Below are 57,671 nucleotides of genomic sequence, written 5' to 3'. Positions count from 1 at the left end.
TCAGGCTCTGTATTATTGATTACCAGATTGGCTCTGTAAATACCATAATAAGCCATTTTCCATAATCCGAAGATTGCGTCATTATTCGAATCAAAAGTATATGAATGAAGCGTTTGATAAGCAGGTTGGTCTCCAAACCCACCACCGCCAGCAGTAGATTCATCAGACGGAAGTGTTTTTACAAGATAAGGACTTGCCCAACCGTTGCTATAATGGTATTGTAAAATATCATAAGCTGCAGTTGTTGCTTGCATTACATCTTCCTCAGTTTGATAGAATTCTTCTACCGGAGCTCTACCTGGAATTTCCTGATCGAGGAAGTCTTCGCAGCTCTGGAACGATAACAGTGTTATTGCTACCAGAATATATGTTGATAATTTATTTATAGTCTTCATGTTCTCTAATTATTAAAATGTCACATTTAAACCAGTAAGGAAAACTCTAGGAATTGGATAAACCCCACGATCTATACCCTGACTTTGGTTATTTCCACTACCTGCTTCAGGATCAAGTCCAGGGTAGCTAGTGAAAGTAAAGAAGTTATCAAGAGATACATATAGTCTAAGTTTAGAAATTCCCGCATTTGAAAATAAATTTTCAGGAAGAGAGTATCCTAATTGTAACTGCCTGATTCTCATGTAAGAGCCATCAAAAACCATCAGGTCGCTGTTATAGATATAAGGATTATCTGTATTAGCTCTAAACCATGAGTTTGTACTTCCTTCGCCTGTCCATCTGTCTTCATAGTAGAAAGCAGGTTTATTCGCTTTTGCACGGTCAGTTCTGTTGAAACCCATAAGGATGTCATTACCTTCTTTTCCTTGTAAGAAAACTAAGAAATCAAATCCTTTGTATGAAGCAGTCGCTCTTACTGAATAGATGAAATCAGGGAATGGATCACCAATATATGTCTGATCATCAGGAGAAATTGTACCATCTTCATTTACGTCCACAACTCTTGGGTCTCCTGGTACAGGACTATAGCCTGTAAGTCCACCTTCTGAAATATAGGCATCAATTTCAGCCTGATTTTGGAATATTCCGTCAGTTTTATATCCACTGAAATACCAGATCGGATAGCCTTGTTCAAAATAAGTAGCTGTCCATCCTGTTCCAACTCCGGTTCCATTTATTCGATCTACATTTTCATTTAATGCAGTCACTTCATTATTTAATGTGGTGAAATTAGCACCAATACTATAGTTAAAGTCACCTGCATTATCTTTCCAATTCAAAGCAAGTTCGATCCCTTTATTTTCTATGGTACCACCATTAATAAATGAAGGGTCATTACCAGAGAATACTGGAGGGGTTCCAATTGTTATCAGGTCGATAGTTTCTTTTCGGTAATAGTCAAATTCTAATGTTAATCTATCATCAAAGAATCCTGCTTCAAGTCCAATATCAAGCTGACGGCTTGTTTCCCATCTTAGATCAGGGTTAGACTGAAAATCAGGTTCTGCACCAATAAGGTAGTTACCATCCGCATCAGGGTATTTGATGCCTTCTGTTGTAATGAGAGCGGCATATTGACCTATAGATAATGATTGAACACTACCATTTTCTCCCCAGCTACCTCTTAATTTAAGGAAATTCATTGCAGATGATTTAGAATAAAATCCTTCTTCTGAAATCACCCAACCTGCGGAAATACTAGGAAAGAAATCCCATCTGTTGTCCGGATGTAGCTTTGATGATCCATCATAACGACCAGTAATATTTAAAAGGTATTTTCCTTGATAGTCATATAATACTCTAAAGAAATAAGACATAATTGTCTGAACATTTCTTCTCCCACCTACTCGATCATTATCATCCGGTAAAAAATCATAATATGCATATTTGTCTTCTTCTTTAAACATCGGTCCACCTGACATATACAAGTAGTTGTGTTCCATCTTTTGTGCAGTAGTACCTAAGGTAACATTGAAATTATGAGTATCAATTGATTTGTTGATATTCACAAAGTTATCCCATTGCCAATTGAACCACTTATCATCAGAATCATTTACTGTACCAGCATTATTTAATCTTTCAAGTGAGTAATAATAGCTAGGGGTCCAGGTACTAAATCTTTGAAATGCAGCGTCAATACCAAATCTTGTAGTGAATTTTAACCACTCAACTGGTTTGATATCAGCGTAGATATTTCCTACAATTTTATCTTGTACTGTTCCACCTCTTGCAGTTTGAATACCAGCAAGTGGGTTAAATATCTCTCCAGCAACATATTGAGAAATACCATAATATTGCCCATCATCATTTTGAACTAACGTATATCCATTATCTAATACTGATTGAGCATACCCTGGTAAAGTACCCGTGTAAACAGTTGGAGTTAATGGGTCTAATAGAATTGCATTATTTAAAATACCACCAAATTCTGAATCTTCAGCAATGGTTGATCTTTCAAAATGAGAGAATGAGAGATTATTACCTACTTTCAACCAATCTTTAACTTCATTGTCAGTATTTAATCTGAAAGTGTAACGTTTGAAATTAGCTTTATCTCCACCAACAATACCATCCTGGTCAAAAAAGCTACCTCCAATAAGATATCTTGACTTTTCAGAACCACCGCTGATATTTAAACTATGTCGCATCATTGGAGCAGATTCAAAGATCTCATCTAACCAATTAGTACTTATGTTTCCAACATTTGAAGGGTCTGGTCCATCAGTAATTCCTGCTTCATCTAAATAGGTTGCATACTGCTGGGAATTCATAACATCCATTTTATTGTTGGCACTTTGAATTCCATACTGAAATCCATAATCAATTTTTGCAGAACCTGCTTTACCTTTTTTGGTAGTTATTAGAACTACCCCGTTACCACCCTGCGCACCGTAAATAGCAGCAGATGCAGCATCTTTCAATACTTCAATTGATTCAACTTCGTTTGGATCAAGGTATTCAATTCCACCAGTAATCACACCATCAACGATATATAGTGGTTGTGAATTACCGTTTGAGCCCGTACCTCTAATTGTGATGTTGATACCACTTCCTGGAGAACCAGAATTTGGGAGTACATTAACACCAGCTACACGCCCTTGTAAGGTCTGATCGATACGAGTATTTGATACTGATTGTATATCATCTGCATCAACACTTGCAATTGCTCCTGTTAATAAGCTCTTTTTTTGCTCACCATAACCAATTACAATGATTTCTTCTAAAGCTGTTATGTCAGGAGATAAACTCACATTAATTTGAGATCTTCCATTAATGTTTATTTCTTCTGTCAGATATCCTACAAATGAGAAAATAAGCGTTTCTGTTCCTTCAGGAACTGTTAAGCTATAGTTTCCTTCTACATCTGTAACGGTACCATTTCCTGTACCTTTTATTAGAATGTTTGCACCGGGAATTCCGGAATCGTTCATGCCGTCTGTAACCTTACCGCTGATCACTCTGTCTTGTGCTATTATTGCAACTTGGCAAAGCATCAGTGCAAGGTAGAGCATTAGGTTTTTCGGTTTGTTCATGTTTTTCATATGCACTGAGTTTTGCTACAATATTGTTTCCATAAGCACAATTGTAGATGGGCATTTAAAACAAATAGGGGTGGTATTTATAACAATCGTTTGAAAACGGCTTAAATAGCTGTTTTAGGCCGTTTTTTATTGTTTTAATGATACAAATTCCGATGGATTCATGCCAAATTGTTTCTTAAAAGTAGATCTGAAATACTGCAAATCAGTAAAACCAACCTGGTATGTTATTTCAGCAATTGAAAATTTATTTTGTTTCATGAGCTGTGCAGCTCTTTGCATTCTCATATGCCTAATCAACTCATTTGCACTCATTGATATTGCATTTTTTAATCTTCTGTAAAGTTGCATTCGACTTATGCCCATTTCTTTACAGATATCATTAATAGTGAAATTAGGTTCACTTATATTTTTTTCAATTATTGCTACAATTTCTTCAACAAATGATTCATCTGTATTTTTTACATCAGGTGTCTTTGGTGTCAATTTATGGTGCTTGTTTTGAGCTATTTTATTCTTGAAATTTCTCCCAGTTTTAAGCATGTTTTTAATTTGCATTTTTAATTTGACCGGGTCGAATGGTTTTGCCAGATATGCATCAGCTCCACTTGAGTAACCTGCCTCCTGACTTTCTTCTGATGCTTTTGCTGTCAATAAAATTATAGGGATGTGATTTGTTTCATCTCCTTTTTTAACATTATTACATAGTTGGTAACCATCCATTTCAGGCATGATGATATCACTGATGATAAGATCTGGTTTTTGGTCATTAACAATGTTTAATGCTTCAACTCCATTTGTTGCTTTTAATATATTAAAGTCCTCAGACAAGAATTCAGACATAAATTTCCTTATATCATCATTGTCCTCAGCAATTAATATCGTTTGTTTTTGTTTCGAGCTTTCTTCGTTTGTTGTTACCTGTTCTTCATTATGAGCAATTAAATCTTCAAGTTCTGTATGATTATCAATTATACTTCTTTTGATTTCAGGTAATGCTATTATGGTTTCAGGATCTATACCATTTAAATTCAAAGGTATTTCTACATAAAAGCATGTTCCTTTATCATGGTTATTTTTGACATCAATTTGCCCTTTATGTAATTCAACAAGTTCTTTTGTTAAAGCCAGTCCTATTCCTGTTCCAAGGTCTCCTCTTTTTTTGGAAATTGAACTTTGATAGTATCTTTTAAATATTTCTTCCTTATCATTTTCGGATATTCCTTCACCTGTGTCACATACAGAAAAGTTAAGGTTTAGATCATCAGAAGTCAGTTCGAAATTAACTTCTCCAAATTCAGGTGTATATTTTATTGCGTTTGATAATAAGTTAGTTACAATTTTTTCAAGCTTGTCGACATCAAGTGAAGCAATTATTTTGCTTTTTGGAAAATGTGCTGTAAACCTGATATTTTTCTTTTCTGCAAGCCCTGAAAATGAATAAACGATTGGTTTAAGGAACGCAGAAACATCAATTACCGTAAATTCAGCTTTGACTGCACCTGATTCTAATTTTGATAGGTCAAGAATTTGATTTATCAAGTTAAGAAGGCGGTCTGCCTGTCTGATAATATTTGTAACCTTATTTTTATGTTTGGAAAAATGTTCCTCATAGTAGATTGTCTTCAGAGGAGACAGGATTAAAGTTAAAGGAGTTCTGAATTCATGAGAAATATTGGCAAAAAACCTGGATTTCAATTCATCCATTTCCTTAAGTTTTTCTAATTCAAGATGTTCCAGCTTTAAGTTGGTTTTAAGTTTTTCTCTGTGAATAATAGTATTTCTTCTCCATATTAAAAGAGTAAGAATGATTAAGAAGTAGACAATATATGCCCAAATTGATAAGTACCAGGGAGGTGTTATTTTAATTTTGAGTGAAGCCTGCTTCTCAGATAGAAGTCCATCAGCATTAAAAGCTCTTACTTTAAATGTATAATCACCAGCAGATACATTAGTATAATAGGCGGTATTTCTTGTGCCGGCATCCTGCCATTCTTCATCGTACCCTTCAAGTTTATATTGATATGTGTTTTTATTAGACTGAGTATAGTTAAGGTATGCAAATGAAATGTCAAAGTCGTTTAGTTTATATGGAAGAGTAATTTTCTCTTTATTGATAATACTTTTATCCATATTATTAATAAATTCTTTACCTTCTTCAGAATTGAACTTGATGTCGGTTATTAATACATTTCCTTTATCAGAAATTTCCGGGATATTTAATGGATTAAATCTATTATAACCATTTATTCCTCCAAATAGCAAATCACCATTTTTAAGTTTTAGTGATGCTCTTTTGGTAAATTCAGAACCTTGTAACCCATCTGCTTTGCCATAAGTTTTTATTTTGAAAGTTTCTGGTTCAATTGAGGCTAATCCATTGTTTGTGCCAACCCATAAATTTCCCGTATCATCTTGCTCAATACTCAAAATCATATTGCTTGGTAAACCATCCTGAATGGTTAATGCTTTAAATGATTGGCTCTTATCATCAAAATAATTGAGTCCACCTCCATGGGTACCGGCCCATAGCCTGTTTTGAGCATCGATAAAAAGTGAAAAAATAAAACCATGATTTATGTATTCCTTACTGCCTTTTGGTTTTTCAGGTGAATAATTAATTAGTTGTTTCGTCTTCAGATCCTTTGTCAAAACTATCTTATCAATACCAAAACCTTCTGTTCCTGTCCAAATATTGCCATTATGATCTTCTACGATTGTATGAATCGTAGAAGATGAAATTTTTCTTTCTTCGTCTGAAGGAGTAAAAGAATAAAATTCATTTGTTTTTGGATCATATACTTCCAAAGCATGTCTAAAGGATACAAACCATATTCTGTCTTTACTATCGCGGTGTAAATCAAAAATGTATTTGCCAAAATATCTATCAGAAGAAGTTCGTCTGTCGAAAAAATGAATTTCATCATCACCAAGATCTTTATAAAATACTCCTCCTTCCCAGGTCCCGATCCATAATCGCCCATCTGCACCTTTTTCAAGGCATAGAATACTATTGCTAGTCAAATTACTGTTGTTTTTATCAAAGTATTTTGTTGGTTGTCCCTCCTGAATGTAATTTAAACCTCCGCCATCTGTACCAACATAATAGCCATCACCTTCTTCGGCAAAAGCACTGACAAGATTGTAACTAATTGCCTCTCCAGGTTTTTGTGTTTGATGAAAATGAATAAATCTTTTTTCATAGGGATCTACTTTAAATAAACCCTGATCAAATGTTCCAATAAGTATGGTTCCATTTTTTGTTTCCATCAGGTTCCAAATAGAATTACTTTTTAGTGAGTAGTTTCCATAGGGATCCCTGAAATACCTTTCAAAATTGCCAGTGTTTAAGTCTAATATGATGAGTCCTTCGTTTTCAGTGCCAATCCAAAGTCTGTTGTTTGAATCATGCAGGAGACATAAAATCGTCATTGACTCAATCAGGTCAATAAATTCCTGATTATCTGTGGCCATTTTAAAGGTGTATTCGCCATTTTTTACAGATAGTTTTCTGAGACCTTTTTGAAATCCTATCCAGATATCCCCATCTAAGGATTTGGACATTGTTCTTACTACATCATGTGGGATTATAGATGGATTTGATTTTGAAGTATAGTTCGTAAATCTCTTTTTATCTTTATTAAATAAGTATAGCCCCTTGCCCCAGGTGCCAATTAAATAATTTTCTTGTTGGTCCTGTGCTATACCGACAATACTAGTTTCGGCTATTTTACCATTATTAATGAATCCCGTGTATGTATTGATTTTTCCGGATGATGGATCATAGGTTATTACCCCAGATTTCTCCGTAGAAAACCATATCAAACCATCTTTATCAATCATTGAATTGGTAATCAACTTATTTTTGAAATCGAATTTACTGTCTTCAATTTTTCCTGTTTGATCATCTAGTTTGAAAACCCCGCCGCCATAGGTACTTATCCAGATATTATTTTGGCTATCAATATTTAATCCACTTACATAACCATTTACAAAGGCTTTATTTCTGCCCTCATCAGCAAAGGTATATATTTCCTCACCATCAAATCTGTTTAGTCCATATCGAGTAGCAATCCAGACAAAACCATTATCATCTTCTGCAAGTCTGGTAACGCTATTTTGGGTTAATTCTACATCAACATGATGGAAATAGAGCTTATCAATTTCCTGGGCAGGGGTTGATATCCATGAGATTATTAGTCCCACGATAAATACACAGTTTTTCATAGTTCTAGTATAATAAAAAATATTTACCCAACCATGGATTCAAATGTCATGTGATACAAATACCAAGTGCTCTTGTGTTATTTATCCACCTCACAGAACTCTTTTTTTTATGAATTTGCCTGTATTAAACCCTGAACAAGTCACCATTAGTATTTGCTCATACTTTTTGGTGATCAGAAAACTTAAACAACTCAAAATATGAAAAACATAGGAATAGTGTTACCACTGTTTATTCTGTTCCTTTCTGCATGTAACCCTCAAGCTGATCCGGAAACAATTCAAGCTTCGGCTAATAATGAATCGGATGCATTTGTAGAAAGTTTGTTAGATAAAATGTCTGTTGAGGAGAAGGTTGGTCAGATGACACAAGTCACGATTGATCTGATCTTAAAAGATAACTCCACAACAGAAATTGACCCTGATAAATTGCGTAAGGCAATTGTTGAAAAGAAAGTTGGCAGTATTTTAAATGTCAAAGGTCATGCTTATGACTACGATACCTGGAGAACTATCTTGACATCAATTCAGGAGGTAGCTAAAAATGAAACAGAAAATAGCATACCTATATTATATGGAATTGATGCAATTCACGGGGCTACTTATTTAAAGGGTTCATCCTTATTTCCTCATAATATTGGAATGGCTGCTTCAAGAAATACGGATCTTGTTCATGAGGCTGCTTACATTACAGCATTTCAAACTAGATCTAGTGGAATTCCGTGGGATTTTGATCCTGTTTTAGGTTTAGGGAGACAACCATTATGGTCACGATTTGAAGAAACGTTTGGTGAAGATGTTCATTTGGTTACTGAAATGGGGAAAGCTGCAATAACCGGATATCAGAAAGATGGCTTAAAAAGTAATACTGCAGTAGCAGCATGTATGAAGCACTTCCTTGGGTATTCTGTACCGGTTAGTGGAAAAGACAGAACACCTGCTAATATCTCTGATCTATATATTAAGGAATATCTATTGCCGCCATTTCAAGAGGCTGTTGATAATGGGGTAGCAACAGTAATGATTAACTCAGGAGAAATTAATGGGATACCTGTTCATGGTAGTAAATATTTTTTAACTGAAGTATTAAGAAACCAGATGGGTTTTAAAGGACTTGCAGTTTCAGATTGGGAAGATGTTAAAAGACTTCACACACGACATAAAACTGCTGATTCTCATAAAGAAGCTGTCAGACAAGCAGTTGAAGCTGGTTTGGATATGAGTATGGTTCCATATGATTATACGTTTTATGATCTATTAGTTGAATTAGTAAACGAAGGGACTATTTCAGAATCCAGATTAGATGAGTCGGTTAGAAGAATATTAAAGTTAAAGAATGATCTTGGATTATTTGATCAACCGATAAGCCCAGCGGTAAGTAAAGAGAAGTTGTTTAATCCTGATTTTGATAAAGCAGCTTATACCGCATCTGTAGAAAGTATGGTCTTGACCAAAAATGATGGTGTATTGCCATTAAAACAAAATACTAAAATTGCTTTAGTTGGTCCTGCAGCAAATGCTTATGGCCCTCTTCATAGCTCTTGGTCGTTTACCTGGATGGGTAATGATGAATCACAGTATTCAGAGCAAACAAAGACATTTCACGAAGGATTGGTAGAGGTTTTTGGAGCAGATAATGTTTTTTCCAGATCAGTAACTGAATGGGATAACGAAAAAAATTATGAAATCGGCGATGTTTCAAATGCCGATGTTATCATTCTGGCGCTAGGAGAACCACCATATGCTGAAGGTCCTGGTGTTATTGATGATCTTGATCTAGATGAAAAACAACTACAGTTAGCACAGAAGGCAATTAAGTCTGGGAAACCGGTAGTTGCAGTATTATTTACAGGTCGACCAAGGGTTATATCTTCTATTGAGCCTGGATTAAATGGAATTTTATTAGGTTTTAGACCTGCAACATTTGGTGGACTGGCAGCGGCAAATATCCTGGCAGGAAATGAAAATCCTTCAGGAGCGCTGCCTTTTACTTATCCAAGAAAAAGTGGAGATGTTATTCATTATGATCATAAGGGTACAGAGGAATTTAGAGAAGATATTCCTAATACTTATGGAAATGATGGTTATAGACCTCAATGGGATTTTGGTCATGGTTTGAGTTATACGGATTTTAAATTTCGTGATCTGGTAATTAAAAATAAGTCTATTGCGAAGGATGGAACTGTAGAGTTAACAGTGAAAGTTGAGAATACAGGTAAAATGGCTGGTAAAAAAGTAGTAGATGTTTTTGTTAGAGATCATTTTGCTTCGATTACTCCTTCAGCTAAGAGATTAAAAGCTTTTGATAAGGTGTATTTAGATGCAGGAGAAAGTGTAGAGTTGAATTTTGCAATTCCTGTTTCTGACCTTGCATTTATTGGTAGAGATGGCAAGTCTGTCATCGAACCGGGTGATTTTGATATTATGATCGGGGGTCTGAAAGAGACTTTTACCGTGAAATAATGTTTATTTGGGTTTTTTATTGAAGAGAGGGGAGCTAGTCTCCTCTTTTTTTTATTTACTTTGGAAATATGAAAAGAATAAATCTATCAATACTAATTTTCCTTTGTTTATTATTTAATCAAATTAAAGCTCAGGAGAGCTTTGTATTAGTAGGGAAATATGATTCTAAAGAAGATAAAGGTATCGCTATATGTAAATTCGATCCTTCGAAGAACGCTATGCAAAGAGTGAATACCTATGATGCTGTTTCAAATCCTTCTTATATTATTTATGATGATGAAAAGTCTATCGTCTATGTAGTTGAAGAAACTGCCTCAAAAGATGGAGGGAGAATGACATCACTGAATTTTGATAGAAAGAAAGGAGAATTAATCGCATTGAATTCTGTTCCAACATATGGTGATCATCCATGTGTACTTATTAAATCACCCGATAGTAAATATATAATTGCTGGTAATTACACCGGAGGAAATTTTTCGGTGTATAAATTGAGTCCTGATGGTTCTATTGGTAAACATGTGCAGACTGTTAATCATAAGGGAGAATCAATAAATGAAGAAAGGCAGGAAGGGCCGCATGTCCACGATTTAATTTTTTCCCATGATGGAAAGTATCTTTTAGTTGCCGATCTAGGTACAGACAGAGTAGAAGTATACAGCTATAAAGCTGATGACAATGAACCTTTCAAGTGGGAAGAATCTAAAGGAATTAAAGTTCCGGAAGGTCATGGTCCAAGACATATTAAGTTTACTAATGATGGGGAGCATCTGATTATTGTTGAAGAATTATCTGAAACAATCGGTATAGCAAGTTATGATGAAGGTCAATTAAAGTATTTGGAAACCAAATCATTAAAAGAAGAGACTAAAAGAGAAAAAGGGAGTGCTGCAGAAATACAATTTATAGATGGATCCGATTCTTTTATAGTTAGTAATAGAGGTGATGTCAATGAACTTACATTATTTAAAAATGATTCTGATCAACAGATAACATTTTCTGCCGGGGTAGAATGGCCAAGATATTTTATGGTTTTGCCAGATAAATCTAAATTAATGGTAGCGGGTCAAAAATCAAATAATATTGTAATTGTTGATGTTCCGGAAGGTGATAGTGAGAATAAAACAAATTTAGAGGTATTAAAAATTGATAACCCTGTATTTCTTTTACCTTTAAAATATAAATAAACTAATGATGAGTCGACTGTGTTTTTATGTTAATTTAATGTTAATAATTAATTGAAAATCAGAATTCTAGGTTATTTTATTACTTCAGGTAAATAAAAAGATGCAGAATTGTGTAATAAGAATTTTTTTATACTTACATTTGAGGCAATTATTAATTATTACTATTTATTACAAATGAAAAACGGAACAGTTAAATTCTTCAATGAGTCTAAAGGGTATGGATTTATCATTGATGATGAAACAAAAAAAGAGTACTTTGTACACATCTCTGGACTTATTGATCAGGTTGCTGAAGGCGACGAGGTTAGCTTCGATCTAGCTGAAGGCAGAAAAGGACTAAATGCAGTTGACGTTAAAATGAAATAATTTAACAGATATAAAAGTTATTTATTGCCTGAATCCCGGTTTTTGACCGGGATTTTCATTTTTTATACCTTAAAGGATTTAGAAAATCCACAATATGCTTTAATGCTAGTTTCATGTGAACTGGTAGAGAATCCGATTCAATAGGGTGAGTCATTCCAAACACATGATTTGCACCTTCTATTATTTCTAATTTAATCTGATTGTTCTTTTCCTTTAATTTAATTGAATCGTTGAGGTCTACGGTTGGGTCTTTTGAGCCATGAATTATTAAGGCAGGCTTGTTGAGGTGTTTAATTTTTTCAGGTAGGTTGTATCTGTCTTTATTATTAATTATATCATCATAAAATTGATAATATAATGGCATCTTTTGATTTGTTCTGGAGTTCTCAATAAATATAACCCCATCACTTTTCCATTTATCCAGGTCTGTATTTAATATTCTTTCAATAGGATTAAATATAGGAGCCAGACTTACCACAACATTTATATTTGGATTTTCCATTGAAGCTAGAAGAGCCATAGAACCTCCACGACTATGACCTATCAAAGCAATTTTACCATGATCTGTTTCTTCTTCCGGAAAAACTTCAGGTTTATTTATAATCCAGTCAACTACAGTTTTAATATCATCTAGTTCTTTGCCATAGTTATTATTACCAAAAGCTTCAAGATCGGAAAAGTTTAATGGGTCATCTGGTGTTGTTCCATTATGGCTGAAATTCATATTTACCGACACCATATTTAGTACAGCAAATTCATTAGCCATTAATGACCACCCTCCCCAATCTTTAAACCCTTTGAATCCATGACAAAAGATGATAACAGGTTTTTTTGAGTGAGTTGTTTCAAAACTAATATCCATTGTTATTAGTTTTTTATGTGTATTTGAAGGAATAGAAGTTGTGATCTTAGCCATAACTGATGTAGAATATCTTAAAATATAAATTTTTAAGGAGAAATAGTATAATTATCCCAACTCTTACTTTGCTTTCGCATCATTTGATATTAATATTGTGGCGCGTTTAATTATGAATAAAATTACCGTTAAAGAAATCCAGGAACCTATTGCATCCGAGATGACAGCTTTTGAAAAAAAGTTTCGTCAATCGATGCAGACAAGAGTGATGTTGCTCGACAAAATTATGGGCTACATTATTAAAAGAAAGGGAAAGCAAATGAGGCCTATGTTTGTTTTCCTGAGTGCTGGTACAACCGGTGAGATTTCTGAGGCAACTTATCGTGGGGCCGCATTAATAGAACTTCTTCATACTGCCACACTTGTTCATGATGATGTTGTAGATGACGCGAATTATAGGAGAGGTTTTTTTAGTATCAATGCTTTATGGAAAAATAAAATAGCAGTTTTAGTTGGAGATTACCTTCTTTCCAGAGGTCTTTTACTATCTATAGATAATGGTGATACTCATTTGTTAAAGATTGTTTCTGAAGCTGTCAGAGAAATGAGTGAAGGGGAGTTGTTACAAATCGAAAAAGCCCGACACCTTGATATTACAGAAGAAGTTTATTTTGAGATTATAAAGCAAAAAACAGCTTCTTTAATTGCTTCATGTTGTGCTGTTGGTGCAGCTTCTTCAGGAGCTACTGCTGAGGTGGTTTCCAAGATGAAAGAATTTGGATTAAAGGTAGGTATGGCTTTCCAAATTAAAGATGATCTTTTTGATTATGGTGCCGATGAAATTGGAAAACCGTTAGGAATTGATATTAAAGAAAAGAAAATGACTCTTCCATTAATCTATGCTTTAAGTCAATCGACCTGGATGGAAAGGAAGAAAATCATTTATAAGATCCGAAATAAAAGTCATAAGCCTAAGGTTGTTAAAGAAGTAATAGACTATGTAAAAAGGTCTGGTGGTCTTGATTATGCTACTTCTGTTATGAACAGATTTTACGAGGAAGCCCTTATGATGTTGAATGATTTCCCTGATTCTAAATACAAAGATTCTCTATCAAAAATGGTGACTTACACCATTAAGCGATCTAAATAACATTAAGATTGGTGGACTAATAAGTTTATTTACTTGTTTTTTCTGAGTTTAGTTTATCCCTGGTTGTTTTATTTCAAATCCTTGTTCCTTTTTTGCTTTATCAACCATTTCTTTCACCTCAGCTAATAGTTTTTTTGAATCATATACATAGCCATCTTTAATAGTATACTTTACTCCTCCAACTCTGACAACTTTGTTATCTTCGGTTAATTTTATGGCCCCGGTTCCATAGAGTACTTTCAGGTTTTCAAGAGGATTTTCTTCAATAATTATGAGGTCAGCAAGTTTTCCTTCCCTAACTGATCCGAGTTGATCTACCATATTTAAAGCTTCTGCACCATTTAATGTAGCAGATTTGATTACCTCAAGAGGATGAAAACCTGCCTCTCTTAATAATTCAAGTTCACGGATATAAGCAAAACCATAAAGCTGAAATATAAAACCACTATCGGATCCAGCAGTTATTCTTCCACCTCTGTTTTTATATTCATTAATGAATGTCATCCAAAGTTGATAATTATTTCTCCATGCTACTTCTTGTTCTGTACCCCAATAATGCCAGTATGAACCATGTGAAACTTTACTAGGCTGAAAAAATTGCCATAACTTTGGTAATGTATAGTCTTCATGCCACTCAGCTCTTCTTGCACGATGAAGGTCTCTACTTGCTTCATATATATTAAATGTCGGGTCAATCGTAAAATCAAGTTCAATTAATTCATTCATCACTTTATTCCAGTGGTCGGAATAGGGTTTTGCAGCTTGTTGCCATAAATTACCAGCTTCCTCAAAGCGATCTTGTTCATTAGCATAGTTGTAGTCTAATGGGTAATTCTGTATTATTCGATCTGTAAATAATGCCTCAGGTAAACCATACCAATGTTCCATGCTTGTAAGCCCTGCTCGGGCAGAATTTAAAACATTCCATCTGGTTACATCCAATTGAGCATGATGACAGGCTGAGCCTAATCCTAACTTATTATTTTCTTCAAGGGCTGCAGCCATTATTTCTGGTTCGGCTCCAAAAAATTTTATTCCATCGGCTCCATTTTTAGCATTTTGTTGAACCCATTCTCTGGCATCTTCCGGAGTTATAATTTGATTATCCGTTCCTTCGCCAAAAACAGAATAAGCTATAATGCGTGGAGCAATAATTGAGTTTTTTTCACTTTTTCGTTTTAGCTCCATGGTGAAATTTAGTCCTCTACCTCCTGGTTCTCTTATTGTAGTAATGCCATGAGCCATCCAAAGTTTAAATACATATTCAGGATCTACATTTGGTCCACCTCCAATATGACCATGCATATCTATAAAACCTGGAAGGACATACATGCCAAATGCATCGATCTCTTTGCCTCCGGATTTTAATTTTGGCCTTTTTTTATCATCTATTTCAACTCCAGGGTACCCAACTTTTGTGATTTTCGTGATCTTGTTATCTTCAATAACAATGTCAACAGGACCAATAGGAGGAGCTCCATCACCTTTTATAAGTGTTGCTCCTCTTATAATTAATTGGTTAAATCTCTTTGAATGAAGATCGTTTTGGCAATTACTCTCTAAACAAATTATAACAGTGAGTAGCAATAGAAGTGGATATTTCATTTTGATAGTTTTCAATCAATACTTACAAAATGGAAAATACATCTTTATTAGGTAATTAAAAAGGTATATACATCATTCTTAGAATGAGGATTAATTCATGAAAGAAAATACTTTTTGATTTGAAATTTGGATGGGATAATGTGTGAATTGTAAAAGTACAAAATGAAAAAGAGAGCAGTTTATCCGCTCTCTTTTAATATTATTAATTAAAATACGAAAAGTATAATGGTTTGTCTGTAAACAGAAAGTAGTATAATTTTTCAAATAACTTGTATTGAAATTAGATGGATTTATTAAAACAATGTATCTAACTTGTAATTTATATGTTATTTAATCTGATCAGTAACTACTTTAGTTTGGTCTTTAGCAGCACTCATCTCTTCTTCTATAGAAGGTTGAATTACAGCTTCTTCCTGAATGCCTTCCTTTGTTCTATGGAACATATCATAGAAAAATTTGGACACAAAGAAATCTGGCTCTTTCCATTCCGGTGTATTTGGCAATTCTAGTCTTAGTAATCCTTTAATTGCAATTTCACCGTCCTTATCTAGCTCGTAGTAATCATAAATTTCAAGGTCGTTAATAATTCTACGTTTTGAGTGTTTGATTACATAGTTATTTTCAAGTGTTTTAATGAATCCCTGAATAAAGAAATCTGACACATGGTATACATTTTCCTCTGTCCTTGGTCCATCGGTTATAAACACATCAATATTGTCTGCCTGTACTACTGATAATATCCATGAATCGTAATATTTGACTGCGTACACTTTGTAAGGAATGCAGTTCTCTGCATTGCCAAAATAACCGGGTCTAAGATTTTTTAAAACTTCAATCGCTTTTTGATTGGTTTTTGTAATTTCTTGATTTTGAGCTATTAAGCTGTTGTTTGCAAAGCATGCTAAAAATGAACTGATAACAAAAAATAATATTTTCATTGGTTAAAAGATTTTAATGTATTAATATCGTCGCATAGTTGAGTCAGCAAATAAATAAAATGTTTTCATAAATTATATAATTGTTGATAAAATTATATTTGAAACTTTCAACCGGGCTTTGAATAAGCCTAATGTTTTTGCAGCATAATTTTTTTAATAGTGTTGCTTATTTTTTGAATATTAAAAAAGGATTTATATTAATTATGCTTTCCAAAGTATGTTATGTGTTTTTTGGATTGGTATGTTTTTTATTGACTGAAAATATTTCCGCTCAGGATGGCCTTAAAGACAGGTTTAACCAGGTAATAAAAGAAAACTCCATACAGCAAGATAGTAATCAGGAATCAGAGCCAGAACCTGTAACTCAGGTAGAGGTGTCTCAGAAAAACGACAGTCTTTTGTTGGTTCAGAAGAAAGCTGAAAAGCAGGATTCTCTATTGAATGCGATGGAAGATGTATCTTTTGATGTCGGTTTGATTGATAAAGAAGCTATTGATTCCCTGAAATTTGAAAGCAGAGTTTTATCAGTTAAAAAGCGTAGACCGAATAAGGATTTCTCGAAGGAGAAACAGTGGAGTCAACACATGGGGATTATCCATAATAATGTTTATAAAAAGGAACATGTTCTGGATACAACAAAGAATGTCTTCGGATGGCACCCATATTGGATGGGGGATGCATATAAGAGTTATAATTTCTCTCTTTTATCAGTTGTTTCTTACTTTTCTTATGAATTAAATCCATCAACTGGTGGGTATTATTCGATTCATGATTGGAAAACAACGGCCATGATTGATTCAGCTAAAGCACATGGCACAAAAGTCGTTTTGAGTGTTACTAATTTTGGTGCTCAGAATAACCTTAAATTTTTATCAAATAAAACAGCTCAAAAGAATTTTATTAATGAACTGATCAACCTTTTGATGTTAAGGGGTGCTGATGGTGTTAATATTGACTTTGAAAATATTCCCCGAGCAAGTAGAGAGCAGTTTACCAATTTTATAATTGATCTTTCTTCAAGCCTTCGTTCGGTTAATAAAGATTATTTAATTACGATGGCTGTTCCACCGATTGATTTTAACAGAGTTTTTGAAATCAGGCAGCTAAATCCACATGTTGACATGTATGTAATCATGGGATATGAATACTATGGTGCAAATAGTAAAGTTGCAGGACCAGTTGCTCCTTTGAATAGTGGTCAGTTATGGTGGGAATACAACCTTCAAAGTGCAGTTAATGAATATTTAGTAGCAGGAACGCCAGCTAAAAAGTTATTGTTGGGACTCCCATACTATGGATCAGAGTGGGTTACTTATGACCTTAAGTTTCCTTCTAAAGCACGAAAGTTTATTGGAACTACAACTTATAGAAATATCAGAAAGAAGCATGGTGATCTTGCATGTTGTGAAGATGATATAAGTAAGAGTAAATTTTATGTTTACCGTGATAATGCAAATAACTATCGTCAATTATGGTATGAAGATAGTTTGAGTTTAAGTAGAAAATACGATTATATAAATGATCAAAACCTGGGTGGTGTTGGTATCTGGGCATTAGGTTATGATAACGGTTATACGGAATTATGGAAATTGCTAGCAGCCAAATTTGCACTGTCTGAAAGCAAGGCTGCTGCTGTTAAAGCTTCGGTCAGCAGCGGCCGTTTTTCTTTCCGTCGAATCATGAGCCTAGCATATCGTATTATGCGTAACCCTCAAAGATTATTTTCAAACCCTAGGCCTTTGATTGCAATTTTCGGGTCTCTATTTGGTGTGTCTGTATTTGGATTTTATGCTTTGTATAGATGGGGGTGTAGGTTTAAACGTATGTTTGGGATTGCCATCAAGAGTACCTTAGCGCTTCTGCTCATCGTGCTTCTAGCAGTTGTATTTATAGCCATGAAATATACCGCAGTAAGAGATATAGCTTTTCTCCTATGTGGTTTTATTGTAGGCTCGATTATAATATTATTTATAAGTAGAAAATTTTTAACGGAGAAAGACCTTCCGTAATAAAGTGAAAAATGATTTTTAATGTTTTTGTCTATCAACCAGACAACTTTTTTAAATAACCAATGATCTATTCAGCTGTACAATCTGTTGCAAATGAATTAAATGATTACCTAACAAACCGGTTTAGACATCCGGAAGACAAGGTGATTATTTCAAATATTATCAATATGGACGGTACTCCGGGAGTTACCGAGCCTGACAAGATAATATTGACTCTGGCTAATTTGGAACAGGAAACAATTAACCAGAAGAATCCAATAGCCGGATCTCCAAGACCTGTTAAAATGAATCTGTTTCTTCTGATCACAGCTGCATTTGAAGGTGAAAATTACCCTGAAGGCTTAAAGTATCTTTCAGGGGTGATTAGTTATTTTCAATCTAATAAGGTCATGAATCACCATAATACGCCTGATCTTGATCCGGGAATTGATAAACTTTCTTTTGAGATTTATAATCAAAACCTTCAAAACCTAAGTCATTTATGGGGTTCAATGGGAGGGAAGTATATGCCTTCTATTTTATACAAGATCAGAGTAATTTCTTTTAACGAAAATAATATTGGGTCTGGTTCTGCCCCATTTACAGGGTTAGGCACAAATTTTTAATATATGATTAAGTTACAGTTCAAATTCAATAAACTGGTTACGGTAACTCTAAACCATAGTTATTTTGACAATGGAAAGGCCAGATATATGTCAGTAGAACCTACTGGTTATACATCTTCCATGTTAAATAGCCTCGGGTTACTCGAACGCTTTAGTGAAAATGAACTTGTAATTCTGTTTGATAAAGAGAAAGAAGATTTACTAGCTAAAAAACTAACTGATTTAAAACAGGTAGAATTTAGTTTTTTAGTTTATTGTAATGATTACTCTCTTGTTAACTATACACAGTTACCATTAGATCTATTCGAAGGAATTCTATGTCTGGAAAATTCTAAATCAAAAAATCTTCATTCGTCAGACTATGTATCTGCAAATGAGTTTAGCAGAATTATTCACCCGGGAATGGTTTTGAGTGATGATTTTAAATCACTTCAAGTTTTAGATAACCATCAAAATGTCATTTTAAATGTTTCGTCTGAAGAACAACCAGTGTCCTATATGACTGATGTTAGAACAGGTATCTATCATATCAAAAAGGATAAGGCGGCAGCTGAGAAGATTGTTTGCTTGAATGAAAGGTCAAGAAAGCGACCAATAGGATTGATCAACATCAACTTAGATGCACAGACTTGTAATCAGATAATTAAAGCAATTGAAAAGGGGGATGATCCTGAGAAGCTTGAATATCAGATCAATTTTAAATCAAGAGAAACATATTGGAAGTATCTGATTATTTCGAAGTATGTAAAAGGGATTGAGGAGTCGCGAATAGAGACAAATGATAAGAAAATAGAATTTAGTAAAGGAAAGGAAACTCAGTTGGTAACCGGGCAAAAAGCTATAGGATTTGAATCATCAAAACCAATAGCCATGCACGAGTTTACCAGTCATCAGTTTCAACTAGTTGGTAAATCTGCAGGAATGGGTAATAAGGTGATTTTAAAGAGGATGCCTGCACCACCAACAGATATGATACAGCCGGAATCAAGAGCGGCTGATAGCAAAGTATATTCTGAAATTTTAATATATGTATGATCTTTTTAAAACCAAATACTGATCAACTATGTCACAAAATCTAGCAACGCCGGGCGTTTATGTAGAAGAAAAGAACGCCTTTTCGAATTCTGTTGCAGCTGTGCCTACTGCAGTACCTGCCTTCATAGGCTATACTGAGAAGGTTAGACGCGACGGTCGTTCATTAATCAACAAACCGGTGAGAATTTCATCTCTTTCTGAATTTTATAATCTTTTCGGAGGGGGTCCGGTTACCAAGTTCAATGTTCAATCTGCAGATGCAAATGAGGATTACGACTTTGAAATTGCAAACAATGGATACAAAATTGTTTCTGATAACAAAGCGAGATTCCTATTATATGATAGCGTCAGACTTTTCTTTGCCAACGGTGGTAGCACTTGTTGGGTAGTTTCTGCTGGAAGCTATTATTCTGAAGTTACAACTACTTCAGCTGCAGCAAAGTCTAAGGATGGTAAAGATGTTAAGCCAGTTACTTCTACTGAAGTAAAGCTTAATGCTATTTCTAAAAAGGCTTTACAAGAGGCATTGGACTCACTTTACGGTGAAGAGGAGCCAACAATGTTGGTAATTCCTGAAGCTGTAATGCTTGAAGAGGCTGATTGCTTTGCTTTACAGCAAGAAATGCTTTCTCACTGTGGATACAGAACAAAGTCTCGTTTTGCTATTCTTGATGTATATGAAGGTACAAATGCAAGAACATATGATAAGAGTGATGTAATAACGCGTTTCCGTGAAGGAATTGGATCAAACTTCTTAGCATATGGAGCTGCTTACTACCCATGGGTATATACTTCTGTTGTTCAAAATGACGAACTAAGCTATGCTAATATTTCAAATATTGACAAGCTAAAGGATTTATTAAGCAAAGAAGCAGATGCTACTGCTCCTAATGCTAAAAAAGCAGATGAGATCAAAGCTGAGATCAACAAAATCGGAGATGCTGCAGATGTAAGTTCACTTACTCAAACTTTAAAAGTTATCAGCCCTGCTTTTGAAAAAATCCTTCAAAAGATCAGAACTCACCTAAACGTTTTACCAGCAAGTGCTGCTATGGCAGGTGTTTATACAATGATCGACGGTGAAAGAGGTGTTTGGAAAGCTCCGGCTAACTTAACAATCAGCCAGGCTATCGCACCAATGGTTAGACTTACTCAAGATGATCAGGAAGACCTTAACGTAACTCCTTCTGGAAAATCAATCAATGCTATCAGAGCATTTGTTGGTGAAGGAACTACAGTTTGGGGTGCAAGAACTCTTGATGGAAACAGCCAGGACTGGAGATATATTAACGTTAGAAGAACGATAACCTACATCGAGCAATCAATTAAGAAAGCTGCTAAAGCATATGTTTATGAGCCTAATAGCTCAGGTACATGGGTTCTTGTTCGTAGCATGATTAACTCATTCTTAAATGATATCTGGCGTCAGGGTGGTCTTGTAGGATTAACTCCTGCTGATGCATATGATGTACAGGTAGGTCTTGGAAGTACAATGACTCCTAATGATATCCTTGATGGTGTAATGAATATATCAGTAAAGGTTGCGGTATCCAGACCAGCAGAATTCATTGTGATCACATTCCAGCAAAAAATGCAGGAATCTTAATTTTTAAATCAAAACATTAACGAATAAACACTTTAAGTTATGGCAGAAGAACTATGGCCAGTACCTAAGTTCCACTTTCAGGTTGAGTGGGGCGATGTTGAGGTAGGATTTCAGGAAGTTACCGGTCTTGAAATGGAAACTCAGTTTATTGAATACAGATCAGGAAATGACCCTGAGCTAGTTACTCGTAAGATCCCTGGTTTGAAAAAACACGGAACCATTACTCTTAAAAAAGGTGTGTTCAGAGACGATCTTACTTTTTATGAGTGGTTTGAAGATGTTCAGACTAACAAGGAAAGAAGAGAGGATGTTATCATAACTCTTCTTGATGAGGAAGATGAGCCAGTAATGGTTTGGACAGTTTCAAATGCATTCCCAACAAAAATCTCAGGACCAGATCTTAAGTCTGATGCAAATGAGATCGCTGTGGAATCGCTAGAGCTAGCTCATGAAGGTATTGTTCAGTCATTATCATAATCTAAATTATGGCAGACATTAATTATCCGATTCCCGGTTTCAGGTTTGCCGTTTATTTATCGAAGCAATCCGGATCCACTGCCGGTGAATCGAGAAAATATGATAATAGCTTCATGGAAGTTAGTGGGATCTCTGTAGAGATGCCTACTGAAGAATTTCAGGAGGGTGGGGAAAACCGATTTATCCATCGGTTGCCCCAGCCTTTGAAATATCCAAATCTGGTATTGAAAAGAGGTAAGTGTGCAACGAGCTCATCATTTGTAGATTGGTGTAAAGAAACATTTGAAGTTGGATTTGCAAGTGGTATAAAACCAAAGGATATAACTGTAATGTTATTGGGTGAAGATCAGGAACCTTTATTGTCCTGGACATTTTTTAACGCCTATCCGGTAAAATGGTCTGTTTCGGGAATGAAAAGCCAGGGTAATGAGCTATCTGTTGAGTCTATTGAGCTTGCCTATCAACGATATGAGGAAAGTTTGACTTAGTATGCCTGTAGAAATAAAGGAATTGATTGTAAGGATTAATGTCAACGAAGGTAATAACATTATTAATGATGTTAAAAACCGGAATGTTGATAAAAAAGAAATTGTAGATGCATGTGTCGAGCAAGTATTGCATTTACTTGAAAGGAAAAAAGAGAGATAAAGAATGGAAACTGAAGTATCTGCACTTAAGAAATTAGAGATTATATCGTATTCCACGGCTTCATATGATGTTAAAGATGAGCTTGGAAGAATGTCGGTGTATTTGAATCCAAATTCTATTACTAATCAGATGTCTATCAGTTACAATACTGAGCAGCCAAAAGATACTGAAGCAGCTGAGCAGAAATTCGAACATATTAACTCTGAAAAAATTCAATTTGAGATTTGGTTTGATGGTACAGGCTCGAATGGAGAAATAATTAAGGTTAGTGAAAAGTTAAAAGAACTAAGAAAACTGTGCTATGACTATATAGGAGAGGCCCATGAAACTCCCTATGTAGGATTGAAGTGGGGTGAGTCCCTTGCATTTAATGGTAGGATGGAAAGTATGAATGTCACTCATACCTTATTTGCACCAAATGGAGACTCTTTAAGAGCTAAAGTGAATTTAGGGTTTGTTAGTGCAAGAACTTTAGAAGAACAGGCAAAAAGGCAAAATAGAAGTTCACCCGATCTATCTCACCTTATCACTGTGATGATTGGTGATAGTCTGCCTAGTTTATGTAGCAGGATTTATGGTGATCCTAACTATTATTTACAGGTAGCAGAAATAAATGGTCTTACAAGTTTCAGGGATCTTGAACCAGGAATGGAATTGCATTTTCCTCCCTTAAAAAAATAAATATCAATGAATAATTTGATCGAGAAAAGTGGGTTGGTAACTACAACTATAATGATTAATGGTGAAGAAGTACCTGGTCATTATGGTGTTATTTATATAAGGGTAGATAAAGCGATCAATAAAGTTTCCTCAGCAACAGTCGAATTTACTGATGGAGGTACTGCAGAAAGTCAGGATTTCGAATTAAGTAATGATGACCTCTTTAATGCAGGAAATGAAATCGAGATTAAAGCTGGCTACCAAAATGAACAAGAAACGATATTCAAAGGAGTAATCGTCAGACAAAATCTACGGATTATGCGTTCTGGCAGTTCTCGTTTTATAATAGATTGTAAGCATAAAGCAGTAAAGTTAACTCTCGCCAGAAAGAATAATATTTATTATGATTCTACTGATTCAGATATGATTAATAAAATATTTGGTGAGTACGAAATTGAATATGAAGTTGAGGATACTGAAACTGAACATCCGGAATTAGTTCAACATCATGCTTCTGATTGGGATTTTATTTTGATGAGGTCGGATATTAATGGCTTACTTGTTAATACCGGTGATGAAAAACTTACAATTAAAAAAATAGATCTTGCCGAAGAAGCAGTTTTAGAAGTAGGTCATGGTTCTGGATTATTGTCATTTAATGGAGATGCAGATGCTCGAGATCAATTTATTGCAGTTAATGCCTATGCGTGGGATTCTGCAAATTTAGAATTGGTTGATGCATCTGGAGAACCTGTTGGTGAAATTGAGGCTGGAGAAAAAACTTCAGAAGAATTGGCTGGTGTTTTTGGAATCGAGGATGTGCCTCTTCAATCACCTGGTTTTATGCAGCAGTCTATGTTAAAGGCATGGGCAGATGCTAAGATTACCCGATCTCGCTTAGCTAAAGTAAAAGGAAATTTGACAGTTTTAGGAAATTACTATGTTAACCCTGGTAATTTCATAAAACTTAGTGGATTGAGTAAGCAGTTTAATGGTAAGAATTATATTTCTGGAGTCTCACATATTATTGAAGAAGGAAATTGGACTACGGATTATCAACTTGGTTTATCATATGATTGGTATTCGGAAGAAAGACCATATGTAAATAGTCAGTTAGCCTCAGGTCTTGCTCCGGCAATTCAAGGTCTTCATACCGGACTTGTAAAGCAAATTCATGAAGATCCGGATGGTAATTATCGAGTTCAGGTTACTGTTCCAACACTACAAAATGACAATATGCCACTGTGGGCCAGGTTAGCTAATCAATATGCTACGGCTGATGCCGGCTTATTCTTTTTTCCTGAAATAGGTGATGAAGTGTTAATAGGGTTTTTAAATGATGATCCTCAGAATCCGATTATTTTAGGGTCACTATATGGCAAACAAAAAAAGCCAAAATATACACCTGAGGAGGAAAATCCAATCAAATCAATTTTTACCAAGGGTGAGCTTGAGATTCAGTTTAATGATGGCGATAAGATTTTAACTATATCGACTCCGGGTGGAAATAAATTTATTTTGGACGATGATCAGAAGACGGTCACTTTAATAAATGAAGAAAACGGAAATACGATGCTGATGTCTGCAGACGGAATCAGTTTTGAATCCGATGGAGACATAACCCTAAAAGCTAAAGGAAATGTTCTTGTTGAATCTAAACAGAATACTGAGGTGAAAGCAACAGGGGACTTTGTGGCTGAAGGTATTAACGTAAATCTAACCGGATCTGCAAAATTTGCAGCAGAAGGAGCTCAGGCCGAAGTTTCTGGATCAGCTATGACAGTAATTAAGGGTGGAATTGTACAGATAAATTAGAAAAAGATGCAAGCTGCGAGAATTGGAGATAACCATATTTGTCCGATGGTAACAGGTACTGTGCCTCATGTAGGTGGTCCGGTAGTGATGGGTGAACCCACTGTATTAATTGGAGGAATGCCTGCAGCAAGAGTAGGGGATACGTGTGTTTGTACTGGCCCACCTGATACGATAGCTGTTGGATCTGCAACAGTTCTTATTGGAGGAAAACCTGCAGCCAGAATGGGTGACTCTACTGCTCATGGGGGAACAATAATTTTAGGTGAACCAACTGTTTTAATTGGAGGATAGGAATATTATGAAGAATAAAAAAACATTTCTTGGAGTTGGATGGAAATTTCCACCATCATTTGAAAAAAGATCAGGTAGCGTGGTGCTTGTTTCTGAAGATAATGATATCAGAGAATCTCTTCGAATATTACTTTCAACAAGGCCTGGTGAAAGAATTATGAATGCAGACTATGGGTGTGATTTGAAATTTGCAGCCTTTGAGGCGTTGAATAATTCTTTGATAGAAACAATTAGAATGAGAGTTGAAATGGCTGTGTTGTATCACGAGCCAAGAATAACTCTTGATAAAGTAGAGGTTATTCCTGATAAGCAAAATGATGGGTTAGTTAATATTAACCTAATCTATACAGTCAGGAAAACTAACGTCAGAACTAACATGGTATATCCATACTATATTATCGAGGGCACTGACTTGAAATCAAAAGATAAAATTAAATAAGTATAGATAATTGCAGGGGATGGAATCAGGAAAAATTTCATTAAAAGGTAATGTAGGCACTACTCAGCGAAGTCGCTTTTTTAAAGCATTAAGCAAGCAGTATGTCAAAATCGATGAACGATCATTTGAGGACCTTTTGGTGTATACTAAGGGATTATCAAAACTGATAAAATTCTACAACAACCGAAATGAAGTTGATGGTGATTGGTCTTATTTTTTCTCTGATGAAACGGTAATTTTGGCCGCGATAATAGATAGTGAGCCAACCAAACTTGAAGACAGATTTAAGAAGGCTATTTATAAAGCTAGATTATATAAAAAAGAGTCAAGGAAAATTAAATACCTTGATCGGGCAATTAGCGAAGTATATTCACTGGCAATCAATTTTGAAGAGTGGTACAGCGAATTAAAAAATGTTGAAGAATTCACTCAAAGCCAGGTAAGTGTTCGTAATGAAATTTATAATGCGATATCTTCAAAGCTTAACAAATCACTTGATGATCTTAAAGTGATTTTATCATTAAAGGAGCTAAATTCTTTGGGCCTTAGCTTTGATACATTTAGTCCTGTTTGGAATTTAAATGAAGATCAAAAGTCTGAAAAAATTTCATTTAAGGATGTACCCGAGAAACTTCAAGAGGTATTTCAAAGTTTTTACGAGACATTACTTTATTTAAAAACCAAAACACCTGATTATTTAAGACAATCCTTAGGTAGTGATATTCATTATCCGGAAATCGCTTTGTTTTTATCCTTTTTGAATGTTTTTAAACATGCACAAGAAGGATTAAATGATATAACAGGTAAACACTTAGAATTTTATTACTCGAATATCCTTCAGCAGATTAGAGATGAAGCTGAACTTGATAAAATTTATCTTCAGTTTAAATTAAATGATGAGGCAGAGTTTGTTCAGATTAAAGAAGGAACAAAGTTTCTTGCTGAATTAAAGTCAGGTAAGAAGGATAAAATATACCTTGCTGACAATGATATTCTTGTAAACAAAGCTCAAATACAGCAGCTGAAATCAATTTTTGTTGATCGCAATTATTTGAATATTAAAGGAAGGGAGAGAGCTCTGGTTACCAATGTTTTGACCCATGATTTTTCCGGAGACTATTTTTCAGGTAAAGCATTTTCAGATCTTAAAGAAAAGAAACCATTAGCTGTTTTTGGTGAGTCTCAAAAAGGAAAAGGGCATAACGAAAAGACAATGGATCCTGCAACAGTAGGATTTGCAATTTCTTCTCCGGTTCTGTTTTTGTCTGAGGGAGTTAGAGATGTTCAGATAATACTTCAGTTTTCAGAAACTTCATTCAGCCTTTTACAAGATTATATCAAAGACCTGAGCATTAAGTATGAAAACTCAATTGAGGAAGTTTTTGTAAAGGTTTTTGCAGAAGCATTTAATATTAAGCTAAGTTCATCTGAAGGATGGCTCAATATTAATCGATATGTAATCACACAAAATGTTAAAAAGAAAGCACTACGTGTAAATTTTGACATTGATAAAGGGGCGCCATCAATTATTGGATACAATAAGACTTTACACCAGGGGAATCTACAGACTCACTTACCTGTAATAAAATTTGAACTAAACGATCATGCTTTTAACTATCCGTATTCATTACTGAGCTCACTGGTTCTTGAGCAAATTGAGTTTAATGTCAAGGTTTCCGAATATAAAGATCTTCAGGTACATAATCAGATTGGTCGATTAAATCCAAATGCTCCATTTATACCGTTTGGCCCAATGCCAAGGTCGGGTGCATACATGGTTATCGGCTCTAATGAGATATTCCAAAAATCTGTGGATGACCTTGAGATAAATATAGATTGGTATGATCTGCCTGATCATAAAAGTGGGTTCTCTGAACATTACAAAGAATATAAGTCATCAATAGATAACGGATCATTTGAATTTGCGCTGTCAATCCTTGACAATGGTGGATGGAAACCAATGGAAAAGGGTGAGCAGCAAACCTTCAAAATGTTCCGGACTGAAGATAAAGGAGCTTTTAAAGCACCTTCACCGGCAGCACCATTGAGATCACATACCGTGATTTCAGGAATAGATATAAGTAAGATAAAGCAAGCACCTAATTACGCTGCCATCAACCGGGAACTTGCTCTTACTGCCGGAACTCAGCGTGGATTTATTCGTCTTGAACTGGTAAATCCGCGCAATGGGTTCGGACATGATGTGTATCCTGCAATTTTATCTGAGGTTACCATCGAAAATTCACGTACCGGACTCCTTAAAAATAAGGAGAAAAGTAAACTTGAAGTACCGAAAAAACCTTATACACCTCAGGTTAGCTCATTATCATTAAATTATGAGGCGTCATCGGCAATCTCTTTGGTTGATAGATCTAAAAGAGATGCTAAAAAGCAGAATGATGCAGGTCAGTTATTCTACCTTCATCCACATGGGGAAAATCTGATCTATCCTGATAATGCTGCACAGACAACAAATCTGTTACCTGGATTAGAGTTTGAAGGAGCTTTATTGATCGGTTTATCCGGATTACGTACACCTCAGCTGCTCAACTTGTTTATAGAGATGATCGATGAGTATACTATCTCTTCGGAGATTGACCCACCAGAGGTAGAGTGGAGTTATCTGTCAAATGATAAATGGTATACTCTGGCACCATCGAAGATTTTAAGAGATGAAACAAACAGGTTTCTAAAAACAGGAATTATAACACTTGAACTTCCAACGGATATTTCAACCGGAAATTCAATTTTAGATCCTGATCTTTTCTGGATTCGGGCAGCTGCAGTTAAAAATGCTGAAGTTGCTTCCAGTTTACTATCAGCTGGTACGCAAGTTATCACAGCAAGCTTATCTCCTGAATCTGTTTTGGAAGATGACTACCTGGAACACCCTCTTCCTGCCTTTACGGTTAAAAGGTCTGTGAACAATATTGAAGGGATTCAACGGATAACTCAGCCATTACCTTCATTTGGAGGTAAGCCAAAAGAAGATAACAACTCTTTTTATACAGGTGTAGGTGAAAGATTAAGGCATAAGCAACGAGCAATAACTATTTGGGATTATGAACGTCTGGTTCTCAATGAATTCCCTGAGGTATACAGAGCTACTTGCCTTCCTAATATGTCAAGTAAAAAAGTTCATTCTCCGGGAAGTATTTTGATGATCGTTACACCTCATACTGACAGTGCGGTTAACAAAAGTGAACCTATGGCTAGTAGTGAAATGCTATATGACATAAAAGAAAGATTGAGCAGGTTGATCTCTCCATTCATAAAGCTTGAGGTTAGAAACCCACATTATGAAAGAATCAAGATCATCTGCGCAGTGAAGTTTTCCGAAGGATACAATTATGGTTATTATATTCAAAAGCTGAATGAACAAATAAACAGATATCTGACAGGAACTCTGCAATCGCATAACAGAAATGTTGAATTGGGAGGTACAGTTCATAGTTCTGATATATTGAGTTTCTTAAGAACATTACCTTATGTTGAGTTTATAACCCGATTCTCAATGATTCAGGTAGCCAAAGATTATAGCGGTCAGTTCCAGTTAATTGATACAGCCAGAGTTAACTCTGAGAAGTCGTCATTAACAGCAACCAAGCCATGGTCTGTTTTAGTTCCTGCTCCGGAACATCAAATCTCAGTTCTGATTAATAAATCAGAGGAGGTTTCAAGACAAGCGGGTATAGATTATCTGGAGCTAGGACATGATTTTATTATTGAAGATTAAAAAATAACTTTTTTAGATATGCCATTACAAAACAGGGAGACACTCCGTGGATTTTTCAGAAAGGGAAATTTACCGACTGAAAACAACTTTAATGATCTGATCGACTCAGTAATTAACCGGGTTGATGATGGTATTTCAAAAACTACTGATGAAGGGCTGATGCTGTCGCCTATCGGAACTTCTGAAAAGCTTGTAAGTTTTTATAAGAGCATTGAGGATAAGAGTCCGGCATGGAGCTTTAATGTGAACAGAGGTAACTCAAACCTTAACATTAACAATCATTTGGGAGATAGTATCATGACGCTGACTCATGGTGGTAAAGTCGGTGTTAACAATGAAAATCCTGAAGATGAGCTAGATGTTGATGGAGCAGTCGGAATGAAATCCAGAAAAGGAAAGCTTCATACCGGGAAAGTTCCTGCAGATGGTAAATGGCATCCAATTGTTACCGAACTTAATGGCTGTCATGCATTTGAAGTGGTAGCTGGTGCCGGTAAGAAAAAGACCGGTAAGTATGCACTTATTCACGCAATGGCTTTGTCTACTTTTGGAAAGTCAAAGAGTAAAATCAGAGTGACTCAAGCTTACTATGGAGTAAGGTGTAACATGATTAAATTGCGTTGGACAGGAACTACTTATAATTATCAACTGGAAATGCGTACCCGTTGTGATTATGGTGGTGACTTTTTTGTTAATTATCATATCGCCGGTCTTTGGGATGACCAGTTTATGGATGATAGCTTAGGAATAAAAGAATAGAAATGGAAAGTAATAAAAAGGAAATTATACTCAAGGTAAGTGTAGAAGAAGGGAATTTGATTTTTAAAGGCCTGGGGAAATTACCTTTTGAGGAGGTTTTTGAGTTGATAGGTAAATTAAATGAGCAAGCTAATAATCAATTAACTGAAAACCAGAATACTAATTCATCTTTCGATCACTTGAATAATATTTAACGGGGATTTTTTCAATGATTCAACCAACATTTATAGAGAAGAAGCATAAGGAAGCAAAACAGTTTAATTATGACGCGCTTCGTGCAGAGGGTATAAAGCTTATTCAACAACTGGCAGGTGAATACTGGACAGATTTTAACACACATGATCCCGGCGTTACAATTCTTGAACAGGTCTGCTTTGCTATAACTGAATTAGCATATCGTACTGATTTTAAGATTGAAGATCTGCTATTTCGCGAAGGCCAAAAGGAACAATCCTTTTTTAGGCCAGACCAGGTTTTGCCATGTAATTCGCTTACAATAGATGATTATCGTAAGTTGTTGTTTGATTCAGTATTTGAAATTAAAAATGTTTGGCTTCAACCTGTTGATAACCACAAGAATTCATTAAACGGACTTTATAGCATTCTTCTTGATATAGATGAAGGTATTACTACAAAATCAGCTAAAGAAGCAGTATTAAAGAAAGCCCGAAAAGTATTTCTTAACAGCAGAAATTTGTGTGAAGACATTGAAGAAATAATGATTCTTGAGCACATGCCTGTTGCGCTGCATGCTGACGTAGAACTTGATGGTACAATTAGTGCTGAACAAGTTATGGGCGAACTGCTTTATCGCGTTGATGAATACTTGTCTCCGCAAATGAAATTTTATTCTCTTCAGGAGCTTATTGATGAAGGGTATACATTAAATGATATTTTTGAAGGTCCGTTACTAAAGCATGGGTTTATAAAAACTTCAGAACTACCTTCTAAGACTGATAAAATTTTGATCTCTGAATTAATGAAGGTCATAATGCAGGTTGAAGGAGTTAGTAGCGTGAAAAGTTTGCATGTTGAAGCAGACGGGCAAAATCATTTTAATCAGGTAGATATTCCGTTTGGGAAATTACCAAGATTGAAAACCAACCTTGAGGCATATGAAGATGAACTTCCTGTCGTTCTTTCTAAAGGAAGGGTTAATTATTCTCATATTGATACTAATAAAGTAGCCAGGCATTTAAATGAGCTTCGCTCTGCAAATAAGCGAGTGTATAGGTTAAGTGAAGAACCAATAAAGTTACCTGAGGGTAAGAAGATGGATACACTTAGTTATCACTCTATTCAAAATCATTTTCCTCAGGTTTATGGTTTGGGAATTGATGGGGTGTCTACCTCGGCAACTCCTGAACGCAAGTCTCAAGTACTTCAGCTGAAAGGATATTTGATGCTATTTGAGCAAATTCTTGTGAATTATTTGGCTCAGTTATCAGGGGTAGGGGAGTTACTTTCATTTAAAAATACCGATAAAAGAACGTATTTTTTCAAAACTCTCGATGAAGTTCCTTATTCTGAAAAGTTATATAAAACAGTAAATGATGGAATAGATCCGATTAGCTTCAGGCAGCATGCAATTCCTCCAAGTTATTATGAAGGATTAGAGAAATTAACTGAAGTAATGGATAATTATGTAGATAGAAGAGGAAGGTTTCTTGATTATCTACTGGCACTTCACGGTGAATCATTCCCTCAGGTGGGGACTCAATCTTTCAAATATTATTTTCCGGAGGCAACTGACGATTTCCTTTTAAAAAATAAAACAAGATTACTGGAATTTATTCCTTTCATAAATAAGAACCGGAACAGAGGAGTAGATTATGAAAAGGAGTTTTCTGATGAAGGTAATGTGGCAGGGTTAGAAGTGAAATTAAGTGTTCTTTTAGGACTTAATTTCTATTCAATTAACGATAGTAAAATCACTGACAATATATCTTTGATCGACCACTTTAAAGATCAAAAACTTAGCATTATACAGTCAAGTAAAAGTACCGCTTCCAGTGAAAGAATTATCGATAGTAAATATTTTGAAGAGAATTTCGATTATATAGATATTGAAGAGTTTCATGATGAACAAGTTACTCCCGCAAACTTAAATATCAAGGAGATATTCCATGATGGTAAAATCACTGAAGATTTTCTCAGAAATGGATTAGATATTGAAAAATATCAAATCGGACCTGATAAAAATGCAAAAGGTAAGTTTATTGCTGCATTTAAGGATACCGATAGTGATGCAATTTCACTCGGGTCGTATGAAAGTGAGGAGGCCGCGGCAAAGTCGGTAATTGCGCTGATAGATATGCTCAAGGAACTAAACCTTAAGTGTGAAGGCTTGCATTTGATCGAGCATATTTTACTTAGACCAGATGTAAATGATAAAAAATTTGGTATATATCTTCTAGACGAAAATGGAAACAGATTACTGAGAAGCAGAGAGTGTTTTACTTTCGCTGAAAGACTGGCAATGGTTAAAAAGCTGAAACCATTTATTCCGGGAGAAGAATATTACTCTGTAGAAACAACACGTACAAAAGACTTCGAAATTCAATTTAATGTACCTGACAGGAAAATTAGTTTCGTTAGTGTTGAACCAAATATATCAGTAGAAAAAACTCACGAAATCAAAGAGAGGTTGTATCGTTTCATGTCTGATACTGATGATATCGTTCCATTTGAAAATAAGATTGATTACTTTATTCAAAATGAAGAAAATGGAGCTTTGATTCCTGAAGACTTTTTCGAATATCGATTGTCAATGATATTCCCTGCTTGGACTGCAAGATTAAATGATCCTGAGTTTAGATCGGTAGTTGAAGAAATGGTCAGAAATAATCAGCCAGCGAACATCGATACCAGGTTGTTTTGGTTTAGTATTGGCCAAATGAAGAAGTTTGAGAAACTGTATAAACAGTGGATTGATGCACTAAGAAATAATGATAAGGAGATTAGGGATAATGTTTCAAAAGAACTTATCATGATCTTACTTGAAGGATATAAAGCATAATTTATATGAATGCCGACCATAAATTGAGGTCAGGGGTATTCGAATTATCAGCGATATCCTCTGAAAACTCAACAGAAATACAACATTCATTAAATAATATACTTCAGACTGATCTCTCACAGATTTTATCTGAGGTATTTGAAGAAGTATGTGATGAAAATCAGCGAATCAAGATTGAAACACTTGATCTTGATCTGGGAGACATTGCATTGCATAGTTTTGAAGCAGATGTCAAATCGAAACTTAAACAGGAATTAAGGCTACAGCTCAGAAGACTAATTGAAATTCAGGCTTTTTCGGATAATATTAAGGTTGAATACGATAGCAATGATCAAATTATAACTGAAAGTCTTGAGTTTTATTTAAAAAACGGGTTCCTTCCCTGGAATTCGTATTCAGACCTTCATAATGAATCAGATTTAGTTAGATATCTGGAACAGGTTATTATTAACAATCCCGTGCTGATCAGAGAGCTTATCCGCAAAGAAATTGAATATAAATCTTCACTCAATAGGTTGTTTCAACTGTTTCCGTCTCCTGATAAATGGATTGACTTTTGTTTTCAAATCAATTCATCTAGTGCAATTCAGAGACATAAGTCCAAGTGGAAAGAAATTCTGTTTTTCATAAGTAAAAGACTGCCTTCTAATATTAAAAGTTCATTATTTCGGATTTCGGGTTATAATATGATCCGGGTTAATTCTGATAAGGAGCAAAGAATATTTTTTATTGAGCAAATACGTGAGCTGATAATTGATTTACAAAAGGAAAATTCACTAACCTATAATTCTATAGGTAAGATTGTAGATGTATTGGAAAAGCATGATAATCTTAAAACGCATGATGAAAATCATCATAGTGAAATCAAAGTATTAGTGAATGATGCTATTGATACAATCGTAAGAAGAACGGAAAGTGAAAGTCTGGTTAAAAAGGAATTATCATTTAGTAAGCTTGAAAATTTTCCAGCCGATCAGGTTCAAAGGAAGAAGATTATTGAGAATTATAGTTTTGATAATTTAATTAAATTAATAGCTGAGAGGGAGCCTTTCATTAGCCGGGACCTAGCAGAATTAAATAATGTATTGAGTCGGGTAAATATATCCGGACTAAAATCGGAAGCGTTAAAACTAGCTTTAAAAGAAGCAATTTTTAAAGCTGTTTTCAGAAAGGTTGATTTTGGAGAAATTATAAAACTTGAAAATATCTTAAAAGAGGTATTTGTGATTTTGGCTCCAGGTAATATTCCTCTGCAGCAGCAATATATTAGAAATATTATTCATCTGGTGACATCAGATAAAGGAAGTCAGTCACTGAGAAAAAGTATCGATAATGTATCAATAGATCTGAATGACGGTAAGCTCGTAACAAATGCGCCAAATGATATTCAGCATGATTTTAGAATGTACTTGTCAACTGGTGTAATCAGTAGAAATAATAACTTCGGAGGAATCTATATTGATGAAAAATCAACAAGAATTAGTGAAATAATTCTGATCGGTTTTAGAGAATATATCATGGATTTGGCTCAGGTTTTCAGGTCAATGACTAAGCCTGAGTTAATTACTGCTTTTCAACGAATAGAAATTGATCTTGAAGATGAGTTTAAAGGAGAAATAATAAAAAGAATTTCAAAAATTATGGCTCCGCAGGTGGTGTTGATTGCTCAATCATTGTTGACAGTTCCTGAGAGTTTACTTACTGAAAGCCAGAAAGAAATTATTACCTCTAAGATTTTAAAGGATTTTGAGTTGGTAAATGTTCAGGTTAATAAATGGGCTAGAGAAAGTAAAAAACCGGTTGTTATTAACCTGAAATTAGATGAATTCCTAAGTAAATTTATTCAAGAGTCAAGATTTGAAGCGATTAAGTTTTTTAAGCAGATTCCTACCCGAACATTAAACTTTATTAAACAAGAGGTAGCTCCGGAAGCTCTGCAACAGATGCTTGAGGAATTAGATATTCTCCCGGAAAACCTGTTTGGATTTGATATTAAGAATATAAAAGGTCTAAAAGAGGAGACGAGCCAAACTTCATCATCATCAGATCAACAAGAATCATCAGATCAAGAGGAATCTCGTTTACAAGAAAAAAACAGGGAATCAGATAAGAATGAAATTCGAAAGAAATCAGAATCAGGTTACCCTATTGATGATCAGGAAATTATAAAGGACCCTATTTTTATAAAAAACGCCGGTATTGTCTTATTAGCACCTTATTTAACAAGGCTTTTTGATTTAACAGGGCTATTAGGAAATAAAAAAGAGTTTTCCAGTAATTATCATCAGGAAAAAGCCTGCTATCTAATGCATTATCTGGCTACAGGACTTGAGGAAGGGAAGGAATATATGATGACCCTTAATAAGTTAATAGCAGGAATTCCTTTGGGAGTGCCCTTTGTAGAAAATATTGTGCTAGATGAAAAGGATAAGGAAACTGCTGATGGCCTATTAAAAGGAGTAATATCAAACTGGACTGCCCTTAAGAAATCATCTCCAGAGAACCTAAGAGGCTCATTTTTATTGAGAGAAGGAAAACTGACTCATAACGATAAATTTTGGGATTTACGTGTGGAAGAAAGAGGCTATGATTTACTAATCGATAAGGTACCATGGTCATTTAAAGTAATTCGCTTTCCATGGATGAATAAACCAATCCATGTTACCTGGAGGTAGTTTATCTACAACCTATAATAAGGTATTTTCTAATTGCAGAATCATAATTTTTAATATCAGTTAAAACGGTAGTTTGGTTTTCAGAGGTATCCCCCCAGTTCCAGTAATTTATTTCAACCTGATCATAACTTCTTTTAATACTGTTAATAATGATATAATGATTGCCAAATCTTCGTTGTAGTATCTGATTATTTGGTTTTCCGGTTTTTAGTTGGTCAATATCAAAGAGTCCGATTACTGCCGCACCATGGTTTAAAGCTTTGTTTATTCCGGAGATATCATGGCCATAATTAAGTGTATAGTCAGTGAGGTTTGCAAAATTCACAGCTATATCTATCAAATCATTAGGGTATGAAAACCCTTGTAAACCGGTGTCGGATTCAGGGGTGTAATCAAAAACTATATTGTAAGATTGCCTGAGGGATGATAATACAACATAATCAGCTGGTGACAGACCATCTGTAGGTGACTCATTATGCAGGCTTTCGTTGGACTCAATAGGGAAGTGAAATGAATTATTGCTTTTAGCCACTCCTCTTTCGTATAATGATATAGCCATTCTGGTGTAGCTCTCAGGGTCTTTTTCAGCCATAATTTTACAAATTGAAGCAGGACCGCATAAATTTGACCTGCCTTGATTTATTCTGGCAGGAGTTTTTAAATTCTCAGTTAAAGATTTAAGAAAAGTGTTCTTTGGGATTTTAGCCCATAGACTTTCAGTATTTGTATCATTATATATGTATATCAACGATAATGCGTGCTGATAGCTACTCGATAGATCAAATCCTCCAATCATCAGGTTTAAGTAGTTATGAGTCAGATATAAGTAATTTAAATCAAAATATTTTTTTTGCCTGATAATTATAGATTGTTAATGAAAAGTTAATAATTGTTTTGGTCTTGTTTGATAACACTTTTACCTTTGAGTAACCGAACATTTTTTTAATGATATCAACTAAAACTAAACTACACCAATTAAGTTCAATTATTGATATAACACAGAGTAGCGTACTACATGCAGCCAGAAAAACTATGGCTTCGTATAGTAAAAATGGCTCTGATTTTTTGGGAACTGATATCATTCCTGAAGAGGAAGTAAAGGCTTTGTTATCTTTGCCAGATCTCTCTAAATGCGAATGTTTTGTCTTGTCACATTTGCTGTCTGCATATTATAAACCGGAAATTTTTGATCCGCTTTTATTGAATAATCCGGATACCGGAAAGCCATTTACTCAATATGGAGGTCATATTCATGGTTCAAATGCTGTGTTTATACCAGATCTGCAATCACTTTATTATTTATTTGCCGGGAATAATCTTGAACGGCGAATATTCATTCAAAATCAGATCAGTTTGAATTGCAGGCTTGTATCGATGAACCTGATTAAATTTAATTTCATTCCTGGTCAACTATCAGATAATCAAGCTTTACCTTCTATTACTCCAGAGGCCTTAGCATCAATTGAAGATAGAAATTACACTCCGGTTTCCGGAAGTGATTTCCCGGCAGAGCTTATTGATACTCAATTGCCTGAAGAAGATTTAGTGTTGGGTGACGAAACGCGTGAAAAGATATATGAGATTGAACAGTGGCTTGGGTTCAATAATGTGATATTTGAACACCCGGAGTTAGGTAAAAAAGTCAAGAGGGGATATCGGGCGTTGTTTTATGGACCTTCAGGTACCGGAAAGACACTAACAGCAACAATCATTGGTAACAAGTTTGGGTTGCCTGTTTACAGAATAGACTTATCGATGGTGGTGTCAAAGTGGGTTGGCGAGACAGAAAAAAACCTGAAGAGGCTATTTGATATTGCAGAGAATAAAAATTGGATTCTGTTTTTTGATGAAGCCGATGCAATTTTTGGAAAGCGGACATCTGTCAATTCATCTAATGACAGGCATGCCAATCAAGAAGCAGCTTACCTTTTACAAAGAATTGAGGATTTCCCGGGGCTTATAATTCTGGCAACAAACCTTAAAATGAATATCGATGCTGCCTTCAACAGACGATTTAATAATATAGTTTATTTCCCTTCCCCGGCAGAAAATCTGCGTGAAAGGTTATGGGAAACGACTCTACCTTCTGACTATCAATTAGATGAGCGTGTGAATTATCAGCAATTGCGTAGAATTGATTTGACAGGAGGGGAGATATTAAACGTAGTACATTATTGTGTATTGATGGCTGCATCGCAGCAAAGTAAATTGATAACTCTAGAAATGTTAGACTACGCTATCAATAAAGAATTACATAAAAAAGGTAAAACATAAGGACGAATTGAAGATTTTTTTCGCTTTTTATTAGGTAAAATGCTATTTCTGTCTTTTTTTGCTTCTTAATCTTTCAACTGATTAACTACTTAAACGACTATGTCATTTTTTTCAACTTCCAGTCGGGTATATTCAACCTGGCTATTTGGTTGTTTCATAGGCCTGGGAATTTTTATTTTTAATATTTCTGCTGTTATACAGTTCCTGGCCACAAATGGAATGAACGACTTACCTGAAGCTCTACTTTATGGTTCAGTATCGTCAATAATCTTATATTATTTCTACAATTATACGAAGCTCAGAGTTTCATTTTGGACTTATACATCGATACTGATAATCATTAATTTGATTTTTTATCTTCTGTTACTTCTAAATGTTTTTGATTATTCACAATCAGAAATAGGAATGATTATGATGTCAGCAACCTTGCCACTTACAGGGTTATATGCAGCATCATATTTTGGGTTTACAGAATTGCTTTTCAATATCACTGACCTTAAAAAATACAGACCTGTTTTATATTCAGGTGTAATTATTCCGGTATCAGCATATTTATTTTCTGTTCCATGGGTGATTGATTTTATTGATCTAGGCTGGAATTTACAAGTGATATTTTCAGGTGTAGCTCTGTTTCTGGCTTTAATTAGTCTGTTTGTAATTGCTGTTGATAATATAAATCTCAATGAGCTTCATTATAGTGCTCAATATGTAAACGCTCATAATTCATTTAAAAATCTTGTTAAAAACCAATATTTCGTAAGACTGAGTTTATTTATCGGTCTTTCAACTATGGTTTTTCTGCTTATAGAGTATTCATTTATTGATGTTTTAAATACTCGATTTGAGTCTTCGTCAGAGTTGGTGGCATTCCTTAGTGTGCTGACTGCTTCGATTCTGGTAGCAAGCTGGCTGATTGATTTTCTGGCTGTAAGATTAACCATCAGGGCTTACGGATTGAGAACCGGACTCCTTGTATTACCCGTGGTAGTATTATTGGTAGGTGGTCTTACCTATGGGGCAGCAGAAATGTTTGGTGTTACCAATGAGTCAAAAACATTTTTTATGTTCTTTGTATTGATGACAGCCCTTAAGGCTAGCTCTGAAGCAATCAAAAAGGGATTTGAGCATACAGTTTTTATGAACTATTTCCTTCCGGTCAGATCTGAATTAAGATTTGACTCGAGGTTTAAGTCTGAATTTATCATATCGTCTTTTTTTGCAATATTGGCATCATCCGGATTGATGATACTTAATCATCATTCACTTTTAAATCTTAAAGTAGTCTTAATCGGAGTGATAGCCTTGGTGGTAATTTGGATTATTTCCGGATTTATTCTTCATTCAAGATATAAGCGAGTTTTACGAAGTAGTCTGGATTTTGAACAACAATTAATTAAGCACGATAAAGCATTATCTGAAAGTTTGCTTGAGCGCCTTTCGGCCGGGCTGCTTGATAAATCTGTTGAAGATCTTCCGAGACAATTAAACCTGATCAGAGTTTTAGAGCCGATCGAATATAGAAATGTCCTGATTGATCTTCTAAATCTTGATGATGATCGAATCAGAGAAGTTGTGCTAAAGCAATGTGATGAAATGTGTCTCCTTGAAGCCATTCCTCTGCTTGATAATATAATGGAAAGTAAATACTTCCCGGTTATGAAAACGGCCGCATTGACCAGGTCGGTATATAGCAAGCTACGAGGTGCGGAATTCAGATTGGAGAAATTGAAATATATCGAACAGCTGACTCTATCTAAGCTCGTTAATGAAAGGGTTTATGGAGCAATGCTGACAGCATATGCAGAGGAAGCAATGAAAGGCAACTTGTTGAATAAGCTTTTCAGAGATCCGCACGATGCAGTCAGATATCATGCTGTGGCTTCTTCAGCATTTTCTGAGGATAAAGATTTGAATAATAACCTGATAGAAAAACTAGGTGAAACGGCCTATGGAAATGCTGCTGCAGCTGCACTTGCTGCAACCGGAGAACCGGTTTTCCAAATGCTAGAAACAGCCTTCTATCTAACTGGTCAGGATCAGAAAACTCAATTGCGAATTGTTCAGATTTATGGTCGTGTTGGTAGTCGTGAAGCAGTGAAGCTTCTGCTTAAAAAACTTAACTATCCTAACCAGAATATTATCGCAGCATCTCTTGAGGCATTGAGTCATTGCGGATATAATGTTGATGAAAATAACTCTCTTCAGATTCGTTCCGAGTTGCAAGAAGTTTGCGGTGCAATGGTCTGGAATATGTCGGTTGTTAATGATTTGAGAAAGGGAGATAGCAGTGACCTGTTGATTAGCGCTATGGAAAACGAAATCGCTTATAACCTGGAGACGATATTTCGTTTATTGGCACTGATTTACGACCCTAAGTCGGTTGAATTGGTGAAAAGGAACATTCATAGTGATAATAACGAGGAAAAAGAGTATGCTACTGATTTGCTTCAGGTATTCCTTAATGAAGAATTAAAGCCGGCACTTTTGCCAGTGTTAGGCGTGGCGAGTTATGAAGAAAAGGTAGAGCAATTGAAGCATATCTATCCGACAGAGCCAATGTCTAAATCGGATGCCTTGTTAAATATTGTTCAACGAGATTATAAATGGATAAACCGTTGGACCAAAGCTTGTGGCTTACGTGAGTTGTCAAATGATAAATCAGTTGACCCGGATATTTTTGCTGCTAATCTGGTGAATCCCGATCCATTATTGAGAGAAACAGCAGCAAATGCTTTGGCTACTCATTATGAAGGTGCGCTTGATGAGTTTTATGAGCGCTATGGGAACCTAAAAAGATATAAGCATGTTGCAGATACCATCCGCGCCTTTCAGGAAGAAAAATCTGGGGATGATGGCTTGACAACTCGAATTGAGATAATTGAATACATGAATACCATACCGGTATTTAAAAATATTAGTGGTCTGGTACTGGCTGAAATTGCCAAGATGGTAAGGATCGAGAAATATCCTGAAGGAACTAGAATTGAAACGAAGGAGTCAATTAATTTTGTGGATTATCTGTTAGTCACAAAGGGCAGAGTAATGCTGAAAATTGGCGATAATCAAATTGAATTTAGAGATGGTGATATCGTTAATTGCCTTGATCATATCAATGCCAAAGATCAGAAAATTGAATTAGTATCCTTTGAAGATACAGTTATTTTCAGAATTGATCAGGCGGCATTTCATGAGATGATGTCATTTTATGATGAAATTCCGGAGGCACTAAGTGAAATTTCATTAAGTAAAATGAATGATACTAAAGAAGAAATTCAGGTGAGTTAATTTTTGAACTGAGATAATTTTATGACTTTTATAAAATCTTTGGTCTCAAAAAAATTGATTTATATATTACAATTTTAATATTATTGCATTAATAGAAATCAACCGAAATATTAAATATAAGGATTTATCACCGACAAATAACCAAAATACCTTCCGGTAACCCTGTCGGCACGGTCTGATTTAGTTTTTAATGTATGGATTTTCTGATTTTTATTAGAGAGTTCAGTTTTTACAATTTTTAATCTTTCGCCTTTTAATTAAGTGCGGAAAAACAAATGTAAATATGTCAGAAGCTATAGTGCATCTTGATATTACCGGCACAAATGAATTTAAAAATCCATTTCCGGGATTAAGACCTTTTACTGTTGAAGAAAGAAAACTCTATTTTGGTAGAGAAAAGCAGGTTTCAGAAGTAATCACCAAGTTAACCGATAACAAATCGGTGACCGTGGTTGGTGCTTCAGGAGTAGGTAAATCTTCATTCATGTATTGCGGTGTTCTTCCTGCGGTACAGTCAACTTTGAAAACTAACGATGCTGATACCTGGAAGACCATCACGGTAACTCCGGGCGATTCTCCCATCAGAATTTTAGCTAAGAAACTTGAAGAGAAGTTCGATGCACTGGAATATGAAGCAATTTTAGAGGTTCTAAATGAAGGGGTTGATGGACTGACCAAGATTCTAAAGGACTTGTATTACTTCGAAAAAAGTAATTTTGCCTTACTCATTGATCAGTTTGAAGAGATATTCAGATTCCAATCAGTAGAAGAGTACGATAAAGACGACGCTCAGCATTATATAGACCTTATTTTACACGCGCATAAAAATCAGGAAGTCCCTTTTTATGTGCTGATCAACATTCGGGCAGATTTTGTTGGTGACTGTGCCCAATTTCCAGGATTAACAAAATTGATTAATGATAGCCAGTTTCTTATTCCTCAAATGACCAGAGAAGAAAAGAAAACTGCTATTGTAGGTCCTATTCACTTATTCGGAGCAGAAATTGATCCTGATTTAGTAGAAGATATTCTTGATAATATAGGTACCAGTGCCGATCAGCTTCCTATTATGCAGCACGCATTAATGAGGACCTGGAATTACTGGGAAAGAAATAAAATCGGTAATGAACCGATCACTTTTGCTCATTATGAGGCAATAGGAGGCATGGAGAATGCACTTTCTGAGCATGCTCGTGAAGCATATCTGGAGCTAACTGATGATGAAAAGAAGATTTGTGAGAAAATTTTTAAAGCTATAACTGAAAAGGGAGACGACGGTCGAGGGGTAAGGCGCCCAGCTAAACTTCAGGAAGTTGTAGCCATTGTTGATGCTCAGGAATCTAAAGTAATTAAGGTAATCGATGCCTTTCGTAAGCCGGGAAGAACTTTACTAATGCCGGCATATGAAACAGAGCTTACTGATGATAGCGTTATTGATATCAGTCATGAAAGTATCATGAGAATTTGGGTTGAGCTTAACCTTTGGGTGGAAGAAGAAGCTGAATCTGTAAAATTATACTTGCGATTGGCTGAAGCTGCAGAAATGCACCAGGAAGGTAAGGCAGGTCTTTGGAGGCCACCGGATCTTCAAATTGCACTAAACTGGCAAAACGAACAGACGCCTTCACAAGCATGGGGTCTGCGATATCATAAAGCTTATGAGCGAACCATGTTGTTTCTGGAATATAGCCAGAAAGAATTTGAACGCGAGCAGCGTATCAGAGAGAAAATGCAAAAGCGCCGACTTATCCTGGCCAGAATTGTTGCATTAGTTCTTGGATTGGGTATTGTCGTAGCTTTATTATTCTTATTATATGCAGAGCATCAACGTAGAGAAGCAGATGTACAGCGTGCTGAGGCAGCAAAGCAAAAAGAAGTTGCAGAACAGCAAGCAGAGATAGCCAAAGTAAATGAGAAAAAAGCTCTGGAAGAATCTCAACGTGCTGAAGAGCAACGACAGATTGCAGAGCAGGAGACTGAGAAAGCTCTTAAGAACGAACGTATTGCTCAAGCTCAAATGATCATTGCCGATAGAGAACGTAGACGTGCTATAGAGCAAACTTTGGTTGCTGATAGTGCCAGAAAAGTGGCAATGACTGAAGAGCAAAAGGCTTACAGGTTACGAATGCTATCCATTGCGAAATCAATGGCAATTAAATCTGTACAGTTAACCGATAGTGCTAAAAAATCACTGGTAGCGAGACAAGCCTTTAACTTTTATAATGAGTATGGCGGAAAAATGCATGATCCGGATATTTATGATGGTATGTACTATGCATTGAAAGCGATGGAAGAGCCTAGCTACAATAGCTTGCTTGCTCATACTCAGAATGTAAGGTCGATTGTAACTACTAAAAATGCAAAATATGTTTATTCTGCCGGTTCTGATGGTCGGGTAATCAGATGGAATTCTGATAATCCACAATCGGGTCATGATATTATAGCGCATCATCCGGGTAGAATTAACAGAACCCTGGCATTAAGTAAAGATGAAAGGTATCTGGCTGTAGCGGGAGACTTTAACTACATCGAGATTTATGATTTAAATGATGTGTCAGCAAACCCTGTAAAGGTTAAAACTAATATCAGAGAGATCTGGTACATGACTTTTACACCTGATAAACGTGGATTACTAGCTTCAGGTTCTGATAAACGAGTAATCTACTGGGATAATGAAAATGTTACAGACCTTTTAAGTAGTGACTATAAAATCAATGATATCACGCTTAGTCCTGATGGAAGCAAGCTAATCGTTGCTAAAAACAATGGTGAGGTAGTTGAAGTAGACAGGAATGATGGAAACAAGTCGAGAGTAATTCATCGTGATAGAAGAGGTATTCCAATTATTACCAGTGCATTTAGCCATAGTGGCAGATACCTCGTACTAGGTGGTGAAAAGGGAGGAGTTACCATTATTGACAATAATAAAGGAACTATTATAGCTGAACTTTCAGGACACCAGGCAAGGGTTAATAATATCACATTCAGTCATGATGATAAACGATTGGCCACTGGTAGCTTCGATAAGACTGTGAGGCTTTGGAATATGGATAATCTTTTTGATCCGCCGATTGTATTGCGAGATCATGAAGATTGGGTTTGGTCGATTCAGTTTACTCCTGATAACAACTTCTTGCTTGCAGGATGTCGCGATCACCTGATCAGGCTTTGGCCAACACAAACCAAGCTAATGGCTAAGAAGCTTTGTGAAAAATTAAAACGTGATATGTCACCACAGGAATGGGAATCTTATGTCGGAGAAGACATTCCTTATGAAACAACTTGTAAATAAATAACAACCAATACAGATGACAGGACAATTTTTTAAGTTCATCAGCACCGATCGGATATTAATCTTGATGCTAGCCGTGATACCATTTCTCATGACTGCTCAGGTGAAAGAAGAAGCTAATGGCTGCGCAAAGACATTGCAAACTGCCAGAAAGACTTATGAGCAGGGTAGAATTGAAGAAATTCCGGGATTGCTTGATGAATGTCTTAGAGGCGGATTTAACGAACAGGAGAAAGTAGAAGCATATCGATTACTTACCTTAGCTAACCTTTACTTTGATGAAAAGGAAAAGGCGCAGGAGTCAATGCTTAAAATGTTGAAAATTGATCCTGAATATGAGATTAATCCGGTAGTAGATCCACCAGAATTTATAAACCTTTACAAAATGTTCAGAACAAACCCGGTTTATTTGTTTGGTGGAATGTTAGGGGTGAATTTTACCCGACCTAATGTACTCATGAACTATAGTCTGGATAATCCGGAACTTACTGATGCTACTTATAGAATGAGAGCAGGATATCAGGTTGGGTTGGTATTTGAATTTTATCTTTCGAAGAAAATAAGTGTTCAAACAGGGCCTCAGTTTAATAGGTTGTCATATGAGTATCAGGAAAGTAAGTTGGGATTCGTTACTGAGAATTTTATAGAAAACCAAAATAGAATCTCTCTACCGGTAACATTCAAATATGAATTCAATGGTGAGAAATACAAACCATATATTCGTTTAGGAGCTGAATTTTCATATTTGATGAGTGCTGAAGCAAATGTTGAGCGATTTGATAGCCTGAACACAGAAGATGGAAATAGAGGGGTTAGAGGTCCTTCAGTTGATTTATCTGACCAAAGAGTAAGTATGAACTGGTCGTTGATCGGTGGGGCAGGAGTAAGAATGAAAGATGTGCTGGGAAAAGGGTATCTGTTTGTTGATTTTAGATATTCTTATGGAATGTGGAATATCGTCAATACTGAAAATCGTTATAACAATGCTGAATTAAAGTATGATTATACTCACCTGGATGATGATTTGAAGTTAAACAACTTTATGCTATCCATAGGTTATACAGTTCCTGTTTACAGGCCTAAACTGAAGAAGCGTAAAAAAGATATTGTATACTAACCTTTAGGTAGGTGAGGTCTGGCTATTATGAAATAATCATGGTAGTCCGGACTATACAAGAATGGGTGAAAAGGTAGTGTCTAAAAAACTGTTTAAGTGAGGTTCGGGTAATTTATACTCGGACCTTTTTTATTAACTAATACAGGAATTCAAAGTGGTAATTTAGCTCTTAGAATTACTATCAGTTATTCCTGCGGCAATAGCAATCCTTTTATTACTTAATGTTCTCTGACCTGGATGATATTTACCGGACAAGCATCCGCCGCACGTTTATTTGAATTAAGCTCGTCTTCGTTAACCTTTACATTCCAGAATCCTTTTTTATTGACACCTCCAAGAAGAACACTTTTACCGTCTTTTTTAGACATTCTCCATCTTTCAGGAGCTAATTCGACACAGTAGTTACATCCAATGCATTTATCCCTTTGATGAATGATTATTACCATAGTTAACTTAAAAGTAGGGCAGTAGAAACTACCCTGATGTTCAAATTCTTTTTAGTCTAAATCAGGCATTAGCGGTCTCTTCGCTATCGACGATTTTATAAAGTTTATCCGAAGGTCTGATTTGAGTATCCAGTTTGATGGCAAAATTATCTCCTTTTACAGCGATGTCTTTCTTGCCTTCATCATTCACGTGCATTTCCTCAATTACAGTTTCAACAACACCAGTTGTAGGTCCGGTAATTAGTATTTTATCACCAACCTTAACCTTCATTGTTTCCAGGGTGAATTCCGCAACCCCGATTTTATTATAGTAGTGATTTCCTCTGCCCAGGTATACTTTTTTCTTAGTAGCCACAGATCCCGGTTGTGAAGTCCATTCACCTAGCTTTTGTCCAAGGTAATATCCACTCCAGAAACCACGGTTATATACTTCGGAAAGTCGCTGCATCCATCCTTCAACTTTTTCTTTAGAATAAGTTTTGTCCTGACAGCTATCGATTGCTTCTCTATAGCACTGAGTGACAGTTTTTACATAATCAGCCCCTTTTCCACGACCTTCAATTTTTAATACTTTGATCCCGGAATCAATTACCTGATCAAGAAAATCAATGGTACATAAATCTTTAGGAGACATGATGAATTCATTATCAATTTCCAGCTCGTAGCCTTCTTCAATATCAACAACTTTATATTGTCTGCGACAGTTTTGGATGCACGCACCTCGGTTTGCTGAGGCATTATGAGTATGAAGGCTCATATAGCACTTGCCCGAAACAGCAACACATAGAGCTCCATGACCAAAAATTTCAATTTCAATCAGATTTCCTGACGGGCCTTTGATTTGTTCTTTTTCAATTGCATCAGTAATCTTCTTCACTTGTAGGAGACTAAGCTCACGTGATAAAACCATTACATCAGCAAAGTGGCTGAAAAACCGAACTGTTTCGATGTTTGTGATATTACTTTGAGTAGAAATGTGTACTTCAACACCTTTACTGAAAGCGTAAGAAATCACAGCTTGATCAGAGGCGATGATCGCAGTGATGCCTGATTCTTTTACCCTGTCAATGATCATTTTCATTAGAGAAAGATCATGATCATAGATTATAGTGTTAAGAGTTAGGTAAGTACGTACATTATGCTCACCACAGATTCTGGCAATTTCTTCCAGGTCGTTGATAGTGAAATTCATGGTTGCCCTGGCACGCATGTTGAGCTGTTCCACACCAAAATAAACAGAATCAGCTCCACCCTGTATAGCCGCCATCATTGCCTCAAAATTCCCGGCAGGGGCCATTAGTTCTATCTTACCGTTACTCATGATCTATAATCTAAATTGACAGTTAAACGATCGATTTATGATGAATCGAAAATAAGGCTGCAAAGATAAATTAAAAAATCATGTATCGGTATAAAAGAGAATAGATATGTATGATTTTCAGTTGATTGGTATAAGAAAAAGATAAGGAATGGCCTCATAATATGTCGATCGCCCTTGTTTAGCGAAGCATAACGAGAGTGTTTGAGAACTGCGTTTGTAATGCAGATTTTATAAATGGCATTACAAATGCCGACCTCATACATACTCGTTACAAACTAGGACGATAGACTCACGGTAATATAATGCTATTTGATAAATTCCGAAGGGTATGTCGAATTTTAATAAGAGGGATTTCAAATCCCTTTTTATTTTTGATTCCAGATGCGCTGCGCTAACATTTGAATAGAAGTAGTTTGAACAATGATTCCCATGAATCCTAACAAAGAACATAGCTGCACATTTTTATAGCTGTTTCATATAAGGGCGGGGAGGAAGGACGAAATCCCGGGCCGAAGGTCCTGACAACCTCTGGTTCGTCACGGAGGTGGTTGGTCGTGTGATGGGAGATTTGATATTGTCTTGATTCTTAGACCCTGACACTTGCCCTGACAATTAAGAATTCGTCATGGGTCTAGGAGATCGTCAGCGGAATCTGTGTCAAATTGACCAATGCCATCTGAATCATGATTTCCAAGATTACCAAAATACCCATATCCCACTACCATAACCAAACAGATTCTTCACTTACTGATATGCCTGTCGGCAATCAGCACAAGCCGTTCAGAATGATGAGTAGAGTGAGCCCCACCATTAACGTCATTCTGAGCCTACCGGCGAAGAATCTGTCTCTCCTTTACGTCATTCTGAGTATGATAACGAAGTTTATAACCCTGACACTTGCCCTGACAATTAAGAATTCGTCATAGGGCTAGTCTTCAGCGGAATCTGTAACATTATATTCCAATACCAACACCCAATTGTCTGAATCAAAATTTACAAGATTAAAAGATTAACAGGATCCCAAATAAATATCATAGCTGCACATTTTTATAAATGTTTCATAGAAGAGCGGGGAGGAATGACGAAATCCCGTGCCGAAGGTCCTGACAACCTATGGTTCGTCACGGAGGTGGTTGATTGTGTGATGGGAGATTTGATATTGTCTTGATTCTTAGACCCTGACACTTGCCCTGACAACTAAGATTTCGTCATAGGGCTAGTCGTCAGCGGAATCTGTAACATATTGTCCCAATACCAACACCCAATTGTCTGAATCAAAATTTACAAGATTAAAAGATTAACAGGATCCCAAATAAATATCATAGCTGCACATTTTTATAAATGTTTCATAGAAGGGCGGGGAGGAAGGACGAAATCCCGGGCCGAAGGTCCTGACAACCTATGGTTCGTCACGGAGGTGGTTGATTGTGTGATGGGAGATTTGATATTGTATTGATTCTTAGACCCTGACACTTGCCCTGACAATTAAGAATTCGTCATGGGTCTAGGAGATCGTCAGCGGAATCTGTCACATATTGACCCAATGCCCTCTGAATCATGATTCCCAAGATTAAAAGATTACCAAAATACCCATATCCCACTACCATAACCAAACAGATTCTTCACTTACTAATATGCCTGTCGGCAATCAGCACAAGCCGTTCAGAATGACGAGTAGAGTGAGCTTCATCGTAGCCGTCATTCTGAGCCTACCGGCGAAGTTTATAACCCTGACACTTGCTCTGACAACTAAGAATTCGTCATAGGGCTAGTCGTCAGCGGAATCTGTTACTTTTTTAACCAATGTAAAACCTTCCTAAAAAAAAACATCACCCTAACCCATAGACTACCAATTACAACCTTCCCTTTGATTCAAAAACCTTTAACAAAAACCTTCTATTGTTTTTTATAAATCAAGTCACCTATTATATTTGGCCAGAATTTATTTTTTATCAACCAAAATAATTTTTAGACATGCGAATCAATCTACTTAGCAAAGGGCTACTTGCTCTAATGTTCATTTCTGTTATTTCATTAGTTTCATCATGTACAGGCGACGAAGGCGGAGAACCTGCAGTAAAAGACATTCCACGTGATGGGTTAGTTGCTTTCTATCCATTCAATGGAAATGCAAATGACGAAAGTAATGTAGGTGAGGCGGCGAATGGAACTGTGTTAAATGCTACTTTAACTGAGGATCGATTTGGGAACCCAAACTCAGCATATGAGGTTGATGGTACTGATTATGGTGTTAGGGTAGATTTTAAGGAAAAGTTACAGATTAAGGGAGATTTAACAGTGTCAGTTTGGGTGAATGGTGGAACTCAAGGAGATGTTTACAATCGAGGACAATATGAATTAATCTATGAACCTGGAGGGCCTGGTTATACTGCATATGTAGATACAAATAATGGAGCAATTGGAGCAGTGTATTATTATGATGATATTGTTAAGTCAGGCTGGCTAATGGTAACATTAACATGGGATAATACTGAGAAAGTAATGAACTTGTATTATAACGATAAATTAGTTAGTTCTAATCAGCATCATGATTCTTTCGGTGAGGGATTATCTGTAAGAGGGTTAATGTTCGGTGATAATTCAAACTCTGGGAAATTTTATGATGGAAAGATTGACGATGCAGTTATTTACAACAAAAAATTGACTTCCCTTGAAGTTTCTTCTTTATATAATCAAACATTTACTAAATAATTAATAACTCTATTTAAGTCCAATATTTTTTTTTATCAACCAAAATAATTTTTAGACATGCGAATCAATCTACTTAGCAAAGGGCTACTTGCTCTAATGTTCATTTCTGTTATTTCATTAGTTTCATCGTGTACAGGCGAAGAAGGCGCAGAGCCTGCAATAATAGACATTCCACGTGATGGGTTAGTTGCTTTCTATCCATTCAATGGAAATGCAAATGACGAAAGTAATGTAGGTGAGGCCGCGAATCTTGATGAAGTAGGTGGTTCACCACAATTAACTACTGATCGTTTTGGTAACGCAAACAGTGCATATTCATTTGATGGAGTGAATGACTATCTAAGAGTTCAAGATTTGGAAAAATTAAATTTTCAAAATGGTTTTACATTTGCGGTTTGGGCTAAATCTGATAATCTATCAGGGGTGGTTCTTGATACACATGCTGGTTGGGTTCAATATATTAATAATTATGTTGCAGGGTATGTAAACACGAGTCCAACTTTTACTAGTTATGTAGATGAAACAAAACATGGAGACTGGAAGTTTATTTGCTTTTCATTCGATGCATCAACTAAAAAAACTAATTTATATGTAAATAGCAGTTTAGTAAAAACTGAAACTGTCCCTCAAGAAAACGCATTGTATCCAGTTAGACTTAATGATAGAATAGATATTGGTACTGACTCTTTTAATGGGTTGATTGATGATGTGGTAATATATAATAAAGCTTTGACAAGTTCAGCAATTGAACAGATTTATATTCAAAATATAACAAAGTAATATTACGATTTCCATTTAATTCAATTATTCAGGAAAATTTTTCTTAGCTGATGATAAATTGGTTAATGCCAAATTGAAATGATTGAATAAAAATATCATTATCAAATGCAATTAGAGTTTCAATTAAAATTGAATTAAAAGAAGAAAAGTAAACAGAATAATAATTACCTGTAAAAAATATTTTTATTATTAAAGGTCATCCTATATATTTACGACTGATATAATTTTTTTAATCAACCAAAAGGATTTTTAGACATGCGAATCAATCTACTTAGCAAAGGGCTACTTGCTCTAATGTTCATTTCTGTTATTTCATTAGTTTCATCATGTACAGGCGGAGAAGACGCAGAGCCTGCAGTAAAAGATATTCCACGTGATGGGTTAGTTGCTTTCTATCCATTCAATGGAAATGCAAATGACGAAAGTAATGTAGGTGAGGCGGCGAATTTAGATATAGTTGGTGGTTCACCCCAGTTAACAACAGATCGTTTTGGAAATGAAAATAGTGCTTATTCATTTGATGGAGTTAATGACTATTTGTATGTGAATAGTGTAGAGAAATTAAACCTTCCAAATGGATTTTCTTTTGCAGTGTGGGTAAAACATGGTGATAATAAAGGAGGAGCAGTTTTCAAGACTCATGGAGGTCAAATTAAATACTTTGTAGATGAGGTGATTGGAGATTTATATTCTTCACCTGTTTTTACAATTCGTGATTTGGTTGCAAATACCGATGGTTGGAATTTTATGTGTTTTACTTTTGATGTTAATAGTAAGTCAGCCAAGTTATATTTTAATAATGAAGTAATATCTACAGGTAGTTTACCTAGTGAAAATAGCATGTACCTTCCAGCAAATAATTTTGTGAATATTGGGAATGACTCATTTAATGGTATTATTGATGATGTATTAATCTACAATAAAGCCTTATCAAACTCAGAGGTTGAAAAAATTTATCTTCAAAACATAACAAAGTGAAATGAATAAATTTTTTTTATTCTTTGTAGCATTTTTTTGTGGTATATCCAGTTTGTCATTTGGACAATTAAAGCAATTATATGCAGTAACTGGATCAGGAATTTCTAATAGTATTGACATTTGTGAGGGTTCCTCCGTTAATTTTATTTACTTTTATGAGGATAATGTTCAAAATTATTTAGACAACATCGAGTTGGAAATTAATGATATTTTAATTGATAATTTTGAACCAATTAATATGGGAGAATATATATTATTTTCCTATTCTTTTCAACAAGCTCTGGTTGATCCGTATACTGTACGAGTAATAATAGATACTCAACCTGGTTCTGGAACTAATTACCAACCAGAATCAACTGATGCTTACGTTACTGTAAAAGAAAGCCCGATTATTACTTTCGATCAGTTAAATTTAACTGACAGTAGGTTAAACTTTGATAATAATGATAGTCCATTATTATTAAATGGAGCTGGATTAGATAATCCAAATCCCGATATAACAAAATCAGAGTATTATGGTGCGGGTGTTTTTAAAAGTGGAGATAATTATACTTTCTATCCTGAGTATGTTCCTTCAGGGACTTATTCCATTAAATTTTATGCTGAATTTAATTATGATTCAGAAAAGTTAACTTGTGTTTCTGAAAAAGCCATCGATAATGTTTCTGTAGCTAATGATGGAGATTTAGTGAAGTTTTTAAATCAATCGGAAATTAATTTATCTACAAAAGATTTTTGTAAAGACAATATTAATAATCCCTTGGTGGAGTTTGCAGTTATTCCAACTGTGTTTGAACAAGGATATCCGATTACAATTGAGACAATAGAAAGAATTCAAGATGGATTTGAAGACCCATTCCCTAGAGATCCATTCCCTAGAGATCCAGGAATAGATATTCAAAATATTGATGGTGTACAACAGGATGTCTTTAATCAACAAACTCAGTTAATTATTCCAGATGGTAGTCTTATTCCTATATATGTAGTAAAAGAGTGTTCCTATGTTAAAAATCTTCAATTTGTAGGAATTAATCAATTGGTTGCAAAAACTGATATTGGTTCAATGAATATTGATGATTTATTTGTAGGGACTAATATTAATAATGCATTTGCTGGAGATAATGATTCGACATTTGTCGGGAATTTAGATTTCTCAAAAATCCCTTCAGGTGCTACATATATTGAGTTAATAGCTGAGGTGGATTATAAGGAGATTACTTCGCAAAGCACATGTCAAACTACACCGAATAGCACAAAGGATTTGATTAAATCAGTTACTATTTTCAAATTAAACTTAAAGGCTTCTTCAAATCCACAATTGAGTATAGAGAATAATATTACCTCTTTATGTGAGAATGATCCAAATCAAAAATCATTTGTAGTGACTTTTGCAAATGCAATGGGACTTGACCCTGTTAATGGTTCTTTATTTTCTCAATTAGGAGTTGGTCAGGTAAGGGAAAGAGATGGATTTGAAATATCTGGGAATAGTTTAAATGTAGGAACATATAAATTTTATTATCAATATAACGGAGATTCTACATATTGTTCTCAGCGTTCATCAACAATCGAAATTGAGGTAAATGAGACACCATTAGCCGCATTTAATTTTGACGATGGTTGTGAAGGAGATTCAATTGAATTTGTAACCTCAGATAATCTTACTGATGTTGAAAGACAACAAATGACTTACGATTGGTCATTTGGAGATGGTGATACCAAACAAGGATCGGCAATTAAAAAGGCATTTAATACTGGTGCCTATCTGGTTGAGTTGACAGTTACAAGTTCTGAAGGTTGTGTGGGAGTTTCTGATAGGGAGTTTATAAATATAACGCCTTATCCTGAGCCAGACTTCACATATTTTGGAGGTTGTGCTACTAAAGAGTCTTCTTTTGAGCCAGGGTTATTGAATTCGATTGATCCAAATGATATTCGAAATGTATACTGGCGTTATGAAGGTGGTTTTGATAGTGATAACAAATTATTTGGAATCGATCCGGTATTTAATAATGCGGGAATGAAAACAGTTACATTCGCTGTTGAAACTGTTTATGGGTGTTTGGATAGTATATCAAAGAATATCTTTATCCAACCAAAAATTAATGTATATAACTATATCGAAGACTTTGACGTCGAGCCATATCAAGGGTGGGTGTCTGTTGGAGATATTGACAATACCGCTACTTCAAGCTGGACTAAAGCTGATTCATGGCTAAGTAAAAATGGTGTATGGGCTACATATAATAATGGAGGCTCATATAATAACAACGAATTATCATACCTCGAGTCACCTTGCTTTGTTTTAACGGATACTAAGGTTCCGATGCTTGATCTGGAAATTGCATCAAAAACCGATATTCAAGCTGATGGAGTTGTACTACAGTATAGCTTTGATGGAGGTCGAAATTGGTATAAGCTGGGTAAGGAAGGAAGTGGTCTGGGATGGTACAATGCAAAAAACCTACTTGGAGCACCTCGTATTGATGGAAATAATGTTGAACGTGAAGGTTGGGCAGGGAATTTTGACTGGCAGAAAGCAGCCTTCCAATTAGATGATGTTAAGAAGCAAGCTAACGGTGAAGCAGTGAAGTTTAGATTTGTTTTTGGTTCTAATGCTGATAACCCTTTTGGTATTGATTTGAGAGGGTTTGGAATGAACAAGTTCTCTATCGTAGAGCGAAACCGTAAAATGGTAATCGAATCGTTCATCAGTAGTAGCCAGGGAGATAATACTATGACATCCTCTGTTAATTATCTGGATTCATTGTTGTCAGGCAAGGAGAATCAGGTTATCGATATCCGCTATCATATAAATAGTCCTAATGAAGATCCTGTATATCAATATAACCCTAAAGATTTTAGTGCTAAGAGATTACACTATGGGGTTTATGAAGCTCCAAGGACAATTTTTGATGGTTATTTTGGTCCGGAAATAGACTTTCCTACTGATCAGGATGGATATGCTGCGGATATGTATGACAGAAGGTCATTGGTATCGGCACCTTTTAACATTGATTTAACTGTTGATCAAGATGCCAAAAAGCTTGATATCGAAGTATTAATCACCAAAAATATTACTGGTGAAGATATTGAAGATGACCTTGTTTTGATGGTAGGTATTGTTCAAAAGGAGATGGAGGTTGAAGGAACGACCTATAAAAATGTACTTCGTAAATTCATTCCAAATGCAGGAGGTACAACTATCGTTGGAGACTGGATCGATGAAGATACAGCACGAAAGGAAGTTGTTAACCTTACCTGGATGAATGACTACTACAGTGGTTTTGATCATACCTTAGATTATAAACTTGTAGCATATCTGTTCAGGGCGCAAGATATACAGCAAACAAAAGAAATAGTACAAGGTGCATCTGTAGATCTCAATGGTCTGCCACAGCCAAATATTATAACTGGTGTCGATGATGACATCAATTCTGAAGATTACCTTTTGTATCCTAATCCGGTAAGAAGTGAGTTGAAAATACGTGTGCCTAGAGATTACAAAGGTGATGCACAATATTCAATTTATACTCTACAAGGGAGTCAGGTAGACTCAGGGATTATTCAACCAGGGGATTTAAATTCAATCAACACAAGCAGTTATCCTTCCGGAATCTATTATATGATGATTACAGAAGAGGATAATTCTGCACCAATAGTAAAGAAATTTAGTATCATACAATGATAAAAAAGGCCTTATCAATCATGCTAATGTCGGCAATGCTCGGTGGTTGTACCACCGAGGCATTTGTCGGTGAGCAAACTACTCCGTATTTCGATAAATTTTTCGGTAATGCAAACGATGATCATTCCTATCATGTTAGTCAACTTGAAGATGGAGGATATCTTATTACCGGAAGTTCTGAAAATCTGCAACGGGGAGATAATGATATTTTAGTAATTAAATGTGATGCCAAAGGAAACCGACAATGGTCAGAGACTTTTGGTGGTACTTTAAATGATATTGGTTCTGATGCCATAGTCGGTAGCGACGGTAGGTTATATGTTACCGGAATGATCACTGATCCAACAACTGAGGATAGAAACGTAGCCTTATTAGCATTAGATGTAAACAGTGGTTCATTAATAGACTCCTTATCATTTGGATTGTCAAATCGTATGGAGATGGGATTGAAAATATTCAATTCTAACGCTGGAACACTTATGGTTATGGCTAATCGAGACGATGAAAAGGGTAGTGAGATGGTACTTACGGAGTTTAATCTGGTAGCTCAGGATACTATTTACCGTGATTATGGATTTGTAAGTAATAGGGATAGCGTTACTACCATTCTACAGTCGGCTAATGAGAATTTAGTTTGGTGTGGAACTGTAAAATATTCTGAGACTCAAAGTAATATCAGAGTTACATCGACAAACCTTAGCGGGCAGGTTGTTTGGGATTTTGTCTTACCAACAACTGTGGTACAATCAGCGGCAGATATGGACCATGCAGGACAAGGGTTTATCGTAGCTGGAACTGAAGGTCCGGAAACAAATGCTAATATGGTTCTGGTAAATATCACACCTGATGGCACTAAATCATGGCAGGCATTAATTCAAGAACCAGGCAATCAAAAAGCCTCAGGAGTAAGTCAGACAGTCGATGGTGGTTATATAGTAGTCGGAACAACAAACTATCTTTCAGATGATGAGCAGATCTTTCTTGTTAAAACAGATCCAAGTGGAAATGTACAATGGAAGAAATACTTCGGCGGATCATCAAATGACAGAGGGATAGACGTAATAGAATCAAACGATGGAAATTATGTGGTATTAGGAACATCCACAATCTCAAATAATAGCATACTGGAATTAATAAAAACGAACAACAAAGGTTTGATGGTGGATTAACCATCAGGGTATAGGTTAGTTAAAAGTCCACCCTTACAGGTGGACTTTTTAATTTTATAGCTTAGTGAATATTACTATTTCGAATCAAAACGTATAATCTGCCCCTGGCGACCGTCATTCTGAGCCTACTGACAAATAATTTGCTCCACAATACCGTCATTCTGAGTCTACTGACGAAGTTTATAACCCTGACACTTGCCCTGACAACTAAGAATTCGTTATAGGGCTAGTCGTCAGCGGAATCTGTAGCATTAAATACCAATGCACTCTGAATCAAAATTTACAAGATTACAAGATTACCAAAATACCCATAACCCATATCCCATTACCATAACCAAACAGATTCTTCACTTACTGATATGCCTGTTGGCAATCAGCACAAGCTGTTCAGAATGACGAGTAGAGTGAGCCCCACCATTAACGTCATTCTGAGGCTACAGATGAAAAATCTGTCTCTCTGTAACGTCATTCTGAGTCTACTGACGAAGAATCTGTAACACCCTTAACGTCAATCTGAGCTTACTAGCGAAGTTTATAACCCTGATACTTGCCCTG

38 protein-coding genes (1 of these 38 running past the window's edge) are annotated in these 57,671 nt (G+C 35.6%); 29 read left to right on the top strand and 9 right to left on the bottom strand.

What is annotated here, in order from left to right; genetic code table 11:
* The 3 genes from HH304_RS08775 to HH304_RS08765 form a co-directional block, all read right to left on the bottom strand.
* Nucleotides 1-395: the start of a RagB/SusD family nutrient uptake outer membrane protein gene (locus HH304_RS08775; protein WP_169680429.1), read on the bottom strand. 1,129 nt of this gene lie to the left of the window's left edge; 395 of the gene's 1,524 nt are visible here — the first part of the coding sequence; its start codon is at nt 393-395; its stop codon lies off the left edge, out of view.
* A gap of 12 nt (nt 396-407) precedes the next feature.
* On the bottom strand, nt 408-3,488 hold the full coding sequence (locus tag HH304_RS08770) for a SusC/RagA family TonB-linked outer membrane protein (RefSeq protein ID WP_169680422.1): 3,081 nt from the start codon (nt 3,486-3,488) through the stop codon (nt 408-410).
* A 135-nt stretch (nt 3,489-3,623) separates the two neighbouring features.
* Nucleotides 3,624-7,721, bottom strand: a complete 4,098-nt coding sequence (locus HH304_RS08765) for a hybrid sensor histidine kinase/response regulator transcription factor (RefSeq protein WP_169680416.1) — start codon at nt 7,719-7,721, stop codon at nt 3,624-3,626.
* Nucleotides 7,722-7,919: 198 nt separating this feature from the next.
* Between HH304_RS08765 and HH304_RS08760 the strand changes: the two genes are divergently transcribed.
* The 3 genes from HH304_RS08760 (at nt 7,920) to HH304_RS08750 (ending at nt 11,731) form a co-directional block, all read left to right on the top strand.
* A complete protein-coding gene (locus tag HH304_RS08760) occupies nt 7,920-10,181 on the top strand; it encodes a glycoside hydrolase family 3 N-terminal domain-containing protein (RefSeq protein ID WP_169680407.1) in 2,262 nt (753 codons plus the stop codon).
* 68 nt (nt 10,182-10,249) lie between these two features.
* The gene (locus HH304_RS08755) at nt 10,250-11,365 is read left to right on the top strand and encodes a lactonase family protein (protein WP_169680405.1); all 1,116 of its coding nucleotides are present in this window, start codon (nt 10,250-10,252) and stop codon (nt 11,363-11,365) included.
* Nucleotides 11,366-11,539: 174 nt separating this feature from the next.
* Nucleotides 11,540-11,731 (top strand): cold-shock protein, encoded by a 192-nt coding sequence (locus HH304_RS08750; RefSeq protein WP_169680403.1) that lies wholly within the window; start codon nt 11,540-11,542, stop codon nt 11,729-11,731.
* Nucleotides 11,732-11,786: 55 nt separating this feature from the next.
* Here the strand turns inward: HH304_RS08750 and HH304_RS08745 are convergent, their stop codons facing one another.
* Complete coding sequence (locus HH304_RS08745; protein WP_169680401.1) at nt 11,787-12,647, bottom strand: alpha/beta hydrolase family protein; 861 nt, start codon at nt 12,645-12,647, stop codon at nt 11,787-11,789.
* Nucleotides 12,648-12,759: 112 nt separating this feature from the next.
* On the opposite strand from HH304_RS08745, the gene HH304_RS08740 reads away from it, so the two are divergent.
* A complete protein-coding gene (locus tag HH304_RS08740; protein WP_169680399.1) occupies nt 12,760-13,737 on the top strand; it encodes a polyprenyl synthetase family protein in 978 nt (325 codons plus the stop codon).
* A gap of 48 nt (nt 13,738-13,785) precedes the next feature.
* Here the strand turns inward: HH304_RS08740 and HH304_RS08735 are convergent, their stop codons facing one another.
* Nucleotides 13,786-15,342 carry an amidohydrolase family protein gene (locus HH304_RS08735; RefSeq protein WP_169680390.1) on the bottom strand — a complete coding sequence of 519 codons (1,557 nt, stop codon included), beginning with the start codon at nt 15,340-15,342 and terminating at the stop codon, nt 13,786-13,788.
* Nucleotides 15,343-15,668: 326 nt separating this feature from the next.
* Nucleotides 15,669-16,280, bottom strand: a complete 612-nt coding sequence (locus HH304_RS08730; RefSeq protein ID WP_169680381.1) for a hypothetical protein — start codon at nt 16,278-16,280, stop codon at nt 15,669-15,671.
* Nucleotides 16,281-16,483: 203 nt separating this feature from the next.
* Here HH304_RS08730 and HH304_RS08725 point away from each other — a divergent pair, with 203 nt between their 5' ends.
* The 16 genes from HH304_RS08725 (at nt 16,484) to HH304_RS08650 (ending at nt 36,054) form a co-directional block, all read left to right on the top strand.
* Nucleotides 16,484-18,289, top strand: a complete 1,806-nt coding sequence (locus HH304_RS08725) for a glycosyl hydrolase family 18 protein (RefSeq protein ID WP_169680376.1) — start codon at nt 16,484-16,486, stop codon at nt 18,287-18,289.
* A 62-nt stretch (nt 18,290-18,351) separates the two neighbouring features.
* Nucleotides 18,352-18,894, top strand: a complete 543-nt coding sequence (locus tag HH304_RS08720; RefSeq protein ID WP_169680374.1) for a DUF4255 domain-containing protein — start codon at nt 18,352-18,354, stop codon at nt 18,892-18,894.
* Nucleotides 18,895-18,897: 3 nt separating this feature from the next.
* Nucleotides 18,898-19,929, top strand: a complete 1,032-nt coding sequence (locus HH304_RS08715; protein WP_169680369.1) for a hypothetical protein — start codon at nt 18,898-18,900, stop codon at nt 19,927-19,929.
* Nucleotides 19,930-19,957: 28 nt separating this feature from the next.
* Nucleotides 19,958-21,535, top strand: coding sequence for a phage tail sheath family protein (locus HH304_RS08710; protein WP_169680363.1), 1,578 nt, complete (start codon nt 19,958-19,960; stop codon nt 21,533-21,535).
* Between the two features lie 39 nt (nt 21,536-21,574).
* Complete coding sequence (locus HH304_RS08705) at nt 21,575-22,012, top strand: phage tail protein (protein ID WP_169680361.1); 438 nt, start codon at nt 21,575-21,577, stop codon at nt 22,010-22,012.
* An 8-nt stretch (nt 22,013-22,020) separates the two neighbouring features.
* Nucleotides 22,021-22,500, top strand: a complete 480-nt coding sequence (locus HH304_RS08700; protein WP_169680359.1) for a phage tail protein — start codon at nt 22,021-22,023, stop codon at nt 22,498-22,500.
* A 1-nt stretch (nt 22,501) separates the two neighbouring features.
* On the top strand, nt 22,502-22,660 hold the full coding sequence (locus HH304_RS08695) for a DUF5908 family protein (protein ID WP_169680357.1): 159 nt from the start codon (nt 22,502-22,504) through the stop codon (nt 22,658-22,660).
* A gap of 3 nt (nt 22,661-22,663) precedes the next feature.
* Entirely contained in the window at nt 22,664-23,341 is a 678-nt protein-coding gene (locus HH304_RS08690; protein WP_169680354.1) for a CIS tube protein, read from the top strand.
* Between the two features lie 6 nt (nt 23,342-23,347).
* Nucleotides 23,348-25,135, top strand: coding sequence for a type VI secretion system tip protein VgrG (gene vgrG / locus HH304_RS08685; protein WP_169680349.1), 1,788 nt, complete (start codon nt 23,348-23,350; stop codon nt 25,133-25,135).
* Between the two features lie 6 nt (nt 25,136-25,141).
* Nucleotides 25,142-25,426 carry a PAAR domain-containing protein gene (locus HH304_RS08680; RefSeq protein WP_169680344.1) on the top strand — a complete coding sequence of 95 codons (285 nt, stop codon included), beginning with the start codon at nt 25,142-25,144 and terminating at the stop codon, nt 25,424-25,426.
* Between the two features lie 7 nt (nt 25,427-25,433).
* Nucleotides 25,434-25,865, top strand: a complete 432-nt coding sequence (locus tag HH304_RS08675; RefSeq protein WP_169680336.1) for a GPW/gp25 family protein — start codon at nt 25,434-25,436, stop codon at nt 25,863-25,865.
* Between the two features lie 19 nt (nt 25,866-25,884).
* Nucleotides 25,885-29,601 (top strand): baseplate J/gp47 family protein, encoded by a 3,717-nt coding sequence (locus tag HH304_RS08670; protein WP_169680334.1) that lies wholly within the window; start codon nt 25,885-25,887, stop codon nt 29,599-29,601.
* A gap of 18 nt (nt 29,602-29,619) precedes the next feature.
* Nucleotides 29,620-30,360 carry an adhesin gene (locus HH304_RS08665; RefSeq protein ID WP_169680325.1) on the top strand — a complete coding sequence of 247 codons (741 nt, stop codon included), beginning with the start codon at nt 29,620-29,622 and terminating at the stop codon, nt 30,358-30,360.
* 2 nt (nt 30,361-30,362) lie between these two features.
* Nucleotides 30,363-30,554, top strand: a complete 192-nt coding sequence (locus HH304_RS08660; protein ID WP_169680323.1) for a hypothetical protein — start codon at nt 30,363-30,365, stop codon at nt 30,552-30,554.
* A 14-nt stretch (nt 30,555-30,568) separates the two neighbouring features.
* Nucleotides 30,569-33,379 carry a hypothetical protein gene (locus tag HH304_RS08655; protein WP_169680291.1) on the top strand — a complete coding sequence of 937 codons (2,811 nt, stop codon included), beginning with the start codon at nt 30,569-30,571 and terminating at the stop codon, nt 33,377-33,379.
* A 5-nt stretch (nt 33,380-33,384) separates the two neighbouring features.
* Nucleotides 33,385-36,054, top strand: coding sequence for a contractile injection system tape measure protein (locus HH304_RS08650; RefSeq protein ID WP_169680289.1), 2,670 nt, complete (start codon nt 33,385-33,387; stop codon nt 36,052-36,054).
* Nucleotide 36,055: 1 nt separating this feature from the next.
* On the opposite strand, the gene HH304_RS08645 is transcribed toward HH304_RS08650, so the two are convergent.
* Nucleotides 36,056-36,850: a hypothetical protein gene (locus tag HH304_RS08645; protein WP_169680287.1), complete on the bottom strand. Its 795-nt coding sequence runs from the start codon at nt 36,848-36,850 to the stop codon at nt 36,056-36,058.
* Nucleotides 36,851-36,999: 149 nt separating this feature from the next.
* Between HH304_RS08645 and HH304_RS08640 the strand changes: the two genes are divergently transcribed.
* From HH304_RS08640 to HH304_RS08625, 4 genes are all read left to right on the top strand, one after another.
* Nucleotides 37,000-38,328, top strand: a complete 1,329-nt coding sequence (locus HH304_RS08640; protein ID WP_271711561.1) for an ATP-binding protein — start codon at nt 37,000-37,002, stop codon at nt 38,326-38,328.
* A gap of 99 nt (nt 38,329-38,427) precedes the next feature.
* Nucleotides 38,428-41,613: an MFS transporter gene (locus tag HH304_RS08635; protein WP_169680285.1), complete on the top strand. Its 3,186-nt coding sequence runs from the start codon at nt 38,428-38,430 to the stop codon at nt 41,611-41,613.
* A gap of 283 nt (nt 41,614-41,896) precedes the next feature.
* Nucleotides 41,897-44,905: an nSTAND1 domain-containing NTPase gene (locus HH304_RS08630; protein ID WP_169680269.1), complete on the top strand. Its 3,009-nt coding sequence runs from the start codon at nt 41,897-41,899 to the stop codon at nt 44,903-44,905.
* 76 nt (nt 44,906-44,981) lie between these two features.
* Nucleotides 44,982-46,022 carry a porin family protein gene (locus HH304_RS08625; protein ID WP_169680266.1) on the top strand — a complete coding sequence of 347 codons (1,041 nt, stop codon included), beginning with the start codon at nt 44,982-44,984 and terminating at the stop codon, nt 46,020-46,022.
* A 218-nt stretch (nt 46,023-46,240) separates the two neighbouring features.
* Here HH304_RS08625 and HH304_RS08620 read toward each other — a convergent pair whose 3' ends face one another.
* Complete coding sequence (locus tag HH304_RS08620; RefSeq protein ID WP_169680264.1) at nt 46,241-46,468, bottom strand: ferredoxin; 228 nt, start codon at nt 46,466-46,468, stop codon at nt 46,241-46,243.
* A gap of 61 nt (nt 46,469-46,529) precedes the next feature.
* Nucleotides 46,530-47,789 (bottom strand): peptidase U32 family protein, encoded by a 1,260-nt coding sequence (locus HH304_RS08615; protein ID WP_271711560.1) that lies wholly within the window; start codon nt 47,787-47,789, stop codon nt 46,530-46,532.
* Between the two features lie 1,974 nt (nt 47,790-49,763).
* On the opposite strand from HH304_RS08615, the gene HH304_RS08610 reads away from it, so the two are divergent.
* The 5 genes from HH304_RS08610 (at nt 49,764) to HH304_RS08590 (ending at nt 57,116) form a co-directional block, all read left to right on the top strand.
* A complete protein-coding gene (locus tag HH304_RS08610; RefSeq protein ID WP_169680262.1) occupies nt 49,764-50,501 on the top strand; it encodes a LamG domain-containing protein in 738 nt (245 codons plus the stop codon).
* A 57-nt stretch (nt 50,502-50,558) separates the two neighbouring features.
* Nucleotides 50,559-51,281, top strand: coding sequence for a LamG domain-containing protein (locus HH304_RS08605; RefSeq protein ID WP_169680252.1), 723 nt, complete (start codon nt 50,559-50,561; stop codon nt 51,279-51,281).
* 255 nt (nt 51,282-51,536) lie between these two features.
* A complete protein-coding gene (locus HH304_RS08600; protein ID WP_169680250.1) occupies nt 51,537-52,259 on the top strand; it encodes a LamG domain-containing protein in 723 nt (240 codons plus the stop codon).
* 1 nt (nt 52,260) lies between these two features.
* Nucleotides 52,261-55,947 (top strand): PKD domain-containing protein, encoded by a 3,687-nt coding sequence (locus HH304_RS08595; protein WP_169680246.1) that lies wholly within the window; start codon nt 52,261-52,263, stop codon nt 55,945-55,947.
* A complete protein-coding gene (locus tag HH304_RS08590) occupies nt 55,944-57,116 on the top strand; it encodes a hypothetical protein (RefSeq protein WP_169680244.1) in 1,173 nt (390 codons plus the stop codon). The genes HH304_RS08595 and HH304_RS08590 overlap by 4 nt, the downstream gene beginning before the upstream one ends.
* Nucleotides 57,117-57,671: the final 555 nt, after the last annotated feature.

It is taken from the genome of Marinigracilibium pacificum (assembly GCF_012926615.1).
Lineage (GTDB): Bacteria > Bacteroidota > Bacteroidia > Cytophagales > Cyclobacteriaceae > Mangrovivirga > Mangrovivirga pacifica.
Note: the sequence above shows the minus strand (reverse complement) of the source record. Positions and strands in the feature narration are given on the sequence as shown.

What these genes read in the sequence shown, in the direction of transcription:
- HH304_RS08690 (WP_169680354.1), top strand. Translation starts at nt 22,664, where the DNA reads ATGGAAACTGAAGTATCTGCACTTAAGAAATTAGAGATTATATCGTAT.
- HH304_RS08675 (WP_169680336.1), top strand. Translation starts at nt 25,434, where the DNA reads ATGAAGAATAAAAAAACATTTCTTGGAGTTGGATGGAAATTTCCACCA.
- HH304_RS08640 (WP_271711561.1), top strand. Translation starts at nt 37,000, where the DNA reads ATGATATCAACTAAAACTAAACTACACCAATTAAGTTCAATTATTGAT.
- HH304_RS08770 (WP_169680422.1), bottom strand. Translation starts at nt 3,488, where the DNA reads ATGAACAAACCGAAAAACCTAATGCTCTACCTTGCACTGATGCTTTGC.
- HH304_RS08600 (WP_169680250.1), top strand. Translation starts at nt 51,537, where the DNA reads ATGCGAATCAATCTACTTAGCAAAGGGCTACTTGCTCTAATGTTCATT.
- HH304_RS08615 (WP_271711560.1), bottom strand. Translation starts at nt 47,789, where the DNA reads ATGAGTAACGGTAAGATAGAACTAATGGCCCCTGCCGGGAATTTTGAG.
- HH304_RS08720 (WP_169680374.1), top strand. Translation starts at nt 18,352, where the DNA reads ATGATCTATTCAGCTGTACAATCTGTTGCAAATGAATTAAATGATTAC.
- HH304_RS08655 (WP_169680291.1), top strand. Translation starts at nt 30,569, where the DNA reads ATGATTCAACCAACATTTATAGAGAAGAAGCATAAGGAAGCAAAACAG.
- HH304_RS08730 (WP_169680381.1), bottom strand. Translation starts at nt 16,280, where the DNA reads ATGAAAATATTATTTTTTGTTATCAGTTCATTTTTAGCATGCTTTGCA.
- HH304_RS08735 (WP_169680390.1), bottom strand. Translation starts at nt 15,342, where the DNA reads ATGAAATATCCACTTCTATTGCTACTCACTGTTATAATTTGTTTAGAG.
- HH304_RS08620 (WP_169680264.1), bottom strand. Translation starts at nt 46,468, where the DNA reads ATGGTAATAATCATTCATCAAAGGGATAAATGCATTGGATGTAACTAC.
- HH304_RS08740 (WP_169680399.1), top strand. Translation starts at nt 12,760, where the DNA reads ATGAATAAAATTACCGTTAAAGAAATCCAGGAACCTATTGCATCCGAG.
- HH304_RS08765 (WP_169680416.1), bottom strand. Translation starts at nt 7,721, where the DNA reads ATGAAAAACTGTGTATTTATCGTGGGACTAATAATCTCATGGATATCA.
- HH304_RS08650 (WP_169680289.1), top strand. Translation starts at nt 33,385, where the DNA reads ATGAATGCCGACCATAAATTGAGGTCAGGGGTATTCGAATTATCAGCG.
- HH304_RS08705 (WP_169680361.1), top strand. Translation starts at nt 21,575, where the DNA reads ATGGCAGAAGAACTATGGCCAGTACCTAAGTTCCACTTTCAGGTTGAG.
- vgrG (WP_169680349.1), top strand. Translation starts at nt 23,348, where the DNA reads ATGAATAATTTGATCGAGAAAAGTGGGTTGGTAACTACAACTATAATG.
- HH304_RS08725 (WP_169680376.1), top strand. Translation starts at nt 16,484, where the DNA reads ATGCTTTCCAAAGTATGTTATGTGTTTTTTGGATTGGTATGTTTTTTA.
- HH304_RS08630 (WP_169680269.1), top strand. Translation starts at nt 41,897, where the DNA reads ATGTCAGAAGCTATAGTGCATCTTGATATTACCGGCACAAATGAATTT.
- HH304_RS08760 (WP_169680407.1), top strand. Translation starts at nt 7,920, where the DNA reads ATGAAAAACATAGGAATAGTGTTACCACTGTTTATTCTGTTCCTTTCT.
- HH304_RS08670 (WP_169680334.1), top strand. Translation starts at nt 25,885, where the DNA reads ATGGAATCAGGAAAAATTTCATTAAAAGGTAATGTAGGCACTACTCAG.
- HH304_RS08605 (WP_169680252.1), top strand. Translation starts at nt 50,559, where the DNA reads ATGCGAATCAATCTACTTAGCAAAGGGCTACTTGCTCTAATGTTCATT.
- HH304_RS08590 (WP_169680244.1), top strand. Translation starts at nt 55,944, where the DNA reads ATGATAAAAAAGGCCTTATCAATCATGCTAATGTCGGCAATGCTCGGT.
- HH304_RS08595 (WP_169680246.1), top strand. Translation starts at nt 52,261, where the DNA reads ATGAATAAATTTTTTTTATTCTTTGTAGCATTTTTTTGTGGTATATCC.
- HH304_RS08695 (WP_169680357.1), top strand. Translation starts at nt 22,502, where the DNA reads ATGCCTGTAGAAATAAAGGAATTGATTGTAAGGATTAATGTCAACGAA.
- HH304_RS08645 (WP_169680287.1), bottom strand. Translation starts at nt 36,850, where the DNA reads ATGATTGGAGGATTTGATCTATCGAGTAGCTATCAGCACGCATTATCG.
- HH304_RS08635 (WP_169680285.1), top strand. Translation starts at nt 38,428, where the DNA reads ATGTCATTTTTTTCAACTTCCAGTCGGGTATATTCAACCTGGCTATTT.
- HH304_RS08755 (WP_169680405.1), top strand. Translation starts at nt 10,250, where the DNA reads ATGAAAAGAATAAATCTATCAATACTAATTTTCCTTTGTTTATTATTT.
- HH304_RS08710 (WP_169680363.1), top strand. Translation starts at nt 19,958, where the DNA reads ATGTCACAAAATCTAGCAACGCCGGGCGTTTATGTAGAAGAAAAGAAC.
- HH304_RS08665 (WP_169680325.1), top strand. Translation starts at nt 29,620, where the DNA reads ATGCCATTACAAAACAGGGAGACACTCCGTGGATTTTTCAGAAAGGGA.
- HH304_RS08750 (WP_169680403.1), top strand. Translation starts at nt 11,540, where the DNA reads ATGAAAAACGGAACAGTTAAATTCTTCAATGAGTCTAAAGGGTATGGA.
- HH304_RS08745 (WP_169680401.1), bottom strand. Translation starts at nt 12,647, where the DNA reads ATGGCTAAGATCACAACTTCTATTCCTTCAAATACACATAAAAAACTA.
- HH304_RS08700 (WP_169680359.1), top strand. Translation starts at nt 22,021, where the DNA reads ATGGCAGACATTAATTATCCGATTCCCGGTTTCAGGTTTGCCGTTTAT.
- HH304_RS08660 (WP_169680323.1), top strand. Translation starts at nt 30,363, where the DNA reads ATGGAAAGTAATAAAAAGGAAATTATACTCAAGGTAAGTGTAGAAGAA.
- HH304_RS08610 (WP_169680262.1), top strand. Translation starts at nt 49,764, where the DNA reads ATGCGAATCAATCTACTTAGCAAAGGGCTACTTGCTCTAATGTTCATT.
- HH304_RS08680 (WP_169680344.1), top strand. Translation starts at nt 25,142, where the DNA reads ATGCAAGCTGCGAGAATTGGAGATAACCATATTTGTCCGATGGTAACA.
- HH304_RS08715 (WP_169680369.1), top strand. Translation starts at nt 18,898, where the DNA reads ATGATTAAGTTACAGTTCAAATTCAATAAACTGGTTACGGTAACTCTA.